Here is a 56,287-nt window from a genome sequence, read left to right as displayed (position 1 = left end):
GAACAACACGTGCGCGAGTTGCGCGGTTGTGTCCGGGCACCAATGCTTATAGTTCAGCACACACGGCGCCGAACCGAGAAGGATGACGGTGGCGGAATATCAAACAAACTGAACTATATTGCGCCGGACGTCTTGGCGCCTTTTGGAGAAAGAACACATGCCGGCGATCAGCGATTCCCAATGTCCCGACACTTCCGCCGCGAGCATCTGGGCGCAATGTCGCGCCGCGGTGCTGTTGACGATAGTCGGCGGTGCGATCGACACCATCGGTTTTATCGCGCTGCTCGGCTTCTTTACCGCCCACGTCACCGGCAACCTGGTGCTCGCCGGCGCAGCCTTTGTGAAGGGCGGCGCAGGGCTGTGGATCAAGCTCGGCGCGATTCCGCTGTTTATCGCCACCGTGATGGTTGCCAAGATCTGGATCGATCGCTGCAGCCAGACGCACAAGACGCTGGGCTGGCTGTTCGTGGCCGAGGCGATATTCCTGCTGGGATTTATGGGCGCGGGGCTGTATTTCTATCCGTTCAGCGACCCGGATGCCGTCGAGCTCGCGTTGGCCGGTGGTCTGGGCCTGATGGCGCTGGCGATCCGCAACACCTCGAGCAAGACGCTGACCAAGAGCATCAGCCCCAGCACAATGATGACCGGCAACACGACGCAATTCGGCATCGATCTGTCGAGCTACCTTCGCGCACCGACCCGCGAACATCGGGTGGCTGTCCTGAAAAGCGGCAGCATCGTGCTCGGCTTCGTGCTGGGTGCTTTCCTCGGTGCCGTGCTCTATATGCAGATCGGTTTCTGGAGCGTGCTGCCGTTTGTCGTGATCATCGCGTATCTGGCCAGCCTGTCCTTCCGCAATCAGTTCGTGTGAGCGCGTTCATGACTATCAACAAAAGCCGGCTCGAATCGTTCAGTGATGGTGTGATTGGCGTGAGCCTGACGCTGATGCTCTATCAGATCCAGTTTCCAACGGAATTCAACTGGAATGGGCTGCGTTCGGAAGCCCCTCATTTCTTTGGCTACGTGCTGAGCTTCATTTACGTCGGCATTTACTGGAATAACCATCACCACCTGTTCCAGCTGGTGCGCGGCATCAACGGCAAGGTGATGTGGGCGAATCTGCATCTGTTGTTCTGGCTGACGATGATCCCGATCACCACCACCTGGACGGGCAAATCGGATTTCTCGGCGATTCCGACGGCACTCTACGCCTTCGTACTGTTCATGTGCGCGATCGCCTATTGGATTCTGGAGCGCGTCATCATCGCAACGGAGGGAAAGGATTCTTCCCTAGCGGGCACCATCGGCAAAGATCTGAAGGGCAAGCTGTCGCTGGTCGTGTATGCGTTGACAGTTGGCGTGAGTTTTTTCAGCACCACCGCCGCAACACTCATGCTGATTGCAATGGCGGCATTCTGGTTCTTCCCCGATTCGCGGATCGAGAAATATCTCCTGCTGCATTGATCTGAACCCCGCAAGTCTTTGCCGGCGCTCACGACGATGCGGATCACTCGGTGTCCTGTCTCATAGTTAATGGGAAGCCAATGACAGAAGAATCAAGAGGTTACACAGGACTGTCTCAAACTAATTGAGCCGGATTCTCACGGTAACTGGGCAAATCGAGCGATCTGTCTCACAGTTAATGGGTACACGAAGGCGGACGATGGCTAATCAGTTGGTCTGCCCCTGCGACGGCTGCCGGACGCTTCCCTTACAAGTCCCCGAACTTTCATGCGTCGGAACAGCAATCCGCTCTAGGCAAATGCAGTACCGCGAACGACGAGCGAGATGCTTGCGGTGGCTCTTTCCGGCTGCGGATTCAACCGGTCGATGCAACACCTAGAATCTGTGTGAGCAGTGGAGGTGTTGCAAATGAAACAGAGGCCGAGGATCTATTATTCCGAGACGCAGAAGGCACTCATGTGGGATCGCTGGCGCAAGGGAGATACGATTCATGAGATCGCCAGGTTATTTGATCGCGGGCACTCTTCAGTCCAGAGGATCTTGTCGGACGCGGGAGGCATTCGACCAGCACAACGCCATCGCGCCGCGCGAGCGTTGACGTTTGCCGAGCGTGAGGAGATATCGCGCTCGCTGGCGTTAGGGCTTTCGATTCGGGCCATTGCATCGCGGCTGAATCGCGCTCCGTCTACCATTAGCCGTGAGCTGGAGCGCAATGGGGGGCGGCAGAGCTATCGCGCGAGCCAGGCCGACGCACTGGCCTGGGAGCGAGCGCGTCGCCCGAAGCTTTGTAAGCTTGTCAGGAACCGGGTGCTGGCGCGGGTCGTCGCCGGCAAGCTGAGGCTGCAGTGGTCTCCCGAGCAGATTGCGGGCTGGCTCAAGCATGTCTATGCGGTCAACAAGGACTACCAGGTGTCACACGAGGCGATCTATCGTAGCCTTTACATTCAGGCGCGTGGCGCTTTGAAGAAGGAGTTGCTGGAGCATTTGCGGCGCTCGAGAGTCATGCGTCGGTCGCGCCAGTACACAATGAAGACTGAGGGACGCACCAACATCGCGGACGCCGTCTCGATCAGTGAACGTCCTGCCACGGCCGAAGATCGTGCGATACCAGGGCACTGGGAGGGCGACCTGCTATTCGGCGACGCTAACAGCCAAATCGCAACGCTGGTTGAACGCCAGAGCCGGTTCGTGATGCTGGTGAAGACGGCTGGCAAGGATTCTGAGGCCGTGGTCAACGCGCTGATCAAGCACGTCAGGAAGCTGCCGCAGGAGCTCTACAAATCGCTGACGTGGGATCGGGGCACAGAAATGGCCGGGCACAAGCGCTTCACTGTGGCGACAAATATTCAAGTCTATTTCTGCGACCCTCAGCATCCCTGGCAACGCGGTTCGAATGAAAACACGAACGGGCTCTTGAGACAGTACCTTCCGAAAGGAACCGATCTCTCGGTCTATTCGCAAGCCAAGCTCAATGCCATTGCCCGGCGGCTCAACGAACGCCCGCGCAAGACACTAAACTTCGATACACCGGCTGAACGATTCCATCAAGCTGTTGCGTTGACCGGTTGAATCCGCAGCCATGAGCGGCCATTGCACTTTGGTCGGCGAGCGTCAGCCATGCAGACATGAACCGACGCTGGCTCGAGTGGTGGCCATCGAGCCAGCGTGCGCCCTTGTGGATAACCCGCCTCACGTGACCCCGCGCCCCGGGAAAGAATGTAATGGCATGGATGGACCGCCTATTCCTTCGTGGGGTGATGCTTTCCCCAACCCATATAGTCATTCCGCATCTGAGTCGCCTCGTCAGCGTCCCGCGCCTCAAAGACCTTCAGTAACTTGGGCTTCTTCCATTCCGGAGGGTCCAGATTCACAAATTTTCCTTCTTCGCACAGAAGCACCGAATAGGAATCGCCGTTCTCGTTGAAGAATTCCCAAAGCTCGAATTTATTTGGCATGCTGCCTCCTCAAGGTACAAACGCCTTACCGCCCATGATGTCAATGTCAACTCGCTCATCGCGCTTGCCACCATCTTCGTTTTCTTTCCGTATTTCCGGGTTGTAAAAGGAGCGCTGATACATCGCATCCACACCTCCCGCCTTCCCGGTTGATAATACGAACTTCTTGGCATCCTTAATTGCCTGACTTCTGGTGCTACGCTGCTTGTTATTCATACGCGCCTCGATTCGCTCCAGCGCTTGAAGACCCCATTCCACGGTCGGTGGGCTTAGTTGGGGCCCCCACGTTTCGGCATCTCCCACGCCCGGATCACGATATCCAGCGCCTTGCGCCTGGATCTTTCCGCGATGGATATTCTCCTTCACCTTTGACCGACAGTAGTCGATGGCACGCTGGGTCGCCATGGCCAGCCATTGGCCGGGCGTCTTCTCTCCACTGAGCCCGGGCACCAGATCCTGCAGAGGATTGGGCGTGTATGTGCCCGGTGCCGAGCCACCGCCTCCATAGATCGGCGGTGAAGGTGCCGGTACCCCTTGTGCATGTGCCGACGGCAACAACCATTTGAATAGCTTGGCGATCCAGCCAAACCACGACGCAAAGGGATTGGCACCGGCATTGTCGGCCCCGGATTCTGCCTTTGCCATCGTCATGGCCGCCGTCTCAGGCGCCTCCGGTGTAGTCAGAGACTCGCCGTTATATAGAACATCGATCAGGCGATGGGCCGCATCATAGACGTAGTTTGTCACGTCTCCTTGCGGACTAGTAACCTGAATCTTTTGCCCTATCGCATCGTAGACGTACGCAGTCACGTTCTCCCCGAATACATACTGCGTCACCCGACCTCGGGAGTCGTACACATACTTGAGCGTGTCTCCGTCAATGTTCACCGCCTCAAGCAAACGGCCGGATGGATCGTACGCCAGTGCCCGCGCCGTCCGCGTGCCGTCTGTTGCCGTCAGCAGATTTCCCTGTGCATCGTAAGTCAGGCTCCATTGTTTGGCGATCGCACCGTCCTCTACCTCAGTTAGCGCCGTCATCAGCCCATTGGTGTCATAGCCATAGCTGTTGCTGGACACCGCGCCCGATGGCGCTGCGTTGAGCCCTTGGCTGCCGTTGGCGTCGGCTGTGGGAAACCACCCATGGGCGGTCATTTGACCCATCCCGTCGTAGGTGAAATAGTCGACCCGCCCGGGCGCAGCCACCTTCAGCGGCAGATTCCACGTCGGATGCCACTCGGTGGTAGTAGTTTTTGCGTCGGCCGTGCCGTAGCCTTCGACCCGCTGGGTTTCACGGCCGAGCGCGTCGTAGCTGTAGCGCGTGTCATTCCCGTTCCGGTCGATAGTGCGGCTGACGTTGTTGCCGGCGTCATACTGGACGGTGTTGAATGGATCGCCGACGGGGCTGGACCCTGATGCCCCGGTCGGCTGTCGCAGTTTGCCAGCCAATTGGTAGTTGAAGCTAACTGCCTGGTGTCGAAAGGAAGCGCTTTGCACTCTACGTGGACATAGCCACCGCGAAAATTCAATTGTTTCGATTGACTTGATTAGCCAACTCAATTGGAATCTGTCGCCGTTATCCGGTTTTATTGGCGCCGCCCGCGACTGGTGGCGCAGATATTGGCGTTCGGGGTAAATCGGCGCCTGCGCAAAGCGGCCAGCGCCTTCCCATTTCGGGATGACGCAGCGGGTTATTCACCAAAAATATCAGCGCGATATTGACGATAATCAATTCAATATCGATAAGGGATCACCGAGGAAAAGCGGCAGGCTTGTTGACGGATTCGCCGAAGAGAATGGAGAGCCACTTGGGCCGTCCAGAAAGAAATTGAGCCGTCTTGAAGACGGCTCGGATCCCCGCGTACTTGTTGCAACGCAACTGTTCCATAACCGGCGCCTCTGCGGGCGGCCATGAAAGCCTGCCGGAACAAGTTGGCTGCCGGCCCGCGGTGACCCCTCCGGTCACATATGCATTCCCAACGTGTTCAGCCGGGCCAGCGAGATGACATTCTGGCGATGAAATATTTCGGAAATAAGAAGCTGGTGAGCCGCCAAAAGCACAATTGCATGAATCTCGAGACAAGCGCAACTTCCGGCGCAGTGGCCGATCAGTAGAATGAACCGACCTTACCGGGGAGCCGACATGAAACGTGATCCAGGCGTATCAACAGAGACCACGGCTGAGGGGCTTGCAGCCCTGATCTATCACATTGCCCATGGCGCCAGCCAGGGCCAGCTCGACCCCGAATTCGTGCGCAAGCTATGCAAGCGCGTGGACAAGGAAATCGAGGCCATGGAGGACACCGACAAGCTCACGGCGCCCGACCGTGACCGGCTGCACCATGCCGTGCAGACCCTGCGCGCCACGGCCGATGCCGAGGAAGGCGCATTGCTGACCCGGGCGCTGGAACGGCTGCGTTCGGTCGATGCCGAGGCCAGCAAGGCGAACCCGGCAGGCCACCCCGCGGACAGCGCGGCAGCCTGAAGCTGTCCTGAGGACGATGCAAGGCGGGCGCAGCGGTGTGCAAGGCGCGCCAGCATACGGAATTCCGCTGGCATCCCGCCAACGCGCGCCCCAATGCAGAATGCAGAACGCAGAACGCCCCTCCTCCCGCCAAGCCGGGTGAGGGGCGTTTGTTATCCGGCAGGTGCGGGGGGAAAGGCCCCGTCTGCCGGTTGTCTCCCTGCCTTAGAAGCGGTGACGGATACCGACCACGGCGCCGGTCTGGTTGGCACCCGGGGTCACCGGAGCCGAGCTGCTCATCGACAGTGCCGACGAGTCCTTGTTCTTCGTGTAGGCGACGTTCAGGTAGACGTCGGTACGCTTCGAGAACGAGTAGTCGGCCGACAGCACGAACATCCACGGGTCATTGCCGCTGTTATGCGCGTCCTGGTAGTAGGCAGCGCCCGTCAGCGACAGGGCCGGCGTCACGCGGTACAGACCACCCAGCCAGTACACGTTGTTGCGCGACGAGGCAGCCGTTGCGCTCGACGTGCCGTCATCACGCATCCAGCGGTAGCCGGCGAACAGCTTGGCAACGCCCAGGTCGTACGAACCGCCAACGGCCCAGCGCTTGACGGCGCGGTCGTCGGTGGCAATGGTGTTGCCCTGGTACTGGTCGTAGGCGGTGCCCACCGAGAACGCGCCTGCCGAGTAGGCCAGGCCGGCGCCGAAGTTGCGGCCAACCTTGTAGTTGCCCGGCACTTCCGTGCTGCCCGACACGGTCGAATCGCGACCCGTGCTGTAGAAGGCGGTACCGGTCAGGCCACCGAACTTGCCCGTGTACTTGATGGCGTTGTCGGCGCGACCGTTGAAGGCCGAATCAACCGAGTTCAGCGAGTACTTCGGGCCAACGCCCATCGGGTCGTAGGCACCGAACAGGTCGTACAGCGAGTTCTGTTGACGACCCAGCGTCACGGCGCCGAAATTGCCTTGCAGGCCGACGAAAGCCTGGCGGCCGAACAGGCGGCTGCCCTGGCCCGACGTGCCGGTGTCGACGTCGAAGCCCGATTCCAGGGTGAAGATGGCCTTCAGGCCGCCACCGAGGTCTTCGGCGCCACGCAGGCCCCAGCGCGAACCGGACATGTTGCCCGAGCTCACCATCGCCTTGCTGCCCGTGGCTGCCGGCGGCGTGCCCGAGTGGTTGGCGAACTCGATGCCGGCGTCGACGATGCCGTACAGCGTCACGGAGGTGTTGGACTGTGCCGATGCAACGCCGGAAATAGCGCAGGTACCCGCTGCCGCCAGAGCAAATAGTGCTTTCTTCACTGTGAGTTTCTCGTATTTGTTAAGACATTGAGATGCTTCCCCGTCACTATTCCAGAACGGGGCTACGAGATCGCACTGCCGCTTTCCGAAACGATGACCTGTGGGGGCAGGCGAATTGTTTCAGCTGAATATGAAATCCATGTGTCTGTTGCATCTCTGCAACGGATTGGCACCCCCTACTTCAGTGGGAGTTTTGGCGGATGGCAGCGAAGAATGCGGGTTTTCCCCACCCGCCTTTTGGTAGGATGCACACTTTTCCGTGAAAGGCATTTGACAGGTCCGTGACGGTGCGCACCGGCCCTGCCTCGCCTTGCGTCAATGCGCCTGGATTCCTACAAGACCTATATCGCCCCACGGCTTGCCCAGTTCAGGCAGCACCTGCGCCGGCCCACCCGCCGCACGGTACTGCTGGCCCTGGCCGCCGCCCCGGCGCTGTTCCTGCTGTACCTGCTGCTGCTGATCCCGTTTACGCCCGGCATCAGCGACATCCGCAAGGCCAAGTCCGAGCAGCCGGCCCAGGTGCTGTCGGCCGATGGCAAGGAACTGGCCGTCTACCGCTGGGCCAACCGCGACTGGGTCAAGCTGGCCGATATCTCGCCCAATGTCGTCAATGCGCTGATCGCCACCGAGGATCACCGCTTCTACCAGCACTTCGGGCTGGACTGGCGCCGGACCGCATCGGCGGCGCTGCACACGTTCTCGGGCAACCGCCAGGGCGGATCGACCATCACCCAGCAGCTGGCGCGCAACCGCTATCCCGACGAGATCGGCCGGGCCCCGACGCTGACGCGCAAGCTCAAGGAAGCCGTCACCGCGCTGAAGATCGAGGCGCTCTATTCCAAGGACGAGATCCTCGAGACGTACCTGAATACGGTGCCGTTCCTGTACAACGCGTTCGGCATCGAGATGGCCGCGCGCACGTATTTCGACAAGTCCGCCCGCCAGCTTGACGTGCTGGAAGCCGCCACGCTGATCGGCATGCTCAAGGGCAACAGCTACTACAACCCGGTGCTGAACCCGCAGCGCGCGCTGGAGCGCCGCAACATCGTGCTGGCGCAGATGGTCAAGTACGGCAAGCTCGACGCCGGCCGCTACCAGACGCTGTCCAGGCGTCCGCTGCGCATCGATTTCGAGCGCCAGGTAGAGGAACCGGGCCCGGCTGCCCACTTTGCGCAGCAACTGCGCAAGTGGCTGATCTCGTGGGCCGACAGCAACGACTACAACCTGTACACCGACGGCCTGGTCATTCATACGACCATCGACGCGCGCCTGCAGGCCATGGCCAACCAGGCGCTGGCGCGCCAGGGCAACCAGCTGCAGTCGATTGCCAATGCCGCCTGGGCGCCCCGCGCCGGCTGGGCCGAAAGCCGCGGCCTGGTGCAGCAGTTCGTGCGCGAAACGCCCGAGTACCGCGCCGCCGTGGCCGGCGGCCAGACCGATGCCGACGCGCTGAACCACCTGATGCGCGACAACGCGTTCATGCTGACCCTGCGCCAGAACAAGACCCGCGTGCAGGCCGGCTTCATGGCGCTGGACCCCGCCACCGGCGAGATCCGTGCCTGGGTGGGCAGCCGCGACTTTACCGTGGACGCCTTCGACCACGTGGCCCAGGCGCGCCGCCAGCCCGGCTCCACGTTCAAGCCCTTTGTCTACGGCGCCGCGTTCGCGCGCGGGCAGAGCCCCGACGAAACGTTTATCGACCAGCCCGTGGAGATCAAGCTCGCCGGGGGCGAAATCTGGCGCCCGACCGACGAATCGGCTGCCACCGGACGCGCGATGAGCCTGCGCGACGGCCTGGTCTACTCGAAGAACACCATCACGGCGCAACTGGTGCAGAACCTGGGTGCAGACCGCGTGGCACGGCTGGCCCGTGCCATGGGCGTGCGCGACAGCAAACTGGAGGAAGTGCCATCTCTGGCGCTGGGCACGAGCCCGGTCACGCTCAAGGAAATGGTCAGCGCGTATGGCACGATCGCCAATGGCGGCCAGTACATCGCGCCATCGATGATCACGCACATCACGGACCGCGATGGCAAGGAACTGGCCCGCTTCCGTCCCGCATCGGCGGAGCGCGCACTGTCTGCCACCGCCAACGACACGCTGCTGGACGTGATGCGCGACGTGGTCGATCGCGGTACCGGCACGGCCATCCGCACGCGCTACGGCATTCGCGCCGACGTGGCCGGCAAGACCGGTACGACCCAGGACAACGCCGACGGCTGGTTCATCCTGATGCATCCGCAACTGGTCGCCGGTGCGTGGGTGGGATTCAACGACAGCCGCGTGACGCTGCGCAGCGACTACTGGGGCCAGGGTGCGCACAGCGCCCTGCCCATGGTGGGCGATTTCTTCCAGCACGCCCTGCGCGCCCGCATCGTCGATCCGCGCGCGCGGTTTGCCGAAGTCGACGAGAAGACCTGGTATTCGGGGCTGACCGAAACGGTGCGCGGCTGGTACCAGAAGCTGTTCGCCTCGAACAAGAAGGATGACAGCGCGCCGCTGCCGCGCCCGGCACCGCGCCGGCCAGCGCTGCCGGCCACCGACGCCGACGCCATGCCGCCGGCTTCGGCGCCGGCAACCACTGCATCGGCGGACAACAGCATGGCGCTCGATCCCGGTGAAGTCGTGGAGGCCTCGCCGACAGGCGGACCCGGTGGGCCGGGCGGCCATGAGGTGGAAGCATCGAGCGAGCCATCGGCACTGCCCCTGACGCCATTCCCGGCACCCTCCTCGGCGCCCGCAGCCGCCTCGGCACCCGCGCCGCTCTGAGGCGCCTCCCCTGCCGCGTGCGGGCAGGGGGCGCGCATCCGTCCGACCTGATTTACTTCGCGATCCTGAGCCGGCCGCGATGCAGCGCGCGCAGCGATGCATCGGACAGCGACAGCGGCGGTTCCGGCGACGGGCGGGCCAGCAGGTAGCCCTGGGCCAGGTCGATACCCAGGTCACGGCACACCAGCAAATCCTCTTCGCGCTCGATCCCCTCGGCAATCAGCCGCGTGCCGGCCGTGCGAGCCAGCTTGCATAGCGCCTGCAGCGCCTCGCGCTGAAACGGCGACGACGCCACGCCGTCGATGATGACGCGCGCAATCTTCACGTAATCGGGCTGCAGGGCGATCCATTGCCCCAGGCTGGCGTGTCCCGTGCCATAGTCGTCCAGCGCGAATTGCGCCCCACGGCTGCGGATCGAGAACACGGCCTTGGCCAGCGTTTCCAGCGGCCCCAGCGGCGCCTGTTCGGTCAACTCCAGCACGATGCGGTCAGACTGCAGCCCCTGCGCCTGCAGGAACGTGCGTACGTCGTCGCGGGTGTCCTCGATATCGCGGATCGAATCGGCGCTGTAGTTCAGGAACAGCTTGCCGGGGAGGTCGAATTCCATGAACGCGCGGATCGAGATACGCGCGGCCAGCCGTTCGAGTTCCACGTGCTTGCCTACGCGTGCCGCTTCGGCAAACAGCGCGACAGGGCTCTCCAGCGGCGTTCCCATCGGGCCGCGGATCAGTGCCTCGTATCCAAACACATCGCCCGTGACGAGCGAGCCGATCGGCTGGAAAACCGGCCGCAGCAGTTGTTGTTCGAGGCAATCGGCTATGGATGGCGTCAGGGGTCGCGACAAGGCTTGCACTCAAACTGGCTAGGAATCGTTCTTGTACGAATCATGCAGTGGGCCGATGCCACTCCCACTGCTGAACTATCGGCAAGACCCGGCCCGACTTGAGACATCGCACGTACTGCTTTGGGAGGGTAAGTGTCTCCCCCGCCCCTTCCTGACAGACCCCGAAATCCCCCTGAAAGCTCCCTGTATCGGCCCTGAACGCGGCCTAGACCAGCCCGATATCGCGCGGCCGGCTGCCCGGAAAGACCTGCGCCAGGCGGCTGTCGTCCAGCCCGTAGAGCCTGCGGAACAGCCCGCCCAGCACCATCCGGTAGTCGTTGAGCACCGGATAGTCGCGGTTCTGGTTCAGGCTTGACTGGGCAACGGCAACCTGTTCGCCCACGATGCGCCCGCCCCGCACGTTGCCGCCCGCCACCCAGTAGACCGTGCCGTGGCCGTGGTCGGTGCCGCGCGTGCCGTTCTCGCGAAAGGTGCGCCCGAACTCGGAGATCGCCACCACGGTGGTATTGCGCCACGCCGGCCCCATTTCCTCCGAAAACCCGGCAATGCCACGCCCCAGGTTGTCCAGCAGATTGGCCAGCTGACCCTGTGCGCCGCCCTGGTTGACGTGCGTGTCCCAGCCGCCCACGTCGATAAAGCCAAGGTTGAATTTCTCGCGCATCAGACCGGCCATGCGGCGGGCCTCCTGCTCGAATCCGCGCGCCGTCAGCGCCCGCCGGTTGGCCGCCTGCATCTCCTGCATGCGACCGGACATGGTTTCGCTCGCCGCGCCGTCGCTGGCCGCGCGCATGGCCGCCTCGTGCTTGCGCATGGCCTCGGCCTGCTCGGCCACGGTCTGGCGCAGGTCGAAACCTTCGGCGATCAGTGACTCGAAGCGCGTGCCCTTGTACATCTGCGCCAGCGTTTGCGTCTGGTGCGCATCGAACGGTGCGCGGCCGGTGCCCTTGAGCGAGACGTTCGGCACATTTGCCGTACCGGACAACACCATCGGCAAGCCATCGGTGAACGCCACCGGTGCCGCCTGCCCGCCCATGGCCTGCGTCAGGCGGTTCAGGAAGCCGCTGCCTTTGGGTGCGCCTTCGCCATGGCCGTCGCCGGCCAGGCCCGCCTCGATGCCGTCCTGGGTTTCAAAGTGACTGCGCGACATGTCGCTGGTGCCCGCAAACGGCACGAACGCAAGCTGCTGGCGCTGCCACATCGGCAACACCGTCGCACCCAGCGCCGGATGCAGCGCCCAGGCATCGGCCCCCAGCGCCAGGGCGGCTGCGGGGTCAGGCGTGGCGCCCTGCGCCACCGGCGGCCGGATGGCGATATTGGGGCGCGACGCGTAGTAGAAATCGCTCCCGGCCGGCACCAGCACATTGGCCGCGTCATAGCCGCCGCGCAGGAATACCAGCAGGAAGCGCGCATCGGCCTGTGCCGGCAACGCGAACACGCGCGATGTCACGGTCGGCAGCGTCAGCGCAAGGCCGGCGCCGCCCATCGCCCTGAGCCAGTGGCGTCGATTCATGATTGCCCCTCTTGTTGGATTGCCATCGCGGTTGCCCTATCGCTGCATCCATTCCGGCGAACTGAGCAGCACGGCATTCCATTCTTGCTGCGAACCCGCCTGGCCCAGCGCCTGGCGCGTGGCCGTGCCCAGCGTGCCCTCGATGGTGTCGTAGAACATGCGGTTGTTCGGCATCGGGAAGCCGCGCTGCGCGGCGGGCTGCCCGCTCTCGTCCGAGAACAGTCCGGCCGGCCCGCTGCCGATGGTGCGCGCGATCTCGAAACGCTTGACCAGCTGGCCCGAGCTGGCCCATGCGCTTTCGCTCAGCGGATAGCCATCGGGCGCCACGTGGCCGTAGAGAGGCTCGCCAAGCTGGTTCAGCCAGTTGATCATCGGACGCAGGTTCGACACCGGCCGGCCGTCGTAGGCCAGCCGCATCGACGACACCACGAAGACCATCGGGTCCTTGAACTTGCGCGCACCTTCGGCGGCCGACTGGTCGAACCAGTGCGACAGGAACATCGTGTGCAGCACCGCGCCGATATCGCCATCGGTGCGCGTGAACGTCGCGGCCATCTGCACCACGAGCTGCGGCGGCGGATTGTCGGAGACGAAGTAGGTAGCCAGCTTTGCCGACACAAAGCGCGCCGTGGCCGGCTCGCGCGCCAGGATCGACACGGCCTGTTCCACCTCGGCAAACCCGCGCGGATCGATGGCATGGCCCAGCAGCGTCTTGGCCCCGAAGTCGTGGCGGTTCGGATTGAACTCGAACAGGCCATCGCTACGGTACAGCGCCGCGCGCTCGGCAGACAGCCGGGGGGGCTCGCCGCGCACGTTGATGCCAAGCCCGGTCAGCACGCGCGCCAGCTCCTGCACGTCCTGCTGGGTATAGCGCGACCCGCTCGGGCCGCCCGACACGCCCAGCGTATGCAGCTCCATCAGCTCGCGCGCGTAGTTCTCGTTGATGCGATTGGCCGCGCTCTGGGCGTTGTCCAGGTATTCGAGCATGGCCGGCGACGTCACCGTGGCCATCAGCAGGTCGCGGAACTTGCCCAGCGCATGCGGCCGGATCGCGCGCGCCTCGAAATCGGCCAGCGCGTAGCGGACCTGCCCCTTGCCCGAGTAGACGTTGAAATGGTTCAGCCAGAACCAGGTCATCTGCTCGCGCAACTGCGCGGGCGAATAGAGCGCGCGCAGCAGGTGGCGGCGGCCGGTATCGATCACAAGATCGCGCCCCTGGCGGTTCAGCGCTTCGCGGGCCTGCTGCTTTTCGGTCTCGTCGGTCAGCGCCTGGATGCGCTGGCGCTCGGCGCGCAGGGCCTGGGTCCGCTGCAGCGCATCGCCCTGGCTGACCGGCAGGGCAGCAATGGCCTGGGCCAGCGGCGGCGGATCCGCCAGCGGCATCCTGATCTGTTCGTCGAGATAGCGCCGCCTTCCGATGGCCTGCAGCCGTTGCACGCTGGCCTGGTCGGCGCCAAAGCTGATGGTGTTGAGCCAGCGCAGGTCTGCCGACGACAGCTTGCCATGCGGCACCGCATCATTGGGCACCGTCGACGCACAGGCAGCCAGCGCCGCCGACATCGCCAGCGCTGCCAGCCATGCCAGCAAACCCGGCACCCGCCAATGCCGCAACCTGCCGAACTGTCGGTCTTCCATAGGCCCATGTCCCCTTTGTCGTGCGCCGTGCGTCTTGCGTACACATCGCGTGCCGGAATGCCGGTTTGACGTCTGGCGCGCCGCTTGGTTGACCGCCCTGCCCCCACAGTCTGTTACCAAAACTTTCCCGCCGGGCCGCACGAACATCCGCAAATCTATTTTGCATACAATTTACGGATACAATGAACGGCACAACCAGCCCGGGCGAACCGCCCCGGGCCAGGCTCAACCAGAATCATCACGGAGGACAGACATGACCGCACACGCCGCCACCTCGCAGCACATTCCCGCACTGGCACCGCTCGAGCAGTATCTGGAAGCCCATCGCACGGGCAAGGCCGAGTACATCTTCCAGGCGTTCCACGCCGATGCCCGCATCATTTCGTTCCGCGACGGCGCCCTGCATTCGCTGACGGTGGACGAATTCTCGAAGCGCTTCCAGGGCCAGCCGCAGCCAGACGAGGCCCAGCGCCGCCGCCATATCGCCAGCTTCGACGTGGTGGGCAACGCCGCCACGGCCAAGATCGTGCTGGACTACCCCGAGGTGACGTTCACCGACTATATGAACCTGCTGCAGATCGATGGCGTGTGGAAGATCGCCAACAAGACGTTCAGCGCGGCCCCCAAGACCAGGTAAGCACCCCGCCGGGATCGGCACCGCCCTGTCATCGTCGCGTCACAGAGCCCCGTGACAATGCGCGACGATGACAGGCGCGGGAGCCTGCGTAGCCGGTTTTGCGGCAGCGCAGCGCAAATATTCCTTGACGCCTGATTTTTCGGCACTTCAATGAAAACGTTTTCATCCTGAAGTGCGCCATCAGACGAGGAATGCATGCCAACATCCCGCCGCGCCGCCCTGCCGCCCCGCCTGGCTTCTGCCGAACCTGGCCAAGGCGTGACGCTGGCCGATGTCGCGCTGGCCGCCAAGGTGTCGCTGGCCACCGCATCGCGCGTCTTCAGCCATCCGCAACTGGTGCGCGAGGCCACCGCCCAGCGCGTGCACGAGGCCGCGCGGCGGCTGTCGTTCCGCCCCAACCTGCTGGGCGCCAAGCTGCGCGCGCAACGCACGCGCATCGTTGGCGTCATGCTGCCTACGCTGGACAACGCGGTGTTTGCCGAATGCTGGCGCGGAATTGAAGAATCGGCCATGGCAGCAGGCTACTCCCTGATGCTGGTCACCAGCAACTACGATCCGGCCCGCGAAAGGGAGCGCATCGAATACCTGCTGCGCCACCGCGTCGACGGCATGGTGCTGACCGTGGCCGATGCCGGCGACAGCACCGTGCTGGACCAGCTCGACCAGGAATCGGTGCCTTATGTGCTGGCCTACAACCAGGTATCGCGCGACAGTGCCGAGCGCGGCCGGCACTCGGTGTCGGTGGACAACCAGACCAGCGCCTGCGAGGGCGTCAACGCACTGATCGCGGCCGGCCACCGGCGCATCGCCGTGATTTCGGGCGCCTTTACCGCGTCAGACCGTGCCCGGCAACGCTTTGCCGGCTATGCCGATGCCATGCGCGCCCATGGCCTGCCGATACGCGACCCGGTCAACCTGCCGTCCCACACCGCCAGCAACGCGCCCCAGATCCAGGCACTGATGGCCTTGGCCGACGCCCCCACCGCGTTTTTCTGCACCAACGACCTGCTCGCCATCGGCGTGATTTCCGATCTCAAGCGCCTGGGCCTGCGCGTGCCGCGCGATGTCTCCGTGCTGGGTTACGACGGTATCGCGCTGGGCGCGCTGGTGGAACCGCCGCTTGCCACCGTGATCCAGCCCAACGCCGACATCGGCACGCAGGCCATCACCCAGTTGCTGCACCGGCTGGATGTTGGCTCGGCCGGTGCCGACGGCCACGCCATGCTGCTGCCGCACGCACTACGTATCGAGGGCACCGTCAGCGCGCCCGCAGTTCCTGCCTGATCCGACCGACCACCGACTGACCGACTGACCTAACCAGGGAGCCTTACATGTCGACGCAATCCTTCTGGCGCCGTCCGCTGCGCTGGCTGGCCACCGCCGCCGCTGTCGCCACCACCTTCGCCGCCTTCAGCCAGGGCGCCGCCGCACAGACCGCCATCTGCTACAACTGCCCGCCCGAATGGGCCGACTGGGCCGCGCAGATCCGCGCGATCAAGGAAAAGACCGGCGTCACCGTGCCATTCGACAACAAGAACTCGGGCCAGTCGCTGGCGCAACTGGTGGCCGAAAAGGCCGCGCCGGTGGCCGACGTGACCTACCTGGGCGTGACCTTCGGCATCCAGGCCAAGGCCGATGGCGTGACGCAGCCGTACAAGCCGGCCCACTGGAACGATATCCCCGACGGCCTGAAGGACCCGCAGGGCAACTGGTTTGCCATCCACTCGGGCACGCTGGGCTTCATGGTCAACGTCGACGCGCTGCGCGGCAAGCCCGTGCCGCAGTCGTGGGCCGACCTGCTCAAGCCCGAATACAAGGGCCTGGTGGGCTATCTCGACCCGGCCAGCGCCTTTGTCGGCTATGTGGGCGCCGTGGCCGTGAACCAGGCCATGGGCGGTTCGCTGGACAACTTCGGGCCGGCCTTCAAGTACTTCCGCGACCTGCAGAAGAACCAGCCCATCGTGCCGAAGCAGACCGCCTATGCGCGCGTGCTGTCCGGCGAGATCCCCATCCTGCTCGACTACGACTTCAACGCCTACCGCGCCCGGTACAAGGACCGCGCCAACGTGGCCTTCGTGATCCCGAAGGAAGGCACGCTGGTGGTGCCGTACGTGATGAGCCTGGTGAACAACGCGCCGCACGCTGCCGATGGCCGCAAGGTGCTGGACTTCGTGCTGTCCGACCAGGGCCAGGCGCTGTGGGCCAACGCCTACCTGCGTCCGGTGCGCAACGTGCCGATGCCGGCCGAAGTGCAGTCGCGCTTCCTGCCCGCCGCCGACTACGCGCGCGCCAAGCCGGTGGACTTTGGCAAGATGGCCCAGTCGCAGAAGGCGTTCAGCGACCAGTACCTGAAGGAAGTGCGCTAGGCCCCCGGCCCGCGCCCCGCACCATGACCCAGCGATCCCCCGCCCTGTTCCTGTTTGCGCTGCCCGCGCTGCTCGTGTTCCTGGCGTTCTTCTGCCTGCCGATGGCCCGGCTGATCGAAGTCAGCCTGACCGGCGGGGACGGCGCGGGGGTCTACTGGACCGTGCTCACCAGTGCCCGCTACCTGCACAGCCTGATGGTGACCGTGGTGCTGTCGGCACTGGTCACACTGGCGACGCTGGTAATCGCCGGCATCGCCGGCACCTTCCTGCAACGCCACCCGGTGCCCGGCAAGCCCGTGCTGGTTGCAATGCTGACCTTTCCGCTGGCGTTCCCCGGCGTGGTGATCGGCTTCATGGTCATCATGCTCGGCGGCCGCAATGGCCTGCTGGCAAGCATTGGCGACCTGCTGGCCGGCGAGCGCTGGACCTTTGCCTACGGGCTGGCCGGGCTGTTCGTCGGCTATCTGTATTTCTCGATTCCGCGCGTGATCCTGACCGTGATGGCCGCCGTGGAAAAGCTCGACCCCTCTCTGGAGGAAGCCGCCCGCTCGCTCGGGGCCAGCCCCTGGCGCGTGGTGCGCGACGTGATGCTGCCCGCGCTGATGCCGGCCATGCTGTCCAGCGGCGCAATCTGCTTTGCCACCAGCATGGGGGCGTTCGGCACGGCCTTTACGCTTGCCACGCAGCTCGACGTGCTGCCGCTGACGATCTACAACGAATTCACCAACTACGCCAACTTCGGCATGGCCGCCGCGCTGTCGATCCTGCTTGGCGTGGTCACCTGGGCCCTGCTGGCGCTGGCGCGCTGGTACTCCGGCGATACGGTCGCCGCGACGGCCTGAACGGCCATCCTTGCCAAGGACTATCGATGACCGCCCAACCCCGCCGCGCCGGCTACTGGCTGCAACTGACGCTGACCCTGCTGGTCTGCGCCTTCATGACCGTGCCCGTGGTGCTGTCCGTGCTGGCCGGCCTGACCAACAACATCTTCGTCGGCCTGTCGAGCGGGCTGACCACGCGCTGGCTGGAAGAAGTCTGGTCGCTCTATCGCAACACCATCTTCCTGTCGCTGGGCATCGCGCTGGCCTGCGTGGCCTGCACGCTGGTGATTGGCGTGCCCGCCGCCTACTACATGGCGCTGCGGCGCAACCGCGTGACGCGGCTGATCGAGGAACTGCTGATGCTGCCCGTGGCGCTGCCCGGGCTGGCCACGGCGCTGGGCCTGATCCTGCTCTACGGCAGCTGGCAGGGCCTGCGCACGAGCTGGGTGTTCATCCTGATCGGCCATGTGGTGTTCACGCTGCCGTTCATGGTGCGGGCGGTGCTGGCGATCCTGTCGGCCATCGACATCCGCACGCTCGAAGATGCCGCCGCGAGCCTGGGCGCCACCCGCCTGCAACGCTTTTTCACGGTGGTGCTGCCAAACTGCCGCCAGGGCATCCTGGCCGGCGCGCTGATGGTGGTGACGCTGTCGGTGGGCGAATTCAACCTGACCTGGATGCTGCACACGCCCACCACGCAGACGCTGCCCGTGGGCCTGGCCGACAGCTATGCGTCGATGCGGCTCGAAATCGGGTCTGCCTACACCATCGTGTTCTTCGTCATGATCATTCCGATGCTCGTGTTCATGCAGGCCGTCAGCGCACTGGGGGCCCGCACACGCCGCCACGCGCCGGTTGCCGAACCCGCCCCGGACACACCTGCGGCCCTGTCCCAGACCGTCCCCGCCGTCCCCAACGCCTCCACCGTTCCAGGAAGCCGCCATGCATGAACCCACCCCCATCCGCCTGCGCCAGTGCGCCAAGACGTTCGCAGACGGCACGCTGGCGCTGCAGCCGCTGGACCTGGATATCGGCGCCGGCGAGACCGTGGTGCTGCTGGGGCCGTCGGGCTGCGGCAAGACCACCACGCTGCGCATCATCGCCGGACTGGAACAGCCCGATGCCGGTGGCGAGGTCTGGTTTGGCGACACACGCGTGACCGACCAGCCCATCGAGCAGCGCGGCGTGGGCATGGTGTTCCAGAACTACGCGCTGTTTCCAAACATGAGCGTGGCCGGGAACATCGCCTATGGCCTGCGCGTGCGCCGCGTGGACAGCGCCGCACGCAAGCGCCGCGTGGACGAGATGCTGGCGATGATGCATCTGGAGCCGTTTGCCGACCGCCGCATCGACCAGCTCTCGGGCGGCCAGCGCCAGCGTGTGGCGCTGGCACGCGCCATTGCCGTGCAGCCGCGCGTGCTGCTGCTGGACGAACCGCTGACCGCGCTCGACGCCAAGTTGCGCGATGCGCTGCGCGCCGACATCAACCAGCTGCTGCGCAGCCTGCATATCACCGCCGTGTACGTCACGCATGACCAGGCCGAGGCCATGGCGCTGGGCGACCGCGTCATCGTGATGGACAAGGGCCGCATCGCCCAGGCCGGCACGCCGCAGGACATCTATCGCGCGCCGGCCAACGCGTTCGTGGCCGACTTCATCGGCACCATGAACCACCTGCCGGGCACGGCCGAAGCGGGCCGCTGGCGCGTGCCGGGCGGCACGGTGCCGATGGGGCCGCCAGACGATGCGCCAATCACATCCACCGCCCGCCTGATGTTCCGGCCCGAGGACGTGGCGCTGGTGCATGCCGGCGACGCCCATGTGGAAGGCACGGTCGTCACCGCGCTGTTCCTGGGCAACCACACGCGGCTGCTGGTCGATGTGGGCGCCACCGCGCCGCTGATCGTCGACACCGCGCGGCGCGACGCATGGGCCGCCGGCACCCGCGTAGGCCTGCGCATCGATACCCAACACCTGATCACGCTTTGCCAAGCAGCATGACCCACGCAAACCCCATGCCCTACCTGGTGGCGCAACTGACCGATCTGCATATCAAGGCCGGCGGCAAGCTGTCCTACCGCATGGTGGACACGGCCGGTGCGCTGCATACGGCCATCGACACGCTGCTGGCCGCCCCGCAACTGCCCGATATCGTCGTGGTCACCGGCGATCTGGTCGACTTCGGCGACGCGCACGAGTACCGCTTCCTGCGCGATATCCTGCAGCGCCTGCCGATGCCGGTAAAGCTGCTGCCCGGCAATCACGACCACCGCACGTCGCTGCGCAGCGTGTTTCACGATCACGACTACCTGTTCGCCAACGGCGACGGCGAGGCGCCGATGCACTACGCCGTCGATGCCGGCCCGCTGCGGCTGGTGGGATTCGACTGCACCGTGCCCGGCAAGCCCGGCGGCCGCGCCGATGCCGATGGGCTGGCCTGGCTCGATGCGGCGCTGTCCGCCGCGCCGCAGCAGCCCACGCTGGTCATGCTGCACCACCCACCGTTCCATACCGGCATCGGCCACATGGACGTGCAGGGGCTGGAAAACACAGCCGGCCTGGAAGCGGTGATCGTCCGGCACCCGCAGGTGGAACGCGTGATCTGCGGCCATCTGCACCGGCAGATCACGCGCCGCTTTGGCGGCACCATCGCCATGACCGCGCCGGGCCCTGCGCACCAGGTGGCGCTGGACCTGGACCCGCAGGCGCCATCGTGCTTCCGCATGGAGCCGCCGGGCTACCTGCTGCACTGGTGGCACCCGCAACACGGGCTGGTCACGCACCTGGCGGCCATCGGCGACCACGGGGCGCGGCATCCGTTCTTCGACGCGAACGGCAAGCTGATCGACTGACGGCACCGGCACACGCGCCGTGCGCGTGCCGGTGCCATTGGCGTACCATTGTCGGCTTCTCTCGATTTACGGACCAACGTTCCGCTAGGCGGAACTATGCGACACCCCGACATGGACCTGCTCCTCCTCAGCAATTCGACTTCGGACGAGGGTTACCTCGTTCATGCTGCCCAAGCCATCGCCGAACTGGCCGATGGCCGTACCGACGCCCTGTTCGTGCCTTACGCGGGCGTGACGCGCGACTGGGACAGCTACGCCGCCCAGGTGCGCGAGGCCTTCGCGCAGAACGGCATCGCGGTGCGGTCGCTGCACGAGCAGGCCGATACGCTGGCTGCGGTCAACGCCGCCACGCTGATCGTGGTGGGCGGCGGCAATACGTTCCGCCTGCTGCAGGTGCTGCGCCAGCAGGGCCTGCTGGCGCCCATGGCCGCCCGCGTGCGCAGCGGCGCCGCGCGCTATATCGGCTGGAGCGCCGGGTCCAACCTGGCCACGCCGACCATCCGCACGACCAACGACATGCCGGTGGTGGACCCGGGCGGTTTCGACGCACTGAACCTGGTGCCCTTCCAGATCAACCCGCACTACTACAACCTGGAAATCGAAGGCTTCCGTGGCGAGACGCGCGACCAGCGGCTGGCCGAATTCACGACGCTGTCGCCGGATACCCCGGTGCTCGGTCTGCCCGAGGGCAACTGGCTGCGCGTGTCGGACGACCAATGCGTGCTGAACGGCCCGCACGCCGCCCGCTGGTTCCTCGATGCGACAACCTGGGACGTAACCGCCGGGCCGCTGTCGATTCCGGTCTGACCGGCCCTGCATCCGGACAAAAAAATACCCGCAGCCGGGAGGAGCGGGTATGAGAAGTGGTATGGACAAGTCGCGGAATTCGTCCACGGGAAAATGCTGGCATCGCACCACTACGCTGCCAATAATCTTTCCGGACTAGAGGCCGTTATCCATCACATGGGCTGGCGCCGCGCAACCCGGCGCGCCCCCAATGCTGGCGATGGACAACCTGCGTCGAATCCAGTCCAATCGATCCCAATGTCGCTCCCTGCACTTTGTGCGTGTTCCCATGTCGCGTGCCCGACTCCTGCTGATCGATGACCACACCCTGTTCCGCACCGGGCTGAAGCTGCTGCTGGCAGACAGCCCCAGCGTGGCGTCGATCATCGAGGCGGGGTCGGTCATGGAGGCCGTGCAGGCCCACGCCAGCCAGCCCGTGGACATCCTGCTGCTGGACATCCAGATGCCGGGCCTGAACGGCATCGAAGGCATCAAGGTCCTGCGCCGGCACTTTGCCGCGGCGCGTATCGTGATCGTCTCGGGCACATCGCATATCGACGCCATCCCCGCCGATTCCCGGCGCGAAATTGCCGGGTTCCTGCCGAAGTCGGCCGATGCGGTCGATATCGAGCGCGCCATCGCCAGCTGCCTGTCGGGCGGCACGCATTTCCCGGCGGACGGCAACGGGTACGGCCCCGGCGCGCACGGCAGCGCCCCGGGCGTTACCCCTGCCTACGAGCCCAGCCAGCTCACGCCGCGCCAGCTGGAGGTGCTGACGCAACTGAGCCTGGGGCGTTCGAACAAGGTCATCGCCTACCATCTGGGGCTGTCCGAAAACACCGTGCGCGTGCACGTGGCGGCCATCCTCGACCATCTGGGCGTGGTCAGCCGCGTGGAAGCCATCCTCGAAGCGCAGCGCCGCGGGCTGGTGCAGACGCATCGCTGAGCGCCTCTCCACCCAACCCGCCCGCCGCGCGACCATGGCGTTGCCCTTCCTTCCGCACTACGACGAGCCGCGGCTGCTGTCCGCGCAGATGGAGCTGATCGACCAGAGCTTCGGCATGGCCATGCTGGGCTGCGCGCTGGCCGCCATCATCCTGGGCACGGGCCTGTCGCTGACCGAGGGCCATCCCGGCGCGCTGCCGTGGGCGGCGGCAATGGCGGTGCTCTGTGCCATGGCCCACTTCGGCCGGCTGGCCGTGCCCGATCGGCTGACCGAGGCCCGCTCGGGCCTGTACGCGCGGGGCATGACCGCCATGCTGGTCCTGATCGGCTGCCTGTGGGGGCTGGCCGGCTGGCTCTATCTCGATATCCGCTCGCCGGCCGTGGTGATCTGCGTGCTGTCGCTGATCGCCGGCATGAGCGCGGCGGCGCTGGCCGTGTTCTCGGCCTGCCTGCCCGTGGCGGTGGGCTTCTTCATCCCGGCCATCGTGCCGGTCTGGGCGGTCTTTATCGTCACGCACGATATCGCCTACCTGCCGATGTTCCTGGGCACCCCGCTCTACCTGTTCGTACTGATCGTGTTCGCGCGCAACTATTCGCGCATGGCGCGGCATTCGCTGACGCTGCGTTTCGAGAACGTGGAACTGATCTCGCAGTTGCGCGACCAGACCGCACGGGCCGGCCACGCCCAGCGCGAGGCCGAGGAAGCCAACCGGGCCAAGTCGGTGTTCCTGGCATCGGCCAGCCACGACCTGCGCCAGCCGCTGCATGCGCTGGGGCTGTTCCTGGTATCGCTGGGCCGCACGCCGCTGGACGCACGGCAGCGCCAGTTGCTGGATCACATCGAGGCATCGTCCGGCGCGGCGCGCGAAATGCTGAACACGCTGCTCGATTTCTCCAAGCTCGACGCCGGCGTGGTCACGTCGCGGCCGCGTCCCTTCCGGCTGCAGCCGCTGCTGCACAAGCTCGAAAACGAGTTTGCCCCGCAGGCCAATGCGCGCGGGCTGGTCTATCGCACTCGCGACACCACGGCCACGGCCTTTGGCGACCCCACGCTGACCGAACTTATCCTGCGCAACCTGATCGCCAACGCCATCCGCTACACGCGCAGTGGCGGCGTGCTGGTAGCCTGCCGCAAGCGCCGCTTCCATGTGTCGGTGGAAGTCTGGGATACCGGCATCGGCATCCCGGTGACCCAGCACCGGGCGATCTTTCGCGAGTTCCATCAACTGGGCAACCCCGAACGCGACCAGCGCAAGGGGCTGGGCCTGGGGCTGGCCATCGTGGACGGCCTGGCGCGGACGATGCAGACGTCGGTGACGCTGGCATCGGCGCCGAACCGGGGTTCGGTGTTCCGCCTGCGCCTGCCGCTGGCATGGACAGCGCCCGAGGAATCGGTGCTGCCCGGCGCCGCCGCGCGCCTGGATGGGCTGCGCGTGCTGGTGATCGACGACGACCCCGCCATCCGCGAGGCCATGTCCGGCCTGCTGACGGTCTGGAACTGTCCGAACCAGACCGCCGAAACCGAGGAAGAGGCGCTGGCGCTGCTTTCCGGCTTCACGCCGGACCTGGTGCTGGCCGACTACCGCCTGCGCGGCCACCGCACCGGGCTGGAAGCGATTGCCGCTATCCGCGAACGCACCGGCCGCAACCTGCCGGCCATCGTCATTACCGGCGATACCGCCGCCGACCGCCTGCGCAATGTCCACGCCGGGGGTACCGCCCTGCTGCACAAGCCCGTGGTGCCTGGCGAGCTTCATGCCGCCATCGGCGCCCTGCTGCGCGAGGCTGGCTGAGCGCCTGCGCCTGAAGCGCCTGTTCCCCGCCATCCGGGTGGCCTGCCTGAATGGAAAGGGATCACACGATAAGCAAAGCCATCATTCATGCATTAATCGTATGAATGAATCATTCCTATTAATTGGACTTGGGTCTGAGGCCCGCCCACACTCCAAAAAAGCGGGCCTGATTCTCCGGCCGCCGCGCACGTCATTCCAGAACCATGAACCAAGCGAGGAGCCTTCCATGACCGCATTGCGTTCCGATCTGCCCAAGCACGACCTGCTGATCGACGGCAAGCGCCTGCCGCCTGGCACCGGCGAATACTCCACCGACATCAACCCCGCCACCGAAGCGCCCATTGCGCTGGTGGCACAAGGCAGCGCCGCCGACGTGGATACCGCGGTCAAGGCTGCGCGCACGGCGCTGAAGGGCTGGGCCGGCATGCGCGCGGCGGATCGGGCACGCATCCTGTACCGGTTTGCCGACCTGCTCGAAGCCCACGCCGAGGAACTGGTGGCGCTGGAAAGCCAGGACGCCGGCAAGCCGCTGGCCTCTGTGCGGCGCCAGGACATGCCGGCCGTGATCGACACCGTGCGCTACTACGCGGGCTGGTGCGACAAGATCCACGGCAGCGTGATCCCGGCCCGTCCGGACGCGCTGACCTATACGGTGCGCGAACCCGTGGGCGTGGTGGCGGCCATCGTGCCGTGGAATTTCCCGCTCATGATCGGCATGTGGAAGATCGCCCCGGCCCTGGCCTGCGGCTGCACGCTGATCGTGAAGCCGGCCGAGATCACTCCCCTGACCGCCCTGCGTGTGGCCGAACTGGCGCTCGAGGCCGGCGTCCCGCCGGGCGTGTTCAACGTGGTGACCGGCAAGGGCAGCGTGGTGGGCAACGCCATGGTGGCCCATCCGGGCATCGACAAGGTGACCTTTACCGGATCGCCCGGCGTGGGGCGCGGCATCATGCAGGGGGCGGCGGCCAACTTCAAGCGCGTGACGCTGGAACTGGGTGGCAAGTCAGCCAACGTGATCTTTGCCGATGCCAACCTGGACGCCGCCACGCGCGCGGCCGCCTCGGGCATCTTCTTCAATGCCGGCCAGGTGTGCTCGGCCGGCTCGCGCATCCTGGCGCAGCGGCAGGTGTATGACGAAGTGGTGGAACGGCTGTCAGCGCGCGCCAGGGCCATCCGCGTGGGCGACCCGGCCGCGCCGGACACCACCATGGGTCCCGTGGTCTCGGCGGCACAGATGAAGACCGTGCTGGACTATGTCGACATCGGCAAGCAGGAAGGCGCCAGCGCCGTCACGGGCGGCGTGCGCGTGGGCGAGCGCGGCTTCTTCGTCGAGCCCACCGTGTTTGCCAACGTGGCGCACGAGATGCGGATCTCGCAGGAGGAGATCTTCGGCCCGGTAGCCAGCGTGATCCCGTTCGACGACGAGGAAGATGCGGTGCGCATTGCCAATGGCACGGCGTTCAGCCTGGCCGCCGGCGTGTGGAGCGCGGACATCCAGCGCGTGCACAAGGTGGCCGGCGAACTGCGCGCCGGCACGGTCTGGATCAACACCTATGGCTATACCGACGTGCGCCTGCCATGGGGCGGCGCGGGCGACTCCGGCCTGGGCCGCGAGCATGGCGACGCCGCCATCGAGAACTTTACGGAACCGAAGGCGATCTGGCTGTCGCTGCGCTAGGCGTCTTCGGCCATCAGGCTGGCCGCTGTGGCGGCTGGCGCAGGTCTGCACACCCCGCCATGGCCTGGCGGGGTTTTTGTTTGCGTCGCGCGTCAGCCAATCATGCGCATCGGCAGCAGCGCATAGATGAGCGTCAGGACGCCCACGATGGCCGGCGATACGTATTTCAGCGCGAGGCTCTGCGACTGCACGCCCAGATAGGCGTACATGCAGACAAGGATCATGGCGCAGGCAAAGACGAGCCCGTCATAGACTTGCATGGTTGGTGTCTCCCAGAGTGCGTTCTTCGACTACTTCTGTGATGACGGGCGTGCTTTCGGGGCGCCCGGGTACTGCCCACTGCAATCTATTTGCGCCGATGGTCGCGCCATCAATGGGGCGCGGCAATCATGGTAATCCCTTCGTTATTGGCGTTTGAATGATGCTGCAGCGCGGGATTCCGGACGATACCGGTACCGCCTTGCGCGGCTGCAGAAGTCAAGGAGGAAAGTCCCGATGCCCGCATGCTGGCGCCAGATGCCGATGCCGGTGAGACAATGCAGCGCGGCATGGCAGGCGTGGTGTGTTGCCGCAGTGCCATGACCGCCAGTACAACAAAAAGGGAGATAACAATGCATCGACTTGCCGTTCGTGTCGCAATCCCGGCCGCTTTCATCGCCACGTTCGCTGCCGGCTTCCTGGCGGCCCATGTGGACCTGCCGCTGGCCCATGCGCAGACCCCGCCGGCCGCACTGACGCCGCTGATCATCAAGAACCTGGCGGCGATGAGCAACGACGATATCGGCCCGCAGGTGCCCAACATGGGCACGCTGCGCACCAGGGGGCTGGTGAACACACCGAGCGGCACGATTGCCGTGCAGTCGGGCAATGTGCCCAAGCACTATCACACCAGCGCCGACGAGATCCAGTATGTGATTGCAGGCACCGGCACGTTCTGGCTGGGCAACGAACAGCACCAGGTGGGGCCCGGCGACCTGATCATCATCCCGAAGGGCGCCGCGCACGCGGGCTCGATCGCCTCGACCGGCGAGTTCAGGTCGCTGGCCATCAAGCTGCCGCCGCAGGCACCGAACGATACGCACCTGCTGCCTTGAAGGCGGATCGGCGAGGCGGATCGGTGTAACCGGCCGGCGTGTCGGAGCAGCGCGAGGCCCGGGTCAGCTGCGGGCCTCTGCCTGCCCCGCCGCGGCGGCATCGGACGGCAGCAGCAGCACCACCATCGCGGTACAGGCGGCAATGCAGGCCATCGCCAGGAACAGCGAGGCAAAGCTGGACGCCTTGACCACCGGCCCCAGCAGCCAGACCGCCAGCGAGCTGATGCCGAAGGAAACGGCCAGCCGCATGCCGGCCACGCGCGATCTTACGCTGTCGTCGACGTATCGCACGATCATCGCGTCGGTGAACGGGATGCTGCCGAAGATGCACACCATGGCGCCCAGCAGCGCCACGAACAGCCACCATCCCTGCGCATGCGCGGCAAGCACCAGCCAGGGGATCTGCGCCAGCACCAGGCACAGGTACAGGCGCTTGAGCGGCACCGTGTCGATCAGCTTTCCGACAATCACCTGCGTGAACGACGCCAGCGTATAGATCACGGCCAGCAGCAGGCCGATCATGACCGGATCCTCGACCAGCCCATTGAACCGCTCGGTCAGGAACTGGGTGTTGCCATTGGTGGTGAAGTTGAACAGCAGGCTCCCGGTGACGGCGGCCGCCGTCATCACGACCAGCGCCCGGGCCAGCAGCCGGGGCGGCAAGACCACCTGCGGCGGCTTGCGGCTGCGCCCCGGCGCCGGGCCCTGGGGCGCGCAGAGCAACGCAAAGGCAATGCCGCAGACGATGGAGATGACACCGGGCACGGCGAATGCCGCGCGCCAGCCCCAAGCCTGGACAAGGAATCCCGTCAGCAGCGCGGCGCCGGCCACGCCAAGATTGCCCGCCAGGCCATTGAGCCCGATGGCCGAACCCGGCCGGCTCGCGCGCTGGACCAGCATCGGAATCCCCACCGGGTGATAGATCGACGCAAACAGGCCGATCAGGGCCAGCCCACCCGCCAGTTGCCAGGGGCCTTGCGACAGCGCGGTCAGCAATGCCGCGACACCAAGCCCGAAGAAGAACACCAGCATCATCTGGCGGCGGCCCCACATGTCGCCCAGGCGGCCCGAAGGCACCGAGCCAAGCCCGAACAGGAAAAATGCGCCCACGCCATAGGGCATCAGGTCTTCCCAGCGGGCGAATCCGAACTCCGATGCGATGGTGCCCACCGCCGTGGCGAAGATCAGCAGAAACAGGTGGTCCAGCGCGTGGCCGACATTGAGCAGCAAGACCACCCGCAGCGGGTGGTTATCCGTGGCAGGCCGTGCGGCCTGCGGAGCCTCGGTGGCTTTTTCAACCGGCGGCGTTGGCGAAAGCTCGGTGTTCATTGGGCGTCTCCCCCAGGTTCTTTATTGGTCTTCTGGACAGGGTAGTCTGCCCGATGCCGAACCCGTTGGCTGTCGCGATTCCTGCTCCGACACTCGCAAAAGGGACACGCTGCCCCAGCCGCCAGCCGCCGTCCGGTCAGGCGAGCGAGAAGGCCACGGCGGCATTGCCCACGCGGGCCACGAAATCGCCTCCCGCCGGCACATCCACGGGCACAGAAAGCGTGCCGGTGGTAACCACCGCGCCTGCGGGAATCGTCGCCCCCTCTGCAGCAAGCCTGTCCCACAGATGGCCCAGCGACAGGAACGGCTTCGTCCGGTCGTCACCACCCAGCGAACCGGCGATACGCTCGCCATCGCGCCAGATACCCGCATCGGCTTCGAACAGCGGATCGGCTGCGTGGTCGATCCGGTCGCCACGAATCAGCGCATGAAAGCCCACGTTGTCGGCGATAAAGCTCGGCTGGCCCACCGCCTTGCGATCCACGAACCGGCTGCACACGACCTCCACGGCCACGGCCGCGCATTCGATCATCGATGCCGCGTCGAACGTCTCGTTGGCCGGCGACGCCGCGCGTGCAAACGTGAATGACGCCTCCACCTCGAGCGTTGCCTGCCGGCCCGGCGGCAGCGTCACCACGGCGTTCGATTGAAATACGCGGGCCGGCGTCAGCGTGCCGATCGCAGGCGGATTGGGCAGTTCGCCGCGCAGCCCTCGCGGCGAGGCGCCGGCAAGCTTCCAGCCCACTGCGCCCTCGCCAAGTGTCGCGACAAAAGCCGCCTGGACGGCGTAACCCTGTGCCAGCGTGGCGGGGCGCTCGGCCTCCGCCAGCTCGATCAACGCCTCGCCGGCGCGGGATGCGGCGGTCAGCCGGCGTGCGGGAACATGGGGGTCGAAACTTGCTTCGCTCATCGTGATTCAGGCCTGCGTGATTGTGAAAATGACGGCACACTATGCCACACGGAAGGGCGCGGCCGTGCCGCACGTCATCCCTCAGCCATGGCTGCCCGGCGTTGCCAGCATGTCGCGCTTGATCTTCTTTGCCAGCGACCACTTGTGCACTTCGGTCGGGCCGTCGTAGATGCGGAAGGCCCGCAATTCGCGGAACGCCTGCTCGACGATGGTATCGCGCGATACGCCGTTGCCGCCCAGTATCTGCACGCATCGGTCCGCCACGCGAAACAGCGCCTCGGACACGGCCACCTTTGCCATCGAGCTTTCGGTGGTCGCCAGCGACCCGGCATCGAGCACGCCCGCGCACCAGTCGATCATCAGCGCCGCCTGTTGCAGGTCGATCAGGTTTTCGGCCAGCATGAACCCGACGCCCTCATGGTCGATCAGCAGCTTGCCAAACGCCTTGCGCGTCGTGGCATAGCCACGCGCAATCTCGTCGGCGCGCGCCACCGTCCCGAACCAGCGCATGCAATGCGAAAGCCGTGCCGGAGACAGTCGTACCTGCGCGTAGCGAAAGCCGTCGTTGACTTCGCCAAGCACCTGGTCCGCCGGCACCCGCAGATTGTCGATCAGCACCTGGGCGTGGCCGCCCGGCATCGAGCTGTCGATGGTATCCAGCACGCGCTCGGTACGGATCGCCGGGTGCGGCAGATCGACCAGGAACATGGTGGCCTGCGCGCGTTCGCCGCCATCGTCGCTACGCGCCATCACGATGCCCACGCGGGCGCCCTCGGCGCCCGTGATGAACTTCTTGCGCCCGTTGATGACCCATGCGTCGCCGTCACGCACGGCCCGGGTCTGCAGCATCGACGGGTCGGAGCCCGCACCGCCCTCCTCGGCCGGCTCCGTCATGAAAAATGCCGAACGCGCCTCGCCACGCACCAGGGGGTCCAGAAACCGTGCCTTCTGCGCAGGCGTGGCCACCTTGCCGAGCAGGAACATGTTGCCCTCGTCGGGCGCCATGGTGTTGACGGCAACCGGGCCGAGCGGCGACAACCCGGATCGCTTCAGCACCGCAGCCGTTTCCAGCTGGCTCAGATGCGAGCCATCCGCAAGAATATGCGGCGTCATCACACCTGAGCTCCGTGCCCTGGCACGCAGCTCCTCAACCAGTTCGGCGGTCGGCCCGTGGGCTTCGCAGCGCCGATCCTGCTCGTACGGCACCACCACGTCGCGCACGAAGCGTTCCACGCGATCCGCGATATCGCGGCTTCTTTCCGAGGGACAGGGAGTGAACATGTTCGTCTCCGCGCAGCGTCTAGCGCTGACCGAAATGCACGTTGCGGAACAGCTGCTCCAGCCCGCGCGGCTGCGAGCGCCAGTACTGCCTGGGCGCATCGACCTGCGCGCCAAGCTTGGCGGCCGCATGCCACGGCCAGCGCGGGTCGTACAGCATGGCGCGCGCGATCGAGATCATGTCGGCTTCGTTATTGGCGATGATCGCCTCGGCCTGCTCCGGCTCGGTGATCAGGCCCACAGCCAGCGTCGGCAGGCCCACTTCGGCCTTCACGCGCTGGGCATACGGCACCTGGTAGCCCGGTCCGAGCTTGATGGCCTGCTGCGGCGACACACCGCCGGTGCTCACGTGCACGGCCGCGCAGCCGCGCGCCTTCAGCGCCTGCGACAACGCAATCGTGCCCTCGATATCCCAGCCGTTCGGCACCCAGTCGGTGGCCGATACACGCATCCAGACCGGACGCTCGGCCGGAAAGGCCTCGCGCACGGCATCGAACACCTCCAGCGGAAACCGCATGCGGTTCTCGAGGCTGCCGCCGTACTCGTCGGTGCGATGGTTGGCAATGGGCGACAGGAACTGGTGCAGCAGGTAGCCGTGCGCGCCGTGCACCTCGATGCCGTCGACGCCGATGCGCGCCGCACGCCGGGCTGCTGCCACGAAATCATCGCGGATCTTCTGCATGCCAGCGCGATCGAGCGCCGTGGGCGCCACCTCGTCGGCTGCATGGGGTACGGCCGATGGCGCAACGGTCTGCCAGCCGGCCGGCGCATCCGGGCGGATCTGCGCGCCACCTTCCCACGGGGACTGGCTCGACGCCTTGCGGCCCGCGTGGCCCAGCTGCACCGCCACGGCAATCGGCGAATACCGGCGCACCGCATCGAGCACGCGGCCCAGTGCGGCTTCGTTGGCATCGCTGTAGAGGCCAAGATCGGCCGGCGAGATGCGGCCTTCCGGCGACACCGCCGTGGCCTCGACAATCATCAGCCCCGCGCCGGACAGCGCCAGGCTGCCCAGGTGGATCATGTGCCAGTCAGTGGCCGAGCCCTCTTCGGCCGAGTACTGGCACATGGGCGCAATGGCGATGCGATTGGAGAGTGCGAGATTGCCGATCTGGTACGGATCGAAGAGATGAGACATGGGGAGATTCCTTGGAGTCCTGGGGCTCCCTGCGCGGGAGCGGGCAACGTCCCGGGCGATTGTAGTCGCCGCCCGCAAACCTTACTGACCCTGCCCCCGTCATGGAATATCCCCTTGGCTCCGCCCCGGGCTCACGATGCCTCGACGATGTCGTCAAGCTTCCACTGCCTGTCGAACCACGGCTGCAGCGGGCCGTAGAGCCGGAAGATGGTGAACCAGCTCTTGCCCGGAATCGTCTGGATCCAGTTGGCCTGCTTGCCGGCCGGCGGTTGCGGGCCGAAGTAGAGGTCGGCCGAGCCATCGGCATTCTTCACCAGCGATTTCTCGCTCGACAGGCTCGGGAACTGCTGGTCAGTCTGCAGCATCGACCGCGTCTGGGTGTCATACACCACCACCGACCAGAAATCCTTGACCGGCACGTTGGCCGGCACATGCAGCCGGTAGGTCTTGCCGCCATCCAGCGGGTTGCCTGCGGCGTCGAGGTTCGACGCCGCGTACTGCGAGCCGATGCCCGGCATTGCCACCGCCATGGCCGGGGTATCGATCGTGGCGGCGTAGAAGAACAGCGTGCGCGCATCGAAATTACGCGCGCCGTTGTCGAGCCATTCGTAGCTGCCACCAATGAACGGCGTGGTCCAGCGCCGGTCCGGGAAAATCAGTGTACGCGGGTCGCGATTGCGAAAGTCGATGGCGCGGGCCGTTGCGTTGCCCACCGCCACACTGTCGGTCAGGATCTGCTTCATCCGCGCATCGGGCGCGAACGGCTTGCCCTTCTGCATGCCGATGGCCGTGAAGATGCCGGTCATGTCGGGCCCGTATGCCCCGGCCGGCTCCTCCTGGATGATCTGGTTGACCTCTTCGTAGAATTTGAAGTTGTTGGCGTGGACGGTGTTCATCACCTTGCCCGACAGGTTGATGAACGTCGTCTCCGGTGGCCTTGCCGCGTCAGCCAGCCGGTAGACCCTGAGCCCGGCCTTCAGGCTTGCCACGCCGGGTCGCGGGTCGCCATGCTGCATGAATGCGCGACCGAAAAGCAGGTTGCCGTAGGTGGAACTCTGGACGATGAAGTAGCCGCTGGACGGCAACTGGCCCGTGTAGCCAGGCGGCACGAACAGGTATTTGCCGCCCTTGCCCTTGTCCGGCCCGGCGTTGCCCATGTCCGTGACGTAGCGGAACCAGAAATCGTCGACCACGCCGAGGATGTTGGGCGGCGTCTCCACTACCACCGGGCCATCCTTGAGGTCCATCCAGTTCCAGAAGTAGATGGTCTCGCTGTTCGGCGTCAGGTAGATCGACTTCGAATCCATCAGCTGCTCGTACACGCCCACCGTGCTGCCAACCGCGCCCGCGCTGCGCAAGCCCGTGCGGATCGCCACCATCGAGGCGCCGGGCACGCCGTTCAGGAACGCCTCCACGCCGCGTGCGAAATCGATATTGTCAAAGACCTTCCGGGCCGTCGCGGCCGTGGGCACCCCATCGAAGAACTCTAGCCTGCCAATGCGGGTATCGACCGATGCCGGCGTGGTGATCTCCGGCGGGATCGGCGTGGTCATCTTGTAGGAAGACGATGCCTGGGACGCGCAGCCGGCAAGCCCGGCGGCAAGCAGCGTCAGGCTAGCCAGCCTGGCGGCAACGGAATTCGACATGGAAACGGCTCCTTGCGGGTTCGGATACGCGCCGAACATAGCGCAGCCGCCTCAAGGCGTCGATTCAAAGTCTTCGCAGCCGATCTAAAAGATTTCGACGCGAAAAACGCGCTCAGAACTTCGGAATTCGCAGCGTCTTGCTGATCATCAGCGAGCCGCTCAGCACGAACAGCAGCGACATCGGGTGGAACGTGCCTGGGCCAAGCTCAAGCGCGCCGGCCGGCAGGGCATCGCCAATCAGGCCGTGCGAAGCGCACCAGGCCAGGATGCCGGTGAGCACCACGCTGGTGGGAATGGGCGTGCCCTCGAAGTACTTCACCTTGCCCTGGGCCGATCCCTCGGCCAGCGTTTCGGCCGTGACATTGAAGCGCGCCAGGCGGCTGACGCCGCAGCAGACAAAGTAGATCAGCGCGGCCAGGTCCCAGCCGCCGCGCATGCCGGCCGCAAAGGCCAGCGTGGCAGGACCGACGCCGAACGAGATGATGTCCGACAGCGAATCGAGTTCGCGGCCCAGCGCCGAATGGGCGTGGCGCCAGCGTGCGATGCGTCCGTCCAGCACATCGAAGATGAACGCGGCCGGCGCCAGCGCCGCCGCGATATAGAAATGCCTGAGCGACGGGTCGGCGACGAAATACATCGCGTAGAACACCGAGCCCATGCCGCACGCCGCGTTCGCCAGCGTGAAGAAATCCGCCAGCTGCAGGTCGCGCAGCATCGAGAAATGCCGGGGGCGCTGCTGAGGGGTGGACATGCGGCAGGCTCCTTCAGTAACCGGTCAAAGCACGGTATTGACGTGATGCACGGCCGGCGGCGCGGCAAAGCAGTCGCTGACCAGGTTGCGCCATTCCTGGAATTCGTCCGACTCACGGAAGTGGACCATATGGTCTTCCACGGTCTCCCAGGCCACCACCAGGGCGTACTGAGACGGCTGTTCGATCGAGCGCTGCAGGTTCAGGCCGTGGCAGCCCTTCGACCGCAGGAACAGCGGCTTGGCCTTGGCCACGTTGGCTTCGAACTGGGCTTCCATGCCGGGCTTGATCGTGATCTGTGCAATTTCGTGAATCATGATGGGTCTCTAGGGCGGTTGATATCGGTGGCTGTCTGACAGCCCCGCGTGGCAAGGGCGGCCGCACGGCAGGCGCGCGGCATCGCGTTCTACCTTAGCAGATTTGCGCCGCCCGGCTTACTTGACCGTGTGGCGCGCCAGGCTTTGCACCAGATAGACCACCACCAGCGCATTGGCCGCCGCCAGCCCGATATGGATCCAGGTCGGATGCCGTACGGCCTCGTACAACTCCACCGGAATGTAGATCCCGCCCGACCAGACGCCAAGCCAGTTGCCCCAGGCACGCCCGTGCCAGAGCCCGTAGGCCTCCGCAAAGCGCATCAGCGCGTACACGGCCGCCGACCCGCCGATGGCCCACAGGCGGCCGTCGCTGGGGTTGGACAGCAGGGCCAGGAACACCTTGGGATAGTGGCTGGCCGGATTCAGGTGGAAGCGGCCGACAATGGCTTCGGCCAGGGCCTGGGCGTCGGCGTGCAGCAAGGCCACCAGGCCCAGCCCGGCCAGGATCACCAGCGCCCCCTTGGCGGCTTCGAACAGGGCGATGCTCTTGAGACCCACTGCTTGGCTGACGTGCGCCATGGCGAAATCGTTGAAGTCGGCGAAGTCGCCATTGTGCAACATCAGCGTGCGTGTCGCTCCACCATCGGCCCGTTGGCGTCGATACCGCCGCCCGCTTCAAGCGGCCCGTTAACCGTGAGCGGACCATCGACGTAGAGATCGCCGTGCACCACCATCGATCCCTGCACGGTCAGCGGTCCATGGAAGACCTTGAGCAGCGAGCGCTCCGGCGGGGGCGGATAGCCGCCGCCCGGTGACGCGAACCATGCCGCAGTCAGCGGCCCGTTGGCGTAGACATGACCGTCCACGCTCAGGGTGCCGTTCACCGTGGCCGGCCCTTTCACCCGGGCGGAGCCGCCCACGGCGATGGAACCGGTGACGGACTGCGCGGCACCGGCCAGAGGCAGCAAGGTGCCGAGCATGATGGCCGCCCCGACTATCCGGCTAAGGATGCGCATATCGGCCCTCCCCAAAACAAAACTGGCGCGATGTATCCAGTGTAGTGACCCGGATACATCGCGCCAGCCATGTTTGTGACCGATTGTGTTTACCCCGCTCCCATTTCATGGGAGCGGGGTACCCATATCGACGGCGATCAGTTCTGCGCCACCGCCTCCGGCAACGGACCCCAGCCGCCGCCCAGGCTGCGCACCAGCGACACCGTCGCCGCCGCGCGCAGGCCGGCCACGGCGTTGGCATCGCGCTGCGACTGCAGCACCGTACGGTCCGCGTCGATCACGGTCAGGTAGTCCACCGCGCCGGCGTCGTAGCGGCTGCGCGAAATGCGCTGGGCCCGCCTGGCGCCAGCCAGCGCGCCATCGAGTGCCGTGGCCTGCTGGCTGAGCCAGCGCACATCGGCCAGGCTGTCCTCTACCTCGCGGAAGGCCACCAGCACGGTCTGCTGGTAACGCGCCACGCTTTCCTCGTGGGCGGCGCGGGCGCCGGCCAGGTTCGAGCTGTTGCGGCCGCCATCGAAGATGGTCTGCGCCACCGTCGTGCCGACAAGCGGCCCGAGCATCCACGTGCGCGACGACCACTTGAACAGGTTCGACAGGTCCGACGATTCGAAGCCGAACAGCGCCGTCAGCGAGATACGCGGGAAAAACGCTGCGCGGGCGATGCCGATCCGCGAGTTGGCGGCCGCCATCTGGCGTTCCGCCGCCGCGATATCGGGCCGGCGCTCCAGCAGTTCCGACGGCAGCCCCGCCGGCACCGCCACCGGCGCCGTATCAAACGGTCGGGCGGCCAGCCCGAACTGCGACGGCGCCACGCCAGTCAGCACCGCCAGCGCGTGCTCCTGGTTGGCGCGGCGGCGTTCGATGCCCGCCAGGTCGGCACGCGCCGTACCCAGTTCCGATTCGGCACGGGCCGGGTCCAGGTCGGTGGTCTCGCCCGCTTCGTAGCGCTTGCGCAGCAGCGACAGCGAATCCTCGCGCAACTTGATCGTCGCGTTCAGCAGTTCGCGGTCGCTGTCCAGCGTACGCAGTGCAAAGTAGGCCTGTGCCGTATCGGCCTGCAGCGCAAGCTGCACCGAGCGGTACAGGTCCTCGGCGCCCTTCTCTTCGGCACGGGCCGCATTCACGCTGCTCGCCACGCGGCCGAACAGGTCCAGCTCGTAGTTCGCAAACAGGCGTGCCTTGTACACGGTCTGCGGCGCCACGCGCGTGCCGTCGGGCAGGCCCTGCGATGCGGCCGACGACTGCGTGCGCGTGGGATCGAAGCCCGCGCTCAACTGCGGATACATGTCCGCCTCGGTGGCGCCAGTGAATGCCCGCGCCTGCTTCAGGCGGGCCGCCGCAGCGGCCAGGTCCTGGTTGTGCGCGTTGGCGGCGTCGATCAGGCGGTCAAGCTCGGCATCGCCGAACACCTTCCACCAGTCGCCGCGCTGCTGGCCTTCGGCCGGCGCAGCGGTCTTCCATTGCGCGCCCTCCGTGGCCGCGGCGTCGGCTTCCTTGAACGTGGCGGCGGTGGGCGTCTCGGGCACCTTGTAGGTCGGTGCCAGCGAGCAGCCCGCCAGCACCAGCGCGGCAGCCAGGGCGCCAAGTCGGGGCAGGTACTGCTTCATCACGATGTTGTTCATGTCTTTCACCATCACTCTGCGGACGGCACGGCGTGCGAAGCCGACACATCCGTCGCAACCGCTTCACGACGCTGCTTGCGCGTCGCCAGCAGACGCAGTGCCACGTAGAACACCGGCGTCAGGAACAGGCCGAAGAACGTCACGCCCAGCATCCCCGCGAACACGGCCACGCCCATGGCATGGCGCATTTCCGCGCCGGCGCCGGTCGAGATCACCAGCGGGACCACACCCATGATGAACGCGAACGACGTCATCAGGATCGGGCGCAGACGCAGGCGGCTGGCCTCGATCGCGGCCTGCACCACCGTACGGCCCTGGTGCTCCAGTTCGCGGGCGAACTCCACGATCAGGATCGCGTTCTTCGCGGACAGCCCCACCAGCACGATGAAACCGATCTGCGTGAAGATGTTGTTGTCGCCACGCGTCAGCCAGACACCGGTCATGGCGGCCAGCAGGCTCATCGGCACGATCAGGATCACCGCCAGCGGCAGCGTCAGGCTTTCGTACTGGGCAGCCAGCACCAGGAACACCAGCAGCACGCACAGCGGGAAGATCCACACACCCGCGTTACCAGCCAGGATGTCCTGGTAGGTCAGCTCGGTCCATTCGAAGCCGATGCCCTTGGGCAGCGTTTCGGCAGCAATGCGTTCGGCAGCAGCCTGGGCCTGGCCCGACGAGAAGCCCGGGGCCGGACCACCGTTCATGTCGGCGCCGGTGAAGCCGTTGTAGCGCGTCACGCTATCCGGGCCGAAGCCCTGCTTGACCTTCACCAGCGACGACAGCGGCACCATTTCGCCAGAGCTGCTGCGCGCCTTCAGCTGCAGGATGTCCTCGGCATGCTGGCGGAACTGCGCATCGGCCTGCACCTTGACCTGGTACGTACGACCGAACTTGTTGAAGTCGTTCACGTACGACGAGCCAAGATAGGTCTGCAGCGTCTCGAACACGTCGGTCACGGGCACGCCCAGCTGCTTGGCCTTGGTACGGTCAAGCTGCACGTCCAGCTGCGGCACGTTCACCTGGTAGTTGCTGAAGATGCCAGCCAGCTCGGGCGTGGCGCGGGCCTTGGTCATGAACGCATTGGTGGCGCTGAACAGTTCGTCGTAACCCAGCGCGGCACGGTCCTCGATCATCATCTTGAACCCGCCGATCGTTCCCAGGCCCTGTACCGGCGGCGGCGGGAACACGGCGATGAACGCATCCTGGATCGACCCGTACTGCTTGTTCAGGTCGGCGGCAATCGCATTGCCCGACAGCTCCTTGCTCTTGCGCTTGTCGAACGGATCCAGCGTGACGAACACGATGCCGGCGCTCGGGCTGTTGGTAAAGCCGTTGATCGACAGGCCCGGGAAGGCCACGGCCGATTCCACGCCCGGATGCTTGAGCGCGATGTCCGACATACGGCGGATCACGTCCTCGGTACGGTCCAGCGTGGCGCCGTCAGGCAGCTTGGCAAAGCTCACCAGGTACTGCTTGTCCTGGGCCGGCACAAAGCCCTTCGGCACCATCTGGAACACGCCCCACGTTGCCACCAGCATCACGGCATAGACGCCGAACACCGAGCCCTTGCGCCGGATCACACCCTTCACGCCACGGCCATAGCTGTCCGAGCTGCGGCCGAAGAAGCGGTTGAAGCGGGCGAAGAAGCCGCCGAAGACACGGTCCATGCCGCGCGTCAGCCAGTCCTTGGGCGCGTCGTGGCCCTTGAGCAGCAGCGCGGACAGGGCCGGCGACAGCGTCAGCGAGTTGAACGCCGAGATGATCGTCGAGATCGAGATCGTCAGTGCGAACTGCTTGTAGAACTGGCCGGTCAGGCCCGTCATGAACGCCAGCGGCACGAACACGGCGATCAGCGTCAGCGCGATGGCGATGATCGGGCCGGACACTTCGCGCATGGCCTTGTACGTGGCTTCCTTCGGGGACAACCCTTCCTCGATGTTCCGCTCGACGTTTTCCACGACCACGATCGCATCGTCCACCACGATACCGATCGCCAGCACCAGGCCGAACAGGCTCAGCGCATTGATCGAGAAGCCGAACGCATGCATCAGGCCGAACGTACCGACGATCGACACCGGCACGGCCAGCAGCGGGATGATCGAAGCGCGCCACGTCTGCAGGAACAGGATCACCACCAGCACCACCAGCGCGATGGCCTCGAACAGCGTGTGGACCACGGCCTCGATCGAGTGGCGCACGAACTGCGTGGGGTCATAGACGATGCTGTAGTCCACGCCTTCCGGCATGTTGGCCTTCAGCTCGGCCATGGTCTTGCGCACATCGTTCGAGATCTGGATCGCGTTGGAGCCCGGCGACTGGAAGATCGGCAGCGCCACGGCGGACTTGTTGTCCAGCAGCGAGCGCAGCGCGTATTCCGATGCGCCCAGTTCGATGCGCGCAATGTCCTTCAGGTACGTCACCACGCCATCGGGCGAAGTCTTGACGATGATGTCGCCAAACTCCTCCACGGTCTGCAGACGGCCCTGCGCATTCACCGACAGCTGCAGGTCGGTGCCCGGCAGCGAGGGCGACTGGCCGATCACGCCGGCCGCCACCTGCACGTTCTGCTCGCGGATGGCCCGCACCACGTCGGACGCGGCCAGGCCGCGCTCGGCGATCTTCTCCGGGTTCACCCAGACACGCATCGAGTAGTCGCCCGAGCCGAACATCTGCACCTGGCCCACGCCCTGGATCCGCGCCAGGCGGTCCTTCACGTTGATCAGCGCGTAGTTGCGCAGGTACGTCATGTCGTAACGGTTGTTCGGCGACACCAGGTGGACCACCATGGTCAGGTCAGGCGAGCTCTTGACCGTGGTGATGCCCAGCCGGCGCACGTCCTCCGGCAGCCGCGGCTCGGCCTGCGAGACACGGTTCTGCACCAGCTGCTGGGCCTTGTCCGGGTCGGTGCCCAGCTTGAAGGTCACCGTCAGCGTCAGGTTGCCGTCGCTGTTGGCCTGCGAGTTCATGTAGAGCATGTCCTCGACGCCGTTGATCTGTTCTTCCAGCGGCGTGGCCACGGTCTCGGCAATCACCTTCGGGTTGGCGCCCGGGAACTGCGCGCGCACCACCACCGACGGCGGTACCACTTCCGGGTACTCCGAGATCGGTAACTTGAACATCGAGATGGCGCCGATCAGGAAGATCAGCACCGACAGCACGCCCGCGAAAATCGGGCGATCGATAAAGAATTTCGAGAGATTCATCTTGGTCTCGGCGAAAGCAGTCCCCCTGGCCGTCCGCTCGTGGAGCGGACGCCATCTACAACTTCAGGGGGGAAATTTCAGTTCGGTGTGCTTGGGGCGGGGGCGCTCAGCTCACCTTGGCCTTGTCGGCCTTGCCCTCTTCCGCGGCCTGCTTGCGGTCGGGGGTGTTGCCGCGCGGCTCAAGCTCGCTGCGATAGGCCATGGCGACGGCCTTCGGTGCCACGGTGTCGCCGGGGCGCACGCGCATCAGGCCGTTCACGACGATGTTCTCGCCCGGTTGCAGCCCCTTGCGGATCACGCGCAGCCCTTCGTACGTCGGCCCAGGCTCGACTTCGCGATACTCGAGCTTGTTGGCCTTGTCGACCACGAGCACGAACTTCTTGCCCTGGTCGGTACCGATGGCACGGTCGTTGACCAGCACGGCGGGGTGCGGCGAGCCGCCACCCAGCTTGACCTTGGCGTAGAGACCCGGCAGCAGGCGGCCGTCCTCGTTGTCGAACACGGCACGCACGCGGATGGTGCCGCTGCGCGTATCCAGCCGGTTGTCGATCGAGTGGATCTTGCCCTTGTGCGGGTTGCCGTCCTCGTTGGCCAGGCCCAGGAACACCGGCAGGTCGTTCTTGCCGCCGCTGGCGCCCGGCGCCGTGTAGCGCAGGTAGCTCTGCTCGTCGACATCGAAGCTGGCGTACACCGGCGAGACCGACACCACCGAAGTCAGCGGCGGCGAAGCGGCGCCCGCGGCCACCAGGTTGCCCACGGTGATTTCCGCACGCGACACCTTGCCCGAGACCGGTGCAACGATACGCGTGTAGCTCAGGTTCAGCTTCGCCACTTCCAGCGCCGCCTGCGCGCCGCGCACATCCGCCGACATCTCGCTGGCGGCGTTGATGCGCTCGTCGAACTCGCGGCGCGAGATCGCGTTGTCGTCCAGCAGGCGCTGTGCACGGGCCTTCTCGGTCTGTGCATGCGAGGCACGTACCTGCGCCGCGGCCAGCGCCGCTTCGGCGCGTGCCACTTCGGCGGCGTACGGGCGCGGATCGATCGTGAACAGCGGATCGCCCTTCTTCACGATCGAGCCCTCGCGGAAATGCACCGTTTCGATGGTGCCGGAAACGCGCGGACGGATTTCCACGCGGTCCACGGCCTCGATGCGGCCCGAAAATTCATCCCATTCGGTGATGGTCTGGCCCACCGCCGCAGAGACTTCCACTGCCGGCGCCGGGGGCGGCGTATTGGCCTGCGCTTCCCCGCCGTGCCAGGGTCGCAGTACCGAGGTTGCCACGCCCGCCCCAAGGATTGCCACGATGGCAAAGGCGATCAGCGTGCGTCGAGACTTGTGATTCATCTTTCTTCACTCCGTGTTTTCGTCGGGTTTCTTCAACTGGAAAAGCAAAAATTCAGGCCGAACGCTGCCCGCCAGCCCAGGGGGCCGGAAAAACGGGAACAACAAGGGGTCCTCCGTCCCGGATCGGACAGAAGCAAGCCACTACAGGGGTGCCAGCCTCAAAGGGCGCTGGCGGGAGAATCCGGCACCGTTACAGCATTCGCGGTGCCGGCCGGCGTTCGGACCGGATTACGAGGCGTCGTCGGCCTTGGCGAAACTTTCGCGCAGGAACCGCGCACCTTCTTTGACCCATGCCTGACACATCTCATGGGACTGTTCCACCCCGTCGCCACAGGCGCCGGGCATGATCAGGGCCCTGGCCGGAATGCCGGCCTTGGACAATTTCGCGGCGAAGGCTTCGCCTTCCGCGCGCAGGGCGTCTTTTTCCGCCACCTGCACCAGCGTCGGCGGCAGTCCCGCCAGCCGCGATGCCAGCGCCGGCGCCGCATATGGGTGCACGCTGGCGGCCGGGGTCGGCAGGTAATCGCGATAGTTGCACGCGAGCTTGCGCAGCATCTCCATTGGCACCTGCCCGGCGGACGACGCGTGCTGCAGGCACGGATCGGTCACGGGCCGGATCAGCCACTGCCCAGCCGGCTGCGGCAGGCCGCGGTCACGCAGCATCTGCGCCGTGGCGATCGCCAGGTTGCCACCAGCTTCCTCGCCCACCAGCGCAAAGCGCAGCTTGTCGACCTTGAGCTTGCGGGCCTGCTTGAGCACCCACGACACCGTGTTGACGGCATCCTCGGGCGCTGCCGGGAAGGGATTCTGGGGCGCCAGCGAATAATCGGGCGTCACCACCACGGCCGGGACCGACTCCGCCAGATCCCGCACCAGTTCCTTCGCGGCTTCCACCCCACCGTCGACAAAACCACCGGCATGCAGGTAGAGCATCCATGGCAACAATGGCGCACCGGCGCTCACGGGCCAATAACCTGCGGGGTAACACACGCAGACGTTCATTTCACGCTCGCCGCTGGCTACCACGTGCTGGATCACGATGGCCTCGCCCTGTTCTGCGGCCGGTTGCACGGCGGAACTACGGGGAGTCGTGGTCTTGGTCATGGCTGGCACGGCTGGCAAAGGCCGCCGATACTGTATTGCGATGCAGCGAATTATGGTGATTGACAACGATGGGATAAAGCGAGCTATTGCCAATGCACTGTTTCTGCGTTGGAATAATCATCGAAGTGAACCCACATGGCTTGAAATGGATACCTGAAATGTGATTCACTCCGGTCCTTCGGCATCTGCGCACTTGGGGAAACAGCGCAAACGCCGGCGCCCCAACCCTCCACCCGTCCCCGCTCCGGCCGCCACTGGCGGACCGCCGGCAGCAAATCCAGGCCGCGCACTTGACATGCAGCGGACCCGATCCCGCCAGACATCCTTCGGAACGTAGCCCAGGTCTTACTCCTTTCGAAAGCAACATCATGGATCGTCTTGTCTCAATGCAGGCCTTCACTCGGGTGGTGGATGTCGGCAGCTTTGCGCGCGCGGCGGAGTCGCTGGACCTGCCCAAGGCCACGCTCACCCGCCTGATACAAAATCTGGAAACCCACCTTGGCGTCAAGCTGCTGCACCGGACCACGCGTCGTATCAGCGTGACCACCGACGGCGCTGCCTACTACGAACGCTGCGTACGCATCCTGGCGGATGTGGAGGAAGCGGAACAGTCGCTGACGCGCCACAACAACTCGCCGCGCGGCACACTGGCCGTGGATACCACCAGCGGTCTGGCGCAGCTTGTATTGATGCCTCAACTTCACGACTTCTTCAATGCCTACCCCGAACTGAAGCTGGAACTGACCATCAACGGCAAGCCCATCGACCTGCTCAAGGAAGGCGTGGATGTGGTGCTGCGCGTGGGTGCGCTCGACGAGGCCATGGTCGCGCGGCGCATTGGTCAGGTGAAGCTGGCGTTCTATGCGTCGCCGATCTACCTGCGGCGTTTTGGCACACCGCACGACCTGACCGAGCTGGCGCAGCACAAGGCCATCAACTTCCTGTCGAACCGCACCGGGCGCGAAACGCCGTGGACGCTTAGCCGTGGCAGCGAGAGCACCGAAGTACTGCTGCCATCGGTCATCTCGACCAACGATGCCGACGTGTACCTGGGTTGCGCGGTCGAAGGCCATGGCATTGCACGCATCTCGCGTGCCATGGCCGAGCCGTATATCCACAGCGGCCGGCTCGTGGAGGTCATGGCCGACTGGAAGACCGACGAACTGCCGATTTCCGCGATGTATCCGCAGAACCGGCATTTGTCGGCCAAGGTGCGCGTGTTCGTGAACTGGGCCGCCGAGATCTTCTCGCGGCATCCGCACTTCGGCGCGGCGCCGCAGCAGCTGGCGGCCTGACGGGCTGCTGGCCTGCTGAAGGCCTGCTGAAGGCCTGATCGCCCGCCGATGTCCTGCCCCTCTCCCGTTCGCGGGAGAGGGTCCTTCCTGCAAGACTCCCCCTGCCTCAGTTCTTCCCGATCTCCTGCAGCATCCGCGTCATCAGGTACAGGCGCGGCACGATGGAATCCAGTTCCACATACTCGTCGCGCGCGTGGTAGCCGAAGCCCGACAGGCCGAAGCTCTCCAGCACCACCGCCTTGCCCGAACGCCCGGCAAAACCCGCGTCGGTGCCGCCGCCCGTGCCCGGGATCAGGATCAGCGACCGGCCGTCCATCTCCGCGTAGATCTGCTGGGCCCGCGCCGCCAGTTCCTTCGAGCGCGTGTCGGCCACATAGGCCGGGCGGCCTTCTTCCATTGCGATGGTGGTCCTGGTATCGGGGATCAGATGGCCCGCGTCGACCTTGTGCTGCAGGGCCGTCTGCAGCTTCTGCGCAGCGCCGCTGGCGGTCACGCGCACGTCGCCCACGGCGCTGGCCGACTCGGGGATCTGGTTCAGCGGGCCGGTGGTCTTCGCCTGCGTCCAGTTCATCTGCGCGCCCGGCACGGTCTTGGCAAGGTCACGCGTCTCCTGCATCTGGTAGGCCAGTTCCAGCAGCGCGTTGCGGCCCAGTTCGGGTGCCGCGCCAGCGTGGGAAGACCGGCCCGTGACCTGCATCGTCGCCGTGGCGGTACCGGCGGCAGCCAGCAGCAGCGATTCGGACTTCGCCACGGCCTTGGCCACGTTGGGTTCGCACGACAGCACCACGTCATGCTGCGCGGCCAGCGTGGCAATGGTCTCGCCCGATCCCAGCGAGCCGATTTCCTCGTCCGGATTGAGCAGCACCGTGATCTGCGCGTAGTCCTTCCAGCCCTGCGCCTTGAGGATTTCAAGCGAATGCAGGATCACCGCCAGCCCGCCCTTGTCGTCGGCAATGCCGGGCCCATAGAGCCGGTTGCCATCCTCGCGGATCGGCTGCGAGGCCAGGATGCCGGCCGGATACACGGTGTCCATATGGCCGATCAGCATGATCCGGCGCTTGCCCGTGCCGGTCAGCGTGGCCTTGACCATCGGCGCGGCGCTGGTGGTCATCGACAGCCGCTCCACCTTCGCGCCCATGGCCTGCAGCCGTTGCGACGTGTAGTCGGCCATGCGCGTCAGCCCCTGCATATTGGCGCTGCCGGATTCGATCGTCACCATGTCCTTGAGCGATTGCACCACGGCGGGTTGCGCGCCGCGCGCTGCGTCGAGCAGTGCCTGGTCGGGGCCGGCGGCCTGCGCGGCGGCGCAGGCCATTGCGGCGGCCAGGGCAATCGCGGTGGCGCCGGCCGTGGCACGGGCAAGGCGGCGAAGGGAAAGCGGCATGCGTGTCTCCTGTTCTCTGTTCTCGTTGGGAGCTCCAATGTAGCGCTTGCGCTATCTGGACGGGAGGATCAATATCGCCATTCCCGATGCCAATCCCGCCACGCCACCCCATGCCCCCGCCAGCCGCGCCCCTTCACGTCAAGCTGCTCTGGTTGCCCGACGCCATGCCCGGCACGCTGTTCGGCGCGCTCGACGTACTGCGCACGGCGGCCGGCGTGGCGCAATTGCAGCAGCCGGGTGCGCCGGCGGGCCTGACCTGGGAGATCATCGGCGCCAACGGACGCGCCCTGCCCGACCCGCTGCCAGGCCTTTCCACGTCGCGCCGGGGCGCGCCGCGCCAGGCGCAGACCCTGATCGTGGTGCCGGGACTGATGGCTGCCAGCGCGCCCCACCTGGGCGAACTGGCCGCCGCCGATAGCGCCACGCAGCGCCTGCTGGCGCGCCATGCGGATGCCGGCGGCTGGGTGGCGTCGATCTACACCGGCATGGCGTTCCCGCTGATGCTGGGGCTGCTTGATGGCGCGCGTTGCGGCGCGCCGTGGATGTTCCAGAGCTGGTTCGCGCAACGCTTTCCGGCGTGCGACCTGTCATCGGACGAACCCATGGGGCTGCACGGGCGCGTGTTCCATTGCGTGGCACCTGCCCTGCAGACCGAATTCATGTTGCGCGTGCTGGGCCACCTGCATGACCCCGACCTGGCCCAGACGGTGGCCCGCCTGCTGCTCTACCAGCCCGAACGGCAGCAGTGGGTGCCGGAGCTTGTATCGCAGCGGTGGCTCGGCAAGACCGCCGATAGCCCGGTGTATCGCGCCATCGGCTGGCTGCAGGCGCATGTGGGCGAGCCATACCGGCTGGCCGCCGTGGCGCGGGCCGCCGCGGTCAGCGAACGGACGCTGCTGCGCCATTTCCGCCAGGTGACGGGGCGCACGCCATTGGATTACCTGCACCGGCTGCGCGTGGAGCGCGCCCGCATGCTGCTGGAGGTGACGCTGCACGGCACGCAGGCGATTGCCGAGGCCTGCGGCTACAGCGACGCCGCCGCGTTCCGGCGCCTGTTCCAGCGCACCATGCAGATGTCGATGTCGGAATACCGCTCGCGCTTTGCGTTGCGCACGCGGCGCCGCTACTGGCGTGTGGAAGACCAGGCGGCGCGCGTCGACGCCGGCACCGTCGACTAGGTGTCAGCGGTTCAAGGCGGTCAACTGCTCAGGGCGATATGGTTGATGACTTCCTCCACGCCTTGCACGTACCAGGCATCGCGCTCCACCTGCTTGCGCGCACCGTCGCTGGACGCGTAGCCGTCCAGCGTCACCACCCGGCCTTCGGTCCGCACGCGAATGCGCGCGGCATCCACGAACGGGTCGGTTTCCAGCACGAGCTGCAGCGCTTCGCTCAGTTCCTCGTCGCTGTCGGCCTCGGCCGGCGCCACCACGATATCGTTGATCACGTTGCGACAGCCGCGCGACCACCACGCCAGCACCCCGGCCAGCCGCATATGCGACAGGCTGATCACCTGGCCGCTGAGCATCACCGCGCCGTCGTGGACGGCCACCTCGATCCAGCCGCTGCGCTCGCCCACGGCTTCGCGCACGGGCTCCAGCTGTCCTTTCACCTTCGCGCAGATCTTGCAGTTACGAAAGTCGATCGCATTGAGCAGCCGTTCGCAAACGGCGGCGCGCACATCGCCATCGCCCACCATCGGGCCGGCATGGGCGATGCGCAGATGATCGATCACTGTGGAAACCCCATCCAGACGGCGCAACCGGGCCGTGGCGCGCGTCTTGTCCATGACGTCGGCCACTTCGCCCTCCAGGATCAGGGCCCCGTCGGAAAGTCGCAGGTGAATGGTGGGATGGATCTGGTGGCCCTGATATGGCACATGCGCCAACGCGGCTCGCGCCTGCGTCAGCACCGCTTCGCTACTCAGCATGATGTGTGTCTCCCCATTTGACGTGGAGATGGGTGGGAAGCGCGCCCCTGCCTGCAAGCACGCGTGGCGCGGTGCGGTCGTTTTGCCCACGTGGTGCCGCGCCACACAGGCATTATAGGAAGCACCCCCGGCAAAGTCTCCGTGCTTCGGGCCACGCCCCGCGCTGCTGTTTCAAACGTCTGTTGCCCGCCCGGCAGTGCGGGCCGCAGGTGCGTGCAAGGCCCTGCCAATAGGCTGCAAAGTCAGAAGCGGCGCGGGTTTCGGGCAGTCGGGACGCATTCAGCGGCATTGAAGTCACTCGCCGTGCTCGTCAAGTGTTGCTGAACATCGTAAAAGCGGATGCCAGGTGATGCAGCCATCGCTACGCCCGACCCGCTGCCCCCGCTGGACCCGGCTCGGCCAGGCACATCGGTCTCGCCACGCGCTGCCTGGCAACGGCAGCGCCACCGGCAACGACTGAGGCCGGGGGGTCCGCCAACCAGACCGGCGCCGGGACGTCACAGACCATCAGCGTCTATGGCCGCGTGCCGCAGCAGAACACGCCACAGAATGGTACGTACACCGATACGGTGACGGCGACGGTCACGTATTGACGGCCAGCACCGCCGCGCGGACCATGGGCGGCAAAACCACGCCCCCGGGAGGCGCCCATGTGCGTCAACTACGCCCCAGTCCAGAAACGCATCCTGCGAGAGATCTTCGGTGTCGAGCCACCGCCGGGGCTGTATCCCGAGGAGACCTGGCCCGACTATGCCGCGCCCATCGTGCGGCAGAAGACCGGTGCAGAGGCGTGGGAAAGCGTGCTGGCGTCGTTCAGCATGGTGCCAAAGGCAACCATCCCGCCCGGCACGCGCTACTACCCCACGGCCAATGCGCGCGTGGAGACCATCGGCAAGCTGTCGTCGTTTGCGCGGTTCTGGAAGTCCTGCCAGCTGGCCCTGGTCCCGGCGACGGCGTTCTACGAGCCGAACCATGAAAGCGGCAAGGCGGTACGGTGGAGGATCGGGCTGCCAGGTGGCGAGCCGTTTGCCATTGCAGGGCTGTGGCGGGCCTGGCCCGGGGGGGACGTGTCGTTCACGATGCCGACGGTCAATGCCGACCATCATCCGCTGTTGCAGCGGTTTCACAAGCCCGGGGACGAGAAGCGCGGTGTGGTGATCCTGCCGCGTGAAGACTGGGACGAATGGCTGAAATGCCGCGATCCCGAGATAGCCAGGACGCTGCTGCGCCTGCTGCCTGCCGAAAAACTGGTGGCGGAGCCCGCCCCGTTGCCGCCGCGCGGGACGACAAAGGGGCCTCCGCCACCTTCCGAGTAGCCGGTCCGGCTGCGCTCAGAACGCGGCGCGGGCCTGGATGTAGACCATGCGCGGCGCCCCAACAAGGCGGCCGGCGTTGCTGTCGGTCGTACGCGTGTAGTAGCGCTTGTCGAACAGGTTGTTGATGCCCACGGTGATGTCGGTGTTCTTGCGCTGCGGCAGCTTGAACATCGCCTGGATGTTCCACGTACGGAAGCCCGGGATCAGGCCGTTGCTGCCGTCCGCGCTCTCGGCCACCGTGTTCGCCAGATCGGCGTACTGCTTGCTCTGGTGCGTGGTAGAGACGTTGAACGTCCAGCTGCGCCAGTCGTAGCGGGCACCGATCGTATCGGTCGTGCGCGAGTAGAACGGCACGTCCAGCCCGGCCGTGGTGCCCGATTTCTGGATGGCGCGCGTGTATGTGTAGTTGGCGTACAGGTTCAGGCCGCCCAGCAGGCTGGCGCGATCGAACGTGTAGTCGATGGCCGCTTCCACGCCGTCGTGGTCGGTGGCGCCGATGTTCTGGAACGTGGCCGGGAACAGGCCCGGCACCTGCAGGATCTGGTTGTCGAACTTGATCTTGAACGCGGTCAGCTCACCCTTGATGTGGCTGTCGGTCCAGCGCGTGCCCACTTCGAACGTCTTCGCCACTTCCGGCTGCAGCGGATTGTTCGGCGTCTGCGAATTGAGCTGCGTGTTCTGCACCGGCCCGAACGACGTGCTGTAGTCGGCAAAGACCGTCCACGCGCTGTTCACCAGGTATGACACGTTGATCGACGGCAGCGCCTTGTTGTTCATGCTGTCCCACTGCGTCGCGGTGTTGCGCTGCTGGCGCGTGGTATCGATATGCTCGAAGCGCACGCCCGGGACGATGCGCCAATTGCCGTAGGCGATGCGGTCGTCGATGTAGACGGCGTGGGCATCGGTGGCATTGTCGAACGTGGTGGTCGGGCCGTTCACGCCGGTCTGGCGGTTCGTGCTGAACTGGTTGTCGTCACCGCGCTCGCGGATGTAGCGGTAGCCGACCGTCACGTCATGCGTGGTCGGGCCCACGCCAAAGCGCTGCGTGTAGCGCGGCTCGATGCCGAACGTGGTGTAGTTGCGCGGCTGGTGCGCGATCACGGTGGCGCTCTGCTGCAGCGTGCTCTGGCGGTAGCTCTCGTTGAAGAACGTGCGGATCTCGAATTCCTGGTTCGCGGAAATCGTGTTCACGTAGCCCAGGTCGAAACCGTAGCGGTTGCCACTCCAGTAGTCGTCGGGGCGCGTGTTCTGGAACGGATCGGCGTTGTACTGCGCCACGCTCAGGCCGCCCGGCGTCTTCGACTTGACGTCGTAGTACGACACCTTGCCGTAGACCTGCGACGTCGGTGTGATGTCGTACGCGAATTTCACAGCCAGGTCGTTCACGTTGTCGTCGCTGCCCTGGCGCCATTCGCGGCCGGTCATGCCCGAGTACAGCAGCGCGATGCCCAGGCCGCTGTCCAGCGTGGTGCCCACGAACGCGTTGTACTGGGTGTTGCTGCCGCCGCCTTCGGTGTAGATGTTCTCGCGCACCGAGGCTTCGCCGCTGAACACGCCCGGAATCGGCTTGGTGTTGAAGTTGATAATGCCGCCCACGTTCTGCGGGCCGTAGCGCACGGCGCCGCCGCTGCGCACCACGTCGATCGACTCGATGTTGCCCAGGCTGACCGGCGCAAACGACAGTTGCGGCTGGCCGTATGGCGCCACGGCCATCGGAATGCCGTCGAGCAGCACCGTGGAGCGCGGCGTGTAGCGGCCTGTCAGGCCCCGCACGCCGATATTGAGCGACACGGCGCTGCCGGCCGTGCCGGAGTTGTCGGTCGCCTGCACGCCCGGGATGCGGCGCATGACGTCGCCAATGCTCTGCGCCCCGCTCTGCTCGATCTGCTGCTCGCTGACCACCGTGCGTGCGCCGGCGAACGTCTTCACGCTGTTCTGAAGCCCCGTGCCGAGCCAGTTTCCGGAAACCTGAACCGTTTCAAGCATCTTTTCCGTCTCTCCGCCCTGCACCGGTCCTGCCGCGACCTGGGCTGCCGCCCATTGCGGCGCCAGGCACAGCATCGAAACGGCCAGCGCAGTGGCGCACGGGGCAAGATGGGGCGCGGCAAATGGCAGTCCGCGACGGCTCGAAATCATGGTCTTTCCTTGTATCAAGAAACTGACAAAGGCCACGAATGTAATTGATAACGGTTCTCGTTTGTAGTTCGACTACCAAAAGAAACGCTTAATGTATGTCGGCTGGGACAATGTGTTGCCCATACACGACATTTTGTCGAAAACCGACGGAAGTTGAGCGCTCAAGGGACTGGCTCGAAACATCGATTTTTCAGTGCCGCACCCCGCAATTGGGTGATTCCTCCGCCCCACCGATAGAGGGTGTGCGCCTTACCGGCCCGCACCCATACTGACCGGCCACCGGCCAGAAGAGCCGGACCAACCTGGGTCAGAACATGATTGCAGTCTCTTTTGTCGGATACGCGCTGGCGTTTCTGGCGGTGATCATCATTGCCGCCCGCTGGATCTACCGGAATCACCCCGCCCTGCGGGACACCGATCCGCTACCGCCGGCGCACCGCGAAGACGGCGCCAATGCGCCGCGTGGCGGTCCGCCGCTCGACTGATTCGCACACCACGCGGGAACTGCAGCGCCCCATCGTTGCCTGAACCTCTTGCGCCCGCGCCACGCGGCGTGCACGCTCGCGCCTGTGAGCCACAAGAACAAAGGGAACAAGACATGGCAACTTCCAACAAATTGCCGGCCTGGACCATCTGGTCCCCGCTGGCCGCCTGGGCCGCCTTCGGCCTGGGCCTTGCAATGACGGGTCAGGCCTGGCTGATCGCACTGATGTCGGTCGCCCTGGCCGGCGCGGTGTTTTCCGCCGTCCACCATGCCGAGGTCGTGGCGCACAAGGTCGGCGAACCGTTCGGCACGCTGGTGCTGGCGATTGCGGTGACGGTGATCGAAGTGGCGCTGATCGTATCGGTCATGCTGTCGTCCGGACCCGAGAAAGCCGGCCTGGCGCGCGACACGGTGTTCGCGGCGGTCATGATCATCTGTAACGGCATTGTCGGCATCTGCCTGTTCGTGGGCGCGCTGCACCACCGCGAGCAGGCGTTCCAGGCGCCCGGTGCCAATGCCGCCATGGCCATCCTGGTCACCCTGCTGGGGCTCACGATGGTGCTGCCGAACTTCACCAGCACCACGCCGGGCCCGGTCCTGTCATCGTCCCAGCTGGCGTTTTCGGGCGTGATGTCGCTGCTGCTCTACGGCTGCTTCGTGTTCGTGCAGACCGTGCGGCATCGCGACTACTTTCTGGTGGATGGCAGCAACGACGAGAACGTGCATGCGCCGCCGCCGCCCACCCGCGTGGCCGTGACCAGCAGCGTGCTGCTGGTCGTCTGCCTGGTGGCCGTAGTGGCGCTGGCGAAGCTGCTGTCGCCATCGGTGGAGAAGGCCGTTGCGGACGCCGGATTGCCGGCAGCGGTGGTCGGGGTGGTAATCGCGGCACTGGTGCTGCTGCCCGAAGGGCTTGCCGCCCTGCGCGCCGCGCGCTCGGACCGCATCCAGACCAGCCTGAACCTGGCGCTGGGCTCGGCGCTGGCCAGTATCGGCCTGACCATTCCGACAGTCGCCATCGTCTTCATCACGATCGGGCAGCCGCTGGAACTGGGGCTCAGCGCCAAGGAAATGGTGCTGCTGTTCCTGACGATGATCGTGGCGTCGCTGACGCTCGGCATGGGCCGCACGACCATCCTCCAGGGCGTGGTCCACATGGTGATCTTCGCGGCGTACCTGTTCCTGACGATCGTGCCGTAGGCATCGGCCGGCATCACCCGCTCCGGAATCGCGGAGCGGGTGCCAGCGGGCCGCTTGTGAGGTGCGGCGGGTTGCGGCGGTTGCCGCGGCTGCAGCCGTTACGCTTGGCCGATAAAGCCGATCACCGCGTTGCCGAACGCCTCCGGCAGTTCCCAGTTGGACAGATGTGCGGCCGGCAGCGCGACGTACCGCGCGCCTGCAATGGCTTGCGCCACCTCGCGGCCCTGAACCGCCGTCGTCGCCAGATCCTGTTCCCCGGCAATCACCAGCACGGGCGCGTCGATCCCGGCCAGCAGGCCCCGCAGGTCGGCATCGCGCACCGCCGCGCAATTGGCGGTGTAGCCGGCAGCGCTGGCGGTCTCCAGCATGCGCCGCACCGGCGTCATCTCGTCGCGGCGCGTCAGCAGGTAATGGTCGGTGAACCAGCGCGACAGCACGCCGTCGACGATGGCGGCCATGCCATCGCGGTGTACGGTGGCGATGCGCGTGTTCCAGACCGATTCCGGCCCGATCAGCGCCGCCGTGTTGGCCAGCACAAAGCGCCCGAAGCGGGCCGCATGGTGGCGCGCCAGGTACATCCCGGTCATCCCGCCCATCGACAACCCGCAGAAGTGCGCGCGTTCGATGCCGGCATGATCCAGGATGGCGATCACGTCGCCGGCCAGGTCAGCCATTCCGAACGCAGCGGACGGCAGCGCCGAACGGCCGTGGCCACGCGTGTCATAGCGCAGCACGCGGTAGTGCTGCGTCAGGGCCGCCATCTGCGGGTCCCACATTTCCAAAGTGGTTCCAAGCGAGTTCGACAGCACCAGTACGGGCTTGTCCGCACCGCCCTCGATGACGTAGTGCAACTGGCGGGTTGGCTCCGTCGCCGCCGTCCGCTCAGTCGGCATGGATGCCCCGCTCGCGGATCAGCGCGCCCCACTTGACCGTTTCCTTGGCAAGGTGGTCCTTCAACTGCGCCGGGGTGCTGCCGATCGGCTCGGCGCCGATGCCCGCCAGGCGCTGCTGCACGGCCGGCTTCTTCAGCGATTCGAGCATGGCCTTGTTCAGCGTATCGATGACGGCCTGCGGCGTCTTTGCCGGCACGAACGCGGCAAACCACGGCGACAGCTCGTAGCCCGGCACGCCCGCTTCAGCCACGGTCGGCACATTGGGCAGCGCCGACGACCGCTTGCTGGTGGTCACCGCAATCGCCGTCAGCTTGCCGCTGTCGATATGGGGCTTGGCCGAAGTGATGCTGTCGAACATGTAGTCCACCTGTCCGCCCAGCAAGTCGGTCATGGCCGGGCCCGATCCCTTGTACGGGATATGCAGCAGATCCACGTGCGCCATCGACGTGAACAGCTCGCCGGCCAGGTGGATCGACGTGCCGTTGCCGGCCGATGCATAGGTGTACTTGCCGGGCTTGGCCTTGGCGCTGGCGATGACTTCGGCCACCGTCTTCTGCGGATTCTTCGCCTTGTTGGTGACCAGCACGTTGGGTACCACGGCCAGCAGCGACACCGGCGCGAAATCCTTGATCGGGTCGTAGCTGAGCTTGCCGTACAGGGCCGGGTTCACGGCCATGCCATTGGCGACGATGATGATCGTGTAGCCGTCGGCCGGCGAGCGCGCCACCATCTCGGCACCGATATTGCCGCCCGCGCCGGGGCGGTTCTCGACCACGATGGCCTGGCCCAGCGACTTCGACATGTCTTCGCCCAGCGTGCGCGCGATGTTGTCCATCGCACCGCCCGCGGGGAACGGCACCACCCAGCGGATCGGATGGTCGGGATAGGCGGCGTGCGCCGGCGCGGCTGCGGCAAACAGCAGCGATGCGGAAATGGCGAGTGCGGCCGGCATGCGGGCCGACCCTTGCAGCAAGGACTTCATTTGTCTCCGTTCCTTCTTTTCTGGTTGCCGATCAGCGGATCGACGACGGGTGCTTTGCCAGCGGCGTGACGTGGATCTTCATGTACGGGAACAGCGGCAGGCCGGCCAGCAGCGTGTGCAGTTCGTCGTTCGACTCCACATCGAACACGCTGTAGTTGGCGTACTCGCCCACCACGCGGTACAGCGCCTGCCACTTGCCCTGGCGCTGCAGGTCCTGCGAATAGGCCTTTTCGCGGGCCTTGATCTCGTCGGCCGTAGCGGCCGGCAGGTCGTGCGGGATCTGCACGTCCATCCTGACGAGGAACAACATGGGTGTGTCTCCGGGTTGTATTGGATGCGATGCCGGGCGGCAATATCGGCTCAGACGGCCTTGCGGCGATAGTGGCGCAGCTTGTCTTCGTCAATCGCCAGGCCCAGCCCCGGACCCTGCGGCAGATGCAGCGCAAAGTCCTTGAACACCGGGCGGTCCACCACGATGTCGTCCTTCACCAGCAGCGGGCCGAACAGTTCGGTGCCCCACGCCAGCTGCGGCAGCGTGCAGAAGCCATGTGCTGCGGCGATGGTGCCCACGGCGCCTTCGAGCATGGTGCCGCCGTAGAGCGCAATGCCGGCCGCGTCGCCCACGGCTGCCGTGCGCAGCATGCCGAAGATACCGCCCGACTTGGCGATCTTGAGCGCGAACACGTCGGCCGCGCCCAGGCGGGCCAGTTCCATCGCATCTTCGGGCCCGGTCACGGCCTCGTCGGCCATGATCGGCACCACGAAGCGCGCCGCCAGCCGCGCCAACGCCGCGCGATGCTCGCGCGGGGTGGGCTGCTCGATCAGGTCGATGCCGGCCGCTTCAAGCATGGCGATGCCGGTGGCGGCTTCGGCTTCGTTCCAGGCCTGGTTGACGTCCACGGTCACGCGGGCACGATCGCCCAGCGCGCGCTTGATGGCCGATACGTGCGCCACGTCGTCGCGCACGCTGCGGCGGCCGATCTTGAGCTTGAACGTGTTGTGGCGGCGCTCTTCCAGGAAGCGCTCGGCTTCCTCGATGTCGCGACCCGTGTCGCCGCTGGCAAGCGTCCAGAGCACCGGCAGGGTGTCGCGCACGGCGCCGCCCAGCAGCGTGACCAGCGGCACGCCCAGGCGCTTGCCCTGCGCGTCGAGCAGTGCCGATTCCAGTGCCGACTTGGCAAACCGGTTGCCGCGCGCCACCTTGTTCAGGCGCGCCATGGCGCCGTGTACGTTGGTGGCGTCCTGCCCGGCCAGCGCGGGCGCGAGGTAGGTGTCGATGGTCAGCTTGATGCCCTCGGGGCTCTCGTCGCCATAAGACAGGCCGCCGATGGTGGTGGCCTCGCCAATGCCCTCCACGCCGTCGCTGCAGCGCAGGCGCACGATCACCAGCGTTTGCTGCTGCATCGTCGCCATCGCCAGCTGATGAGCCCGGATGGTCGGCAGGTCGACCAGGATGGCCTCGATCGAAGAAATTGTCGCAGTCATACCTTTTCCATACAAAAACACGCGTTGAACCGAGTATGGACCTTGACTTGACTGACGTCCAAGACCGAAGATGTCTCGATTCATACCTGCTGGGTATGCATCGACATGCCATATTCCCGCCATGGAACTCCGCCACCTCCGCTATTTCCAGACTGTCGCCCAGGAACTGAATGTGACGCGTGCGGCAGAAAAGCTGCATATGGCCCAGCCGCCGCTGTCGCGTCAGATCCGTCAGTTCGAGGAAGAAGTGGGCGTGGCGCTGTTCGACCGTGTCGGCCGGGGGTTGAAGCTGACCGAGGCCGGCCGCTTCCTGCTGGAGCAATCGCTGCAGCTTACGCAGCGGCTGGAAGAAACGCTGGAAGGCACGCGCCGCATTGGCCGCAACGAAAAACGCTGGTTCGGCATCGGCTTCGTGCCTTCGGTGCTTTATGGGGTGCTGCCGGAACTGATCCGCGAATTGCGCGGCGACGACAGCGGGGTGGAAGTCGGCCTGACGGAGATGATCACGGTCCAGCAGCTCGAAGCGCTCAAGTCAGGCCGCATCGACCTGGCATTCGGCCGGCTCACGTTCAATGACGCGGCCATCGTCCAGCAGGTGGTGATGGCCGAGACA

The 56,287-nt window shown here is 65.7% G+C and carries 51 protein-coding genes (1 of these 51 cut by a window edge); 24 read left to right on the top strand and 27 right to left on the bottom strand.

The genetic code is table 11. The features are described from left to right. Positions 1 to 157 precede the first annotated feature (157 nt). From ACOABP_RS27830 to ACOABP_RS27820, 3 genes are all read left to right on the top strand, one after another. Complete coding sequence (locus tag ACOABP_RS27830; protein ID WP_474229026.1) at positions 158 to 871, top strand: YoaK family protein; 714 nt, start codon at positions 158 to 160, stop codon at positions 869 to 871. Positions 872 to 879: 8 nt separating this feature from the next. Continuing rightward, positions 880 to 1,464, top strand: a complete 585-nt coding sequence (locus tag ACOABP_RS27825) for a TMEM175 family protein (protein WP_066741993.1) — start codon at positions 880 to 882, stop codon at positions 1,462 to 1,464. Between the two features lie 408 nt (positions 1,465 to 1,872). Then, positions 1,873 to 3,033, top strand: coding sequence for an IS30 family transposase (locus ACOABP_RS27820; RefSeq protein WP_474226859.1), 1,161 nt, complete (start codon positions 1,873 to 1,875; stop codon positions 3,031 to 3,033). A 170-nt stretch (positions 3,034 to 3,203) separates the two neighbouring features. On the opposite strand, the gene ACOABP_RS27815 is transcribed toward ACOABP_RS27820, so the two are convergent. After that, a complete protein-coding gene (locus ACOABP_RS27815; protein WP_474229024.1) occupies positions 3,204 to 3,419 on the bottom strand; it encodes a hypothetical protein in 216 nt (71 codons plus the stop codon). A gap of 9 nt (positions 3,420 to 3,428) precedes the next feature. Continuing rightward, entirely contained in the window at positions 3,429 to 4,865 is a 1,437-nt protein-coding gene (locus ACOABP_RS27810) for an RHS repeat domain-containing protein (protein WP_474229022.1), read from the bottom strand. A gap of 694 nt (positions 4,866 to 5,559) precedes the next feature. On the opposite strand from ACOABP_RS27810, the gene ACOABP_RS27805 reads away from it, so the two are divergent. Continuing rightward, complete coding sequence (locus ACOABP_RS27805) at positions 5,560 to 5,901, top strand: hypothetical protein (protein ID WP_474229020.1); 342 nt, start codon at positions 5,560 to 5,562, stop codon at positions 5,899 to 5,901. A gap of 204 nt (positions 5,902 to 6,105) precedes the next feature. Here ACOABP_RS27805 and ACOABP_RS27800 read toward each other — a convergent pair whose 3' ends face one another. Next, positions 6,106 to 7,185 carry a porin gene (locus tag ACOABP_RS27800; RefSeq protein ID WP_474229019.1) on the bottom strand — a complete coding sequence of 360 codons (1,080 nt, stop codon included), beginning with the start codon at positions 7,183 to 7,185 and terminating at the stop codon, positions 6,106 to 6,108. Between the two features lie 318 nt (positions 7,186 to 7,503). On the opposite strand from ACOABP_RS27800, the gene ACOABP_RS27795 reads away from it, so the two are divergent. Further along, positions 7,504 to 9,954, top strand: a complete 2,451-nt coding sequence (locus ACOABP_RS27795) for a penicillin-binding protein 1A (RefSeq protein ID WP_474229017.1) — start codon at positions 7,504 to 7,506, stop codon at positions 9,952 to 9,954. 52 nt (positions 9,955 to 10,006) lie between these two features. On the opposite strand, the gene ACOABP_RS27790 is transcribed toward ACOABP_RS27795, so the two are convergent. The 3 genes from ACOABP_RS27790 to ACOABP_RS27780 all read right to left on the bottom strand — a co-directional run bounded on the left by ACOABP_RS27790 (position 10,007) and on the right by ACOABP_RS27780 (position 13,943). Further along, on the bottom strand, positions 10,007 to 10,798 hold the full coding sequence (locus ACOABP_RS27790; protein ID WP_474229015.1) for an EAL domain-containing protein: 792 nt from the start codon (positions 10,796 to 10,798) through the stop codon (positions 10,007 to 10,009). A 205-nt stretch (positions 10,799 to 11,003) separates the two neighbouring features. Then, positions 11,004 to 12,308, bottom strand: coding sequence for a DUF1501 domain-containing protein (locus ACOABP_RS27785; RefSeq protein ID WP_474229013.1), 1,305 nt, complete (start codon positions 12,306 to 12,308; stop codon positions 11,004 to 11,006). A 36-nt stretch (positions 12,309 to 12,344) separates the two neighbouring features. Continuing rightward, positions 12,345 to 13,943 (bottom strand): DUF1800 domain-containing protein, encoded by a 1,599-nt coding sequence (locus ACOABP_RS27780; RefSeq protein WP_474229012.1) that lies wholly within the window; start codon positions 13,941 to 13,943, stop codon positions 12,345 to 12,347. 253 nt (positions 13,944 to 14,196) lie between these two features. Here ACOABP_RS27780 and ACOABP_RS27775 point away from each other — a divergent pair, with 253 nt between their 5' ends. The 11 genes from ACOABP_RS27775 (at position 14,197) to ACOABP_RS27725 (ending at position 25,821) form a co-directional block, all read left to right on the top strand. Further along, positions 14,197 to 14,580, top strand: coding sequence for a nuclear transport factor 2 family protein (locus ACOABP_RS27775; protein ID WP_474229011.1), 384 nt, complete (start codon positions 14,197 to 14,199; stop codon positions 14,578 to 14,580). 195 nt (positions 14,581 to 14,775) lie between these two features. After that, complete coding sequence (locus tag ACOABP_RS27770; RefSeq protein ID WP_474229009.1) at positions 14,776 to 15,864, top strand: substrate-binding domain-containing protein; 1,089 nt, start codon at positions 14,776 to 14,778, stop codon at positions 15,862 to 15,864. Between the two features lie 47 nt (positions 15,865 to 15,911). After that, positions 15,912 to 16,946 carry an ABC transporter substrate-binding protein gene (locus ACOABP_RS27765; RefSeq protein WP_474229007.1) on the top strand — a complete coding sequence of 345 codons (1,035 nt, stop codon included), beginning with the start codon at positions 15,912 to 15,914 and terminating at the stop codon, positions 16,944 to 16,946. A gap of 23 nt (positions 16,947 to 16,969) precedes the next feature. Next, positions 16,970 to 17,788: an ABC transporter permease gene (locus ACOABP_RS27760; protein WP_474229006.1), complete on the top strand. Its 819-nt coding sequence runs from the start codon at positions 16,970 to 16,972 to the stop codon at positions 17,786 to 17,788. 26 nt (positions 17,789 to 17,814) lie between these two features. After that, the gene (locus ACOABP_RS27755; protein WP_474229004.1) at positions 17,815 to 18,717 is read left to right on the top strand and encodes an ABC transporter permease; all 903 of its coding nucleotides are present in this window, start codon (positions 17,815 to 17,817) and stop codon (positions 18,715 to 18,717) included. Further along, a complete protein-coding gene (locus tag ACOABP_RS27750) occupies positions 18,710 to 19,768 on the top strand; it encodes an ABC transporter ATP-binding protein (RefSeq protein WP_474229002.1) in 1,059 nt (352 codons plus the stop codon). The genes ACOABP_RS27755 and ACOABP_RS27750 overlap by 8 nt, the downstream gene beginning before the upstream one ends. Further along, positions 19,765 to 20,619 carry a phosphodiesterase gene (locus ACOABP_RS27745; protein WP_474229000.1) on the top strand — a complete coding sequence of 285 codons (855 nt, stop codon included), beginning with the start codon at positions 19,765 to 19,767 and terminating at the stop codon, positions 20,617 to 20,619. Before ACOABP_RS27750 ends, ACOABP_RS27745 begins: the two co-directional genes overlap by 4 nt. A 111-nt stretch (positions 20,620 to 20,730) precedes the next feature. Beyond that, positions 20,731 to 21,426, top strand: a complete 696-nt coding sequence (gene pepE, locus ACOABP_RS27740; protein WP_474228998.1) for a dipeptidase PepE — start codon at positions 20,731 to 20,733, stop codon at positions 21,424 to 21,426. A 268-nt stretch (positions 21,427 to 21,694) separates the two neighbouring features. Further along, complete coding sequence (locus ACOABP_RS27735) at positions 21,695 to 22,351, top strand: response regulator (protein WP_474228996.1); 657 nt, start codon at positions 21,695 to 21,697, stop codon at positions 22,349 to 22,351. 34 nt (positions 22,352 to 22,385) lie between these two features. Further along, a complete protein-coding gene (locus ACOABP_RS27730) occupies positions 22,386 to 24,143 on the top strand; it encodes an ATP-binding response regulator (protein ID WP_474228994.1) in 1,758 nt (585 codons plus the stop codon). Between the two features lie 226 nt (positions 24,144 to 24,369). After that, positions 24,370 to 25,821, top strand: a complete 1,452-nt coding sequence (locus tag ACOABP_RS27725) for an aldehyde dehydrogenase family protein (RefSeq protein ID WP_474228992.1) — start codon at positions 24,370 to 24,372, stop codon at positions 25,819 to 25,821. A gap of 92 nt (positions 25,822 to 25,913) precedes the next feature. Here ACOABP_RS27725 and ACOABP_RS27720 read toward each other — a convergent pair whose 3' ends face one another. Beyond that, positions 25,914 to 26,081: a hypothetical protein gene (locus ACOABP_RS27720; RefSeq protein WP_474228990.1), complete on the bottom strand. Its 168-nt coding sequence runs from the start codon at positions 26,079 to 26,081 to the stop codon at positions 25,914 to 25,916. 351 nt (positions 26,082 to 26,432) lie between these two features. On the opposite strand from ACOABP_RS27720, the gene ACOABP_RS27715 reads away from it, so the two are divergent. Next, entirely contained in the window at positions 26,433 to 26,915 is a 483-nt protein-coding gene (locus tag ACOABP_RS27715; RefSeq protein WP_474228988.1) for a cupin domain-containing protein, read from the top strand. Positions 26,916 to 26,978: 63 nt separating this feature from the next. Here the strand turns inward: ACOABP_RS27715 and ACOABP_RS27710 are convergent, their stop codons facing one another. The 13 genes from ACOABP_RS27710 to ACOABP_RS27650 form a co-directional block, all read right to left on the bottom strand. Beyond that, positions 26,979 to 28,244 (bottom strand): MFS transporter, encoded by a 1,266-nt coding sequence (locus ACOABP_RS27710; RefSeq protein ID WP_474228987.1) that lies wholly within the window; start codon positions 28,242 to 28,244, stop codon positions 26,979 to 26,981. A gap of 136 nt (positions 28,245 to 28,380) precedes the next feature. After that, positions 28,381 to 29,154, bottom strand: a complete 774-nt coding sequence (locus tag ACOABP_RS27705; protein WP_474228985.1) for a fumarylacetoacetate hydrolase family protein — start codon at positions 29,152 to 29,154, stop codon at positions 28,381 to 28,383. An 81-nt stretch (positions 29,155 to 29,235) separates the two neighbouring features. Continuing rightward, positions 29,236 to 30,435, bottom strand: a complete 1,200-nt coding sequence (locus ACOABP_RS27700; RefSeq protein WP_474228983.1) for an acyl-CoA dehydrogenase family protein — start codon at positions 30,433 to 30,435, stop codon at positions 29,236 to 29,238. 19 nt (positions 30,436 to 30,454) lie between these two features. Next, positions 30,455 to 31,570: an NADH:flavin oxidoreductase/NADH oxidase gene (locus ACOABP_RS27695; RefSeq protein WP_474228981.1), complete on the bottom strand. Its 1,116-nt coding sequence runs from the start codon at positions 31,568 to 31,570 to the stop codon at positions 30,455 to 30,457. Positions 31,571 to 31,701: 131 nt separating this feature from the next. Beyond that, complete coding sequence (locus ACOABP_RS27690; RefSeq protein ID WP_474228979.1) at positions 31,702 to 33,216, bottom strand: DUF1214 domain-containing protein; 1,515 nt, start codon at positions 33,214 to 33,216, stop codon at positions 31,702 to 31,704. Positions 33,217 to 33,328: 112 nt separating this feature from the next. Beyond that, positions 33,329 to 33,967: a CDP-alcohol phosphatidyltransferase family protein gene (locus ACOABP_RS27685; protein ID WP_474228978.1), complete on the bottom strand. Its 639-nt coding sequence runs from the start codon at positions 33,965 to 33,967 to the stop codon at positions 33,329 to 33,331. A gap of 24 nt (positions 33,968 to 33,991) precedes the next feature. Beyond that, positions 33,992 to 34,282: an antibiotic biosynthesis monooxygenase family protein gene (locus tag ACOABP_RS27680; RefSeq protein WP_101682234.1), complete on the bottom strand. Its 291-nt coding sequence runs from the start codon at positions 34,280 to 34,282 to the stop codon at positions 33,992 to 33,994. Positions 34,283 to 34,399: 117 nt separating this feature from the next. Continuing rightward, positions 34,400 to 34,861: a DUF2127 domain-containing protein gene (locus tag ACOABP_RS27675; protein ID WP_474230580.1), complete on the bottom strand. Its 462-nt coding sequence runs from the start codon at positions 34,859 to 34,861 to the stop codon at positions 34,400 to 34,402. 41 nt (positions 34,862 to 34,902) lie between these two features. Next, complete coding sequence (locus ACOABP_RS27670; RefSeq protein ID WP_474228977.1) at positions 34,903 to 35,298, bottom strand: hypothetical protein; 396 nt, start codon at positions 35,296 to 35,298, stop codon at positions 34,903 to 34,905. Between the two features lie 137 nt (positions 35,299 to 35,435). Further along, on the bottom strand, positions 35,436 to 36,920 hold the full coding sequence (locus ACOABP_RS27665) for an efflux transporter outer membrane subunit (RefSeq protein ID WP_474228975.1): 1,485 nt from the start codon (positions 36,918 to 36,920) through the stop codon (positions 35,436 to 35,438). An 11-nt stretch (positions 36,921 to 36,931) separates the two neighbouring features. Further along, a complete protein-coding gene (locus tag ACOABP_RS27660) occupies positions 36,932 to 40,123 on the bottom strand; it encodes an efflux RND transporter permease subunit (protein WP_474228973.1) in 3,192 nt (1,063 codons plus the stop codon). A gap of 106 nt (positions 40,124 to 40,229) precedes the next feature. Further along, positions 40,230 to 41,468 carry an efflux RND transporter periplasmic adaptor subunit gene (locus ACOABP_RS27655; protein ID WP_474228971.1) on the bottom strand — a complete coding sequence of 413 codons (1,239 nt, stop codon included), beginning with the start codon at positions 41,466 to 41,468 and terminating at the stop codon, positions 40,230 to 40,232. A 228-nt stretch (positions 41,469 to 41,696) separates the two neighbouring features. Next, positions 41,697 to 42,572 carry an alpha/beta hydrolase gene (locus ACOABP_RS27650; protein ID WP_474228969.1) on the bottom strand — a complete coding sequence of 292 codons (876 nt, stop codon included), beginning with the start codon at positions 42,570 to 42,572 and terminating at the stop codon, positions 41,697 to 41,699. Positions 42,573 to 42,940: 368 nt separating this feature from the next. Here ACOABP_RS27650 and ACOABP_RS27645 point away from each other — a divergent pair, with 368 nt between their 5' ends. Continuing rightward, the gene (locus ACOABP_RS27645; RefSeq protein ID WP_474228967.1) at positions 42,941 to 43,867 is read left to right on the top strand and encodes a LysR family transcriptional regulator; all 927 of its coding nucleotides are present in this window, start codon (positions 42,941 to 42,943) and stop codon (positions 43,865 to 43,867) included. Between the two features lie 106 nt (positions 43,868 to 43,973). Here the strand turns inward: ACOABP_RS27645 and ACOABP_RS27640 are convergent, their stop codons facing one another. Further along, positions 43,974 to 45,251, bottom strand: coding sequence for a M20/M25/M40 family metallo-hydrolase (locus ACOABP_RS27640; RefSeq protein WP_474228965.1), 1,278 nt, complete (start codon positions 45,249 to 45,251; stop codon positions 43,974 to 43,976). 110 nt (positions 45,252 to 45,361) lie between these two features. Here ACOABP_RS27640 and ACOABP_RS27635 point away from each other — a divergent pair, with 110 nt between their 5' ends. Then, positions 45,362 to 46,429: a GlxA family transcriptional regulator gene (locus ACOABP_RS27635; protein ID WP_474228963.1), complete on the top strand. Its 1,068-nt coding sequence runs from the start codon at positions 45,362 to 45,364 to the stop codon at positions 46,427 to 46,429. Positions 46,430 to 46,449: 20 nt separating this feature from the next. Here the strand turns inward: ACOABP_RS27635 and ACOABP_RS27630 are convergent, their stop codons facing one another. After that, the gene (locus tag ACOABP_RS27630) at positions 46,450 to 47,181 is read right to left on the bottom strand and encodes a BON domain-containing protein (protein WP_474228961.1); all 732 of its coding nucleotides are present in this window, start codon (positions 47,179 to 47,181) and stop codon (positions 46,450 to 46,452) included. Between the two features lie 407 nt (positions 47,182 to 47,588). On the opposite strand from ACOABP_RS27630, the gene ACOABP_RS27625 reads away from it, so the two are divergent. Both ACOABP_RS27625 and ACOABP_RS27620 read left to right on the top strand, forming a co-directional pair. Continuing rightward, the gene (locus ACOABP_RS27625; protein WP_474230579.1) at positions 47,589 to 47,774 is read left to right on the top strand and encodes a spore coat protein U domain-containing protein; all 186 of its coding nucleotides are present in this window, start codon (positions 47,589 to 47,591) and stop codon (positions 47,772 to 47,774) included. 57 nt (positions 47,775 to 47,831) lie between these two features. Beyond that, positions 47,832 to 48,497, top strand: a complete 666-nt coding sequence (locus ACOABP_RS27620; RefSeq protein ID WP_474228959.1) for an SOS response-associated peptidase — start codon at positions 47,832 to 47,834, stop codon at positions 48,495 to 48,497. 15 nt (positions 48,498 to 48,512) lie between these two features. Here ACOABP_RS27620 and ACOABP_RS27615 read toward each other — a convergent pair whose 3' ends face one another. Further along, positions 48,513 to 50,633, bottom strand: coding sequence for a TonB-dependent receptor family protein (locus ACOABP_RS27615; RefSeq protein ID WP_474228957.1), 2,121 nt, complete (start codon positions 50,631 to 50,633; stop codon positions 48,513 to 48,515). A 314-nt stretch (positions 50,634 to 50,947) separates the two neighbouring features. Here ACOABP_RS27615 and ACOABP_RS27610 point away from each other — a divergent pair, with 314 nt between their 5' ends. Beyond that, positions 50,948 to 51,118 (top strand): hypothetical protein, encoded by a 171-nt coding sequence (locus ACOABP_RS27610; protein WP_474228956.1) that lies wholly within the window; start codon positions 50,948 to 50,950, stop codon positions 51,116 to 51,118. 113 nt (positions 51,119 to 51,231) lie between these two features. Beyond that, complete coding sequence (locus ACOABP_RS27605) at positions 51,232 to 52,314, top strand: calcium:cation antiporter (RefSeq protein WP_474228954.1); 1,083 nt, start codon at positions 51,232 to 51,234, stop codon at positions 52,312 to 52,314. Positions 52,315 to 52,412: 98 nt separating this feature from the next. Here the strand turns inward: ACOABP_RS27605 and pcaD are convergent, their stop codons facing one another. The 4 genes from pcaD to ACOABP_RS27585 are packed head-to-tail and all read right to left on the bottom strand — an operon-like array spanning position 52,413 to position 55,674. Then, positions 52,413 to 53,207, bottom strand: coding sequence for a 3-oxoadipate enol-lactonase (gene pcaD / locus ACOABP_RS27600; protein WP_474228952.1), 795 nt, complete (start codon positions 53,205 to 53,207; stop codon positions 52,413 to 52,415). Beyond that, positions 53,197 to 54,189: a tripartite tricarboxylate transporter substrate binding protein gene (locus ACOABP_RS27595; RefSeq protein ID WP_474228951.1), complete on the bottom strand. Its 993-nt coding sequence runs from the start codon at positions 54,187 to 54,189 to the stop codon at positions 53,197 to 53,199. The genes pcaD and ACOABP_RS27595 overlap by 11 nt, the downstream gene beginning before the upstream one ends. Before the next feature lie 31 nt (positions 54,190 to 54,220). After that, positions 54,221 to 54,499, bottom strand: coding sequence for a muconolactone Delta-isomerase (catC, locus tag ACOABP_RS27590; RefSeq protein WP_474228949.1), 279 nt, complete (start codon positions 54,497 to 54,499; stop codon positions 54,221 to 54,223). Positions 54,500 to 54,549: 50 nt separating this feature from the next. Beyond that, positions 54,550 to 55,674, bottom strand: a complete 1,125-nt coding sequence (locus ACOABP_RS27585) for a muconate/chloromuconate family cycloisomerase (protein ID WP_066732675.1) — start codon at positions 55,672 to 55,674, stop codon at positions 54,550 to 54,552. A 121-nt stretch (positions 55,675 to 55,795) separates the two neighbouring features. Here ACOABP_RS27585 and ACOABP_RS27580 point away from each other — a divergent pair, with 121 nt between their 5' ends. Beyond that, a protein-coding gene (locus tag ACOABP_RS27580; RefSeq protein WP_474228948.1) for a LysR family transcriptional regulator crosses the window boundary here: on the top strand, positions 55,796 to 56,287 show its 5' portion. The gene runs 390 nt beyond the window's last position; only the first 492 of its 882 coding nucleotides appear in the window; the start codon lies at positions 55,796 to 55,798; the stop codon falls past the right edge of the window.

Source organism: Cupriavidus sp. HE11, from assembly GCF_056097175.1.
This window is presented reverse-complemented; position numbering and strand designations above follow the sequence as displayed.

What these genes read in the sequence shown, in the direction of transcription:
- ACOABP_RS27830 (WP_474229026.1), top strand. Translation starts at nt 158, where the DNA reads ATGCCGGCGATCAGCGATTCCCAATGTCCCGACACTTCCGCCGCGAGC.
- ACOABP_RS27825 (WP_066741993.1), top strand. Translation starts at nt 880, where the DNA reads ATGACTATCAACAAAAGCCGGCTCGAATCGTTCAGTGATGGTGTGATT.
- ACOABP_RS27820 (WP_474226859.1), top strand. Translation starts at nt 1,873, where the DNA reads ATGAAACAGAGGCCGAGGATCTATTATTCCGAGACGCAGAAGGCACTC.
- ACOABP_RS27815 (WP_474229024.1), bottom strand. Translation starts at nt 3,419, where the DNA reads ATGCCAAATAAATTCGAGCTTTGGGAATTCTTCAACGAGAACGGCGAT.
- ACOABP_RS27805 (WP_474229020.1), top strand. Translation starts at nt 5,560, where the DNA reads ATGAAACGTGATCCAGGCGTATCAACAGAGACCACGGCTGAGGGGCTT.
- ACOABP_RS27795 (WP_474229017.1), top strand. Translation starts at nt 7,504, where the DNA reads ATGCGCCTGGATTCCTACAAGACCTATATCGCCCCACGGCTTGCCCAG.
- ACOABP_RS27785 (WP_474229013.1), bottom strand. Translation starts at nt 12,308, where the DNA reads ATGAATCGACGCCACTGGCTCAGGGCGATGGGCGGCGCCGGCCTTGCG.
- ACOABP_RS27780 (WP_474229012.1), bottom strand. Translation starts at nt 13,943, where the DNA reads ATGGAAGACCGACAGTTCGGCAGGTTGCGGCATTGGCGGGTGCCGGGT.
- ACOABP_RS27775 (WP_474229011.1), top strand. Translation starts at nt 14,197, where the DNA reads ATGACCGCACACGCCGCCACCTCGCAGCACATTCCCGCACTGGCACCG.
- ACOABP_RS27770 (WP_474229009.1), top strand. Translation starts at nt 14,776, where the DNA reads ATGCCAACATCCCGCCGCGCCGCCCTGCCGCCCCGCCTGGCTTCTGCC.
- ACOABP_RS27765 (WP_474229007.1), top strand. Translation starts at nt 15,912, where the DNA reads ATGTCGACGCAATCCTTCTGGCGCCGTCCGCTGCGCTGGCTGGCCACC.
- ACOABP_RS27760 (WP_474229006.1), top strand. Translation starts at nt 16,970, where the DNA reads ATGACCCAGCGATCCCCCGCCCTGTTCCTGTTTGCGCTGCCCGCGCTG.
- ACOABP_RS27755 (WP_474229004.1), top strand. Translation starts at nt 17,815, where the DNA reads ATGACCGCCCAACCCCGCCGCGCCGGCTACTGGCTGCAACTGACGCTG.
- ACOABP_RS27750 (WP_474229002.1), top strand. Translation starts at nt 18,710, where the DNA reads ATGCATGAACCCACCCCCATCCGCCTGCGCCAGTGCGCCAAGACGTTC.
- ACOABP_RS27745 (WP_474229000.1), top strand. Translation starts at nt 19,765, where the DNA reads ATGACCCACGCAAACCCCATGCCCTACCTGGTGGCGCAACTGACCGAT.
- pepE (WP_474228998.1), top strand. Translation starts at nt 20,731, where the DNA reads ATGGACCTGCTCCTCCTCAGCAATTCGACTTCGGACGAGGGTTACCTC.
- ACOABP_RS27735 (WP_474228996.1), top strand. Translation starts at nt 21,695, where the DNA reads ATGTCGCGTGCCCGACTCCTGCTGATCGATGACCACACCCTGTTCCGC.
- ACOABP_RS27730 (WP_474228994.1), top strand. Translation starts at nt 22,386, where the DNA reads ATGGCGTTGCCCTTCCTTCCGCACTACGACGAGCCGCGGCTGCTGTCC.
- ACOABP_RS27725 (WP_474228992.1), top strand. Translation starts at nt 24,370, where the DNA reads ATGACCGCATTGCGTTCCGATCTGCCCAAGCACGACCTGCTGATCGAC.
- ACOABP_RS27720 (WP_474228990.1), bottom strand. Translation starts at nt 26,081, where the DNA reads ATGCAAGTCTATGACGGGCTCGTCTTTGCCTGCGCCATGATCCTTGTC.
- ACOABP_RS27715 (WP_474228988.1), top strand. Translation starts at nt 26,433, where the DNA reads ATGCATCGACTTGCCGTTCGTGTCGCAATCCCGGCCGCTTTCATCGCC.
- ACOABP_RS27710 (WP_474228987.1), bottom strand. Translation starts at nt 28,244, where the DNA reads ATGAACACCGAGCTTTCGCCAACGCCGCCGGTTGAAAAAGCCACCGAG.
- ACOABP_RS27705 (WP_474228985.1), bottom strand. Translation starts at nt 29,154, where the DNA reads ATGAGCGAAGCAAGTTTCGACCCCCATGTTCCCGCACGCCGGCTGACC.
- ACOABP_RS27700 (WP_474228983.1), bottom strand. Translation starts at nt 30,435, where the DNA reads ATGTTCACTCCCTGTCCCTCGGAAAGAAGCCGCGATATCGCGGATCGC.
- ACOABP_RS27695 (WP_474228981.1), bottom strand. Translation starts at nt 31,570, where the DNA reads ATGTCTCATCTCTTCGATCCGTACCAGATCGGCAATCTCGCACTCTCC.
- ACOABP_RS27690 (WP_474228979.1), bottom strand. Translation starts at nt 33,216, where the DNA reads ATGTCGAATTCCGTTGCCGCCAGGCTGGCTAGCCTGACGCTGCTTGCC.
- ACOABP_RS27685 (WP_474228978.1), bottom strand. Translation starts at nt 33,967, where the DNA reads ATGTCCACCCCTCAGCAGCGCCCCCGGCATTTCTCGATGCTGCGCGAC.
- ACOABP_RS27680 (WP_101682234.1), bottom strand. Translation starts at nt 34,282, where the DNA reads ATGATTCACGAAATTGCACAGATCACGATCAAGCCCGGCATGGAAGCC.
- ACOABP_RS27675 (WP_474230580.1), bottom strand. Translation starts at nt 34,861, where the DNA reads ATGGCGCACGTCAGCCAAGCAGTGGGTCTCAAGAGCATCGCCCTGTTC.
- ACOABP_RS27670 (WP_474228977.1), bottom strand. Translation starts at nt 35,298, where the DNA reads ATGCGCATCCTTAGCCGGATAGTCGGGGCGGCCATCATGCTCGGCACC.
- ACOABP_RS27665 (WP_474228975.1), bottom strand. Translation starts at nt 36,920, where the DNA reads ATGAACAACATCGTGATGAAGCAGTACCTGCCCCGACTTGGCGCCCTG.
- ACOABP_RS27660 (WP_474228973.1), bottom strand. Translation starts at nt 40,123, where the DNA reads ATGAATCTCTCGAAATTCTTTATCGATCGCCCGATTTTCGCGGGCGTG.
- ACOABP_RS27655 (WP_474228971.1), bottom strand. Translation starts at nt 41,468, where the DNA reads ATGAATCACAAGTCTCGACGCACGCTGATCGCCTTTGCCATCGTGGCA.
- ACOABP_RS27650 (WP_474228969.1), bottom strand. Translation starts at nt 42,572, where the DNA reads ATGACCAAGACCACGACTCCCCGTAGTTCCGCCGTGCAACCGGCCGCA.
- ACOABP_RS27645 (WP_474228967.1), top strand. Translation starts at nt 42,941, where the DNA reads ATGGATCGTCTTGTCTCAATGCAGGCCTTCACTCGGGTGGTGGATGTC.
- ACOABP_RS27640 (WP_474228965.1), bottom strand. Translation starts at nt 45,251, where the DNA reads ATGCCGCTTTCCCTTCGCCGCCTTGCCCGTGCCACGGCCGGCGCCACC.
- ACOABP_RS27635 (WP_474228963.1), top strand. Translation starts at nt 45,362, where the DNA reads ATGCCCCCGCCAGCCGCGCCCCTTCACGTCAAGCTGCTCTGGTTGCCC.
- ACOABP_RS27630 (WP_474228961.1), bottom strand. Translation starts at nt 47,181, where the DNA reads ATGCTGAGTAGCGAAGCGGTGCTGACGCAGGCGCGAGCCGCGTTGGCG.
- ACOABP_RS27620 (WP_474228959.1), top strand. Translation starts at nt 47,832, where the DNA reads ATGTGCGTCAACTACGCCCCAGTCCAGAAACGCATCCTGCGAGAGATC.
- ACOABP_RS27615 (WP_474228957.1), bottom strand. Translation starts at nt 50,633, where the DNA reads ATGATTTCGAGCCGTCGCGGACTGCCATTTGCCGCGCCCCATCTTGCC.
- ACOABP_RS27610 (WP_474228956.1), top strand. Translation starts at nt 50,948, where the DNA reads ATGATTGCAGTCTCTTTTGTCGGATACGCGCTGGCGTTTCTGGCGGTG.
- ACOABP_RS27605 (WP_474228954.1), top strand. Translation starts at nt 51,232, where the DNA reads ATGGCAACTTCCAACAAATTGCCGGCCTGGACCATCTGGTCCCCGCTG.
- pcaD (WP_474228952.1), bottom strand. Translation starts at nt 53,207, where the DNA reads ATGCCGACTGAGCGGACGGCGGCGACGGAGCCAACCCGCCAGTTGCAC.
- ACOABP_RS27595 (WP_474228951.1), bottom strand. Translation starts at nt 54,189, where the DNA reads ATGAAGTCCTTGCTGCAAGGGTCGGCCCGCATGCCGGCCGCACTCGCC.
- catC (WP_474228949.1), bottom strand. Translation starts at nt 54,499, where the DNA reads ATGTTGTTCCTCGTCAGGATGGACGTGCAGATCCCGCACGACCTGCCG.
- ACOABP_RS27585 (WP_066732675.1), bottom strand. Translation starts at nt 55,674, where the DNA reads ATGACTGCGACAATTTCTTCGATCGAGGCCATCCTGGTCGACCTGCCG.